The organism is Candidatus Dadabacteria bacterium, assembly GCA_009837205.1.
GTDB lineage: Bacteria > Desulfobacterota_D > UBA1144 > Nemesobacterales > Nemesobacteraceae > Nemesobacter.
The window spans coordinates 40345-96829 of sequence record VXTZ01000007.1 but is presented as its reverse complement, the minus strand read 5'-3'; the positions used below and the strand labels follow the sequence as shown (position 1 = coordinate 96829).

The 56485-nt window shown below is 48.6% G+C and carries 61 protein-coding genes (1 of these 61 cut by a window edge); 16 read left to right on the top strand and 45 right to left on the bottom strand.

Annotated features, from left to right (window positions below):
• The 27 genes in view from map to F4Z13_01140 are tightly spaced (at most 38 nt apart) and all read right to left on the bottom strand, a layout consistent with a single transcriptional unit that may run on beyond the window.
• A protein-coding gene (gene map, locus F4Z13_01270) for a type I methionyl aminopeptidase (protein MXZ47877.1) crosses the window boundary here: on the bottom strand, nucleotides 1-222 show its beginning. Its footprint begins 543 nt before the window's first position; 222 of the gene's 765 nt are visible here — the first part of the coding sequence; it begins with the start codon at nucleotides 220-222; its stop codon lies off the left edge, out of view.
• The gene (locus F4Z13_01265; GenBank protein MXZ47876.1) at nucleotides 222-788 is read right to left on the bottom strand and encodes an adenylate kinase; all 567 of its coding nucleotides are present in this window, start codon (nucleotides 786-788) and stop codon (nucleotides 222-224) included. The genes map and F4Z13_01265 overlap by 1 nt, the downstream gene beginning before the upstream one ends.
• 24 nt (nucleotides 789-812) lie before the next feature.
• A complete protein-coding gene (secY, locus tag F4Z13_01260) occupies nucleotides 813-2141 on the bottom strand; it encodes a preprotein translocase subunit SecY (GenBank protein MXZ47875.1) in 1329 nt (442 codons plus the stop codon).
• The gene (locus F4Z13_01255) at nucleotides 2138-2569 is read right to left on the bottom strand and encodes a 50S ribosomal protein L15 (GenBank protein ID MXZ47874.1); all 432 of its coding nucleotides are present in this window, start codon (nucleotides 2567-2569) and stop codon (nucleotides 2138-2140) included. The genes secY and F4Z13_01255 overlap by 4 nt, the downstream gene beginning before the upstream one ends.
• A gap of 32 nt (nucleotides 2570-2601) precedes the next feature.
• The gene (locus tag F4Z13_01250) at nucleotides 2602-3132 is read right to left on the bottom strand and encodes a 30S ribosomal protein S5 (GenBank protein ID MXZ47873.1); all 531 of its coding nucleotides are present in this window, start codon (nucleotides 3130-3132) and stop codon (nucleotides 2602-2604) included.
• A gap of 26 nt (nucleotides 3133-3158) precedes the next feature.
• Nucleotides 3159-3533 (bottom strand): 50S ribosomal protein L18, encoded by a 375-nt coding sequence (locus F4Z13_01245; protein MXZ47872.1) that lies wholly within the window; start codon nucleotides 3531-3533, stop codon nucleotides 3159-3161.
• The gene (locus tag F4Z13_01240; GenBank protein MXZ47871.1) at nucleotides 3533-4084 is read right to left on the bottom strand and encodes a 50S ribosomal protein L6; all 552 of its coding nucleotides are present in this window, start codon (nucleotides 4082-4084) and stop codon (nucleotides 3533-3535) included. The genes F4Z13_01245 and F4Z13_01240 overlap by 1 nt, the downstream gene beginning before the upstream one ends.
• Before the next feature lie 10 nt (nucleotides 4085-4094).
• On the bottom strand, nucleotides 4095-4487 hold the full coding sequence (gene rpsH, locus F4Z13_01235) for a 30S ribosomal protein S8 (GenBank protein MXZ47870.1): 393 nt from the start codon (nucleotides 4485-4487) through the stop codon (nucleotides 4095-4097).
• A gap of 19 nt (nucleotides 4488-4506) precedes the next feature.
• Entirely contained in the window at nucleotides 4507-4692 is a 186-nt protein-coding gene (locus F4Z13_01230) for a type Z 30S ribosomal protein S14 (GenBank protein MXZ47869.1), read from the bottom strand.
• 12 nt (nucleotides 4693-4704) lie between these two features.
• Entirely contained in the window at nucleotides 4705-5259 is a 555-nt protein-coding gene (rplE, locus tag F4Z13_01225; protein MXZ47868.1) for a 50S ribosomal protein L5, read from the bottom strand.
• Nucleotides 5260-5263: 4 nt separating this feature from the next.
• A complete protein-coding gene (locus F4Z13_01220) occupies nucleotides 5264-5593 on the bottom strand; it encodes a 50S ribosomal protein L24 (protein MXZ47867.1) in 330 nt (109 codons plus the stop codon).
• Between the two features lie 2 nt (nucleotides 5594-5595).
• Complete coding sequence (gene rplN / locus F4Z13_01215) at nucleotides 5596-5964, bottom strand: 50S ribosomal protein L14 (GenBank protein ID MXZ47866.1); 369 nt, start codon at nucleotides 5962-5964, stop codon at nucleotides 5596-5598.
• A gap of 38 nt (nucleotides 5965-6002) precedes the next feature.
• Nucleotides 6003-6263 (bottom strand): 30S ribosomal protein S17, encoded by a 261-nt coding sequence (gene rpsQ / locus F4Z13_01210; GenBank protein MXZ47865.1) that lies wholly within the window; start codon nucleotides 6261-6263, stop codon nucleotides 6003-6005.
• A gap of 4 nt (nucleotides 6264-6267) precedes the next feature.
• Nucleotides 6268-6474 carry a 50S ribosomal protein L29 gene (locus F4Z13_01205; GenBank protein ID MXZ47864.1) on the bottom strand — a complete coding sequence of 69 codons (207 nt, stop codon included), beginning with the start codon at nucleotides 6472-6474 and terminating at the stop codon, nucleotides 6268-6270.
• Nucleotides 6474-6896: a 50S ribosomal protein L16 gene (gene rplP, locus F4Z13_01200; GenBank protein MXZ47863.1), complete on the bottom strand. Its 423-nt coding sequence runs from the start codon at nucleotides 6894-6896 to the stop codon at nucleotides 6474-6476. The genes F4Z13_01205 and rplP overlap by 1 nt, the downstream gene beginning before the upstream one ends.
• Entirely contained in the window at nucleotides 6883-7575 is a 693-nt protein-coding gene (gene rpsC, locus F4Z13_01195) for a 30S ribosomal protein S3 (GenBank protein ID MXZ47862.1), read from the bottom strand. Before rpsC ends, rplP begins: the two co-directional genes overlap by 14 nt.
• Before the next feature lies 1 nt (nucleotide 7576).
• Complete coding sequence (locus tag F4Z13_01190) at nucleotides 7577-7915, bottom strand: 50S ribosomal protein L22 (protein MXZ47861.1); 339 nt, start codon at nucleotides 7913-7915, stop codon at nucleotides 7577-7579.
• A 19-nt stretch (nucleotides 7916-7934) separates the two neighbouring features.
• Nucleotides 7935-8213 (bottom strand): 30S ribosomal protein S19, encoded by a 279-nt coding sequence (rpsS, locus tag F4Z13_01185; protein MXZ47860.1) that lies wholly within the window; start codon nucleotides 8211-8213, stop codon nucleotides 7935-7937.
• 15 nt (nucleotides 8214-8228) lie between these two features.
• Nucleotides 8229-9071: a 50S ribosomal protein L2 gene (gene rplB, locus F4Z13_01180; protein ID MXZ47859.1), complete on the bottom strand. Its 843-nt coding sequence runs from the start codon at nucleotides 9069-9071 to the stop codon at nucleotides 8229-8231.
• A gap of 2 nt (nucleotides 9072-9073) precedes the next feature.
• Nucleotides 9074-9361, bottom strand: a complete 288-nt coding sequence (locus F4Z13_01175; protein MXZ47858.1) for a 50S ribosomal protein L23 — start codon at nucleotides 9359-9361, stop codon at nucleotides 9074-9076.
• Complete coding sequence (gene rplD, locus F4Z13_01170; protein ID MXZ47857.1) at nucleotides 9358-9978, bottom strand: 50S ribosomal protein L4; 621 nt, start codon at nucleotides 9976-9978, stop codon at nucleotides 9358-9360. Before rplD ends, F4Z13_01175 begins: the two co-directional genes overlap by 4 nt.
• A complete protein-coding gene (locus F4Z13_01165) occupies nucleotides 9965-10609 on the bottom strand; it encodes a 50S ribosomal protein L3 (protein MXZ47856.1) in 645 nt (214 codons plus the stop codon). Before F4Z13_01165 ends, rplD begins: the two co-directional genes overlap by 14 nt.
• 3 nt (nucleotides 10610-10612) lie before the next feature.
• Entirely contained in the window at nucleotides 10613-10933 is a 321-nt protein-coding gene (rpsJ, locus tag F4Z13_01160) for a 30S ribosomal protein S10 (protein ID MXZ47855.1), read from the bottom strand.
• Nucleotides 10933-12117: an elongation factor Tu gene (tuf, locus tag F4Z13_01155; GenBank protein ID MXZ47854.1), complete on the bottom strand. Its 1185-nt coding sequence runs from the start codon at nucleotides 12115-12117 to the stop codon at nucleotides 10933-10935. Before tuf ends, rpsJ begins: the two co-directional genes overlap by 1 nt.
• Before the next feature lie 38 nt (nucleotides 12118-12155).
• Nucleotides 12156-14240, bottom strand: coding sequence for an elongation factor G (gene fusA, locus F4Z13_01150; GenBank protein ID MXZ47853.1), 2085 nt, complete (start codon nucleotides 14238-14240; stop codon nucleotides 12156-12158).
• A gap of 17 nt (nucleotides 14241-14257) precedes the next feature.
• A complete protein-coding gene (gene rpsG, locus F4Z13_01145; protein ID MXZ47852.1) occupies nucleotides 14258-14728 on the bottom strand; it encodes a 30S ribosomal protein S7 in 471 nt (156 codons plus the stop codon).
• A 17-nt stretch (nucleotides 14729-14745) separates the two neighbouring features.
• Nucleotides 14746-15117 carry a 30S ribosomal protein S12 gene (locus F4Z13_01140; protein MXZ47851.1) on the bottom strand — a complete coding sequence of 124 codons (372 nt, stop codon included), beginning with the start codon at nucleotides 15115-15117 and terminating at the stop codon, nucleotides 14746-14748.
• A gap of 65 nt (nucleotides 15118-15182) precedes the next feature.
• On the opposite strand from F4Z13_01140, the gene F4Z13_01135 reads away from it, so the two are divergent.
• Nucleotides 15183-15425, top strand: coding sequence for a hypothetical protein (locus F4Z13_01135; GenBank protein ID MXZ47850.1), 243 nt, complete (start codon nucleotides 15183-15185; stop codon nucleotides 15423-15425).
• A 31-nt stretch (nucleotides 15426-15456) separates the two neighbouring features.
• Here the strand turns inward: F4Z13_01135 and purD are convergent, their stop codons facing one another.
• From purD to F4Z13_01100, 7 genes are all read right to left on the bottom strand, one after another.
• Nucleotides 15457-18306, bottom strand: coding sequence for a phosphoribosylamine--glycine ligase (gene purD / locus F4Z13_01130; GenBank protein MXZ47849.1), 2850 nt, complete (start codon nucleotides 18304-18306; stop codon nucleotides 15457-15459).
• Complete coding sequence (locus tag F4Z13_01125) at nucleotides 18303-21263, bottom strand: type I restriction endonuclease subunit R (protein MXZ47848.1); 2961 nt, start codon at nucleotides 21261-21263, stop codon at nucleotides 18303-18305. The genes purD and F4Z13_01125 overlap by 4 nt, the downstream gene beginning before the upstream one ends.
• Nucleotides 21260-22576, bottom strand: a complete 1317-nt coding sequence (locus F4Z13_01120) for a restriction endonuclease subunit S (GenBank protein MXZ47847.1) — start codon at nucleotides 22574-22576, stop codon at nucleotides 21260-21262. Before F4Z13_01120 ends, F4Z13_01125 begins: the two co-directional genes overlap by 4 nt.
• Nucleotides 22566-24278, bottom strand: a complete 1713-nt coding sequence (locus F4Z13_01115) for an SAM-dependent DNA methyltransferase (protein MXZ47846.1) — start codon at nucleotides 24276-24278, stop codon at nucleotides 22566-22568. The genes F4Z13_01120 and F4Z13_01115 overlap by 11 nt, the downstream gene beginning before the upstream one ends.
• Before the next feature lie 150 nt (nucleotides 24279-24428).
• Nucleotides 24429-26258 (bottom strand): glutamine--fructose-6-phosphate transaminase (isomerizing), encoded by a 1830-nt coding sequence (gene glmS, locus F4Z13_01110; GenBank protein MXZ47845.1) that lies wholly within the window; start codon nucleotides 26256-26258, stop codon nucleotides 24429-24431.
• 1 nt (nucleotide 26259) lies between these two features.
• On the bottom strand, nucleotides 26260-27645 hold the full coding sequence (gene glmU / locus F4Z13_01105; protein ID MXZ47844.1) for a UDP-N-acetylglucosamine diphosphorylase/glucosamine-1-phosphate N-acetyltransferase: 1386 nt from the start codon (nucleotides 27643-27645) through the stop codon (nucleotides 26260-26262).
• Nucleotides 27646-27675: 30 nt separating this feature from the next.
• On the bottom strand, nucleotides 27676-28107 hold the full coding sequence (locus F4Z13_01100) for a single-stranded DNA-binding protein (GenBank protein ID MXZ47843.1): 432 nt from the start codon (nucleotides 28105-28107) through the stop codon (nucleotides 27676-27678).
• Nucleotides 28108-28227: 120 nt separating this feature from the next.
• On the opposite strand from F4Z13_01100, the gene F4Z13_01095 reads away from it, so the two are divergent.
• Nucleotides 28228-28437: a hypothetical protein gene (locus tag F4Z13_01095; protein ID MXZ47842.1), complete on the top strand. Its 210-nt coding sequence runs from the start codon at nucleotides 28228-28230 to the stop codon at nucleotides 28435-28437.
• A 113-nt stretch (nucleotides 28438-28550) separates the two neighbouring features.
• On the opposite strand, the gene F4Z13_01090 is transcribed toward F4Z13_01095, so the two are convergent.
• Nucleotides 28551-28910, bottom strand: coding sequence for a hypothetical protein (locus F4Z13_01090; GenBank protein MXZ47841.1), 360 nt, complete (start codon nucleotides 28908-28910; stop codon nucleotides 28551-28553).
• A 113-nt stretch (nucleotides 28911-29023) separates the two neighbouring features.
• A complete protein-coding gene (locus F4Z13_01085; GenBank protein MXZ47840.1) occupies nucleotides 29024-29623 on the bottom strand; it encodes a CoA pyrophosphatase in 600 nt (199 codons plus the stop codon).
• 311 nt (nucleotides 29624-29934) lie between these two features.
• Between F4Z13_01085 and F4Z13_01080 the strand changes: the two genes are divergently transcribed.
• On the top strand, nucleotides 29935-31044 hold the full coding sequence (locus tag F4Z13_01080; GenBank protein MXZ47839.1) for an amino acid ABC transporter substrate-binding protein: 1110 nt from the start codon (nucleotides 29935-29937) through the stop codon (nucleotides 31042-31044).
• Nucleotides 31045-31186: 142 nt separating this feature from the next.
• Here F4Z13_01080 and F4Z13_01075 read toward each other — a convergent pair whose 3' ends face one another.
• The 3 genes from F4Z13_01075 to F4Z13_01065 form a co-directional block, all read right to left on the bottom strand.
• A complete protein-coding gene (locus F4Z13_01075) occupies nucleotides 31187-33133 on the bottom strand; it encodes a hydantoinase/oxoprolinase family protein (GenBank protein MXZ47838.1) in 1947 nt (648 codons plus the stop codon).
• Nucleotides 33134-33190: 57 nt separating this feature from the next.
• Nucleotides 33191-33403, bottom strand: a complete 213-nt coding sequence (locus F4Z13_01070; GenBank protein ID MXZ47837.1) for a DNA-directed RNA polymerase subunit omega — start codon at nucleotides 33401-33403, stop codon at nucleotides 33191-33193.
• Nucleotides 33404-33510: 107 nt separating this feature from the next.
• Complete coding sequence (locus F4Z13_01065) at nucleotides 33511-35241, bottom strand: alkaline phosphatase (protein MXZ47836.1); 1731 nt, start codon at nucleotides 35239-35241, stop codon at nucleotides 33511-33513.
• 217 nt (nucleotides 35242-35458) lie between these two features.
• Between F4Z13_01065 and F4Z13_01060 the strand changes: the two genes are divergently transcribed.
• Entirely contained in the window at nucleotides 35459-36112 is a 654-nt protein-coding gene (locus F4Z13_01060; GenBank protein MXZ47835.1) for a bifunctional phosphoribosyl-AMP cyclohydrolase/phosphoribosyl-ATP diphosphatase HisIE, read from the top strand.
• A gap of 32 nt (nucleotides 36113-36144) precedes the next feature.
• Here F4Z13_01060 and F4Z13_01055 read toward each other — a convergent pair whose 3' ends face one another.
• A complete protein-coding gene (locus tag F4Z13_01055) occupies nucleotides 36145-36648 on the bottom strand; it encodes a hypothetical protein (protein MXZ47834.1) in 504 nt (167 codons plus the stop codon).
• A gap of 9 nt (nucleotides 36649-36657) precedes the next feature.
• Nucleotides 36658-37161: a hypothetical protein gene (locus F4Z13_01050; GenBank protein MXZ47833.1), complete on the bottom strand. Its 504-nt coding sequence runs from the start codon at nucleotides 37159-37161 to the stop codon at nucleotides 36658-36660.
• Between the two features lie 129 nt (nucleotides 37162-37290).
• Here F4Z13_01050 and F4Z13_01045 point away from each other — a divergent pair, with 129 nt between their 5' ends.
• Both F4Z13_01045 and F4Z13_01040 read left to right on the top strand, forming a co-directional pair.
• Complete coding sequence (locus F4Z13_01045; GenBank protein ID MXZ47832.1) at nucleotides 37291-37878, top strand: exonuclease; 588 nt, start codon at nucleotides 37291-37293, stop codon at nucleotides 37876-37878.
• Nucleotides 37879-37924: 46 nt separating this feature from the next.
• Nucleotides 37925-38959: a zinc-dependent alcohol dehydrogenase family protein gene (locus F4Z13_01040; GenBank protein MXZ47831.1), complete on the top strand. Its 1035-nt coding sequence runs from the start codon at nucleotides 37925-37927 to the stop codon at nucleotides 38957-38959.
• Nucleotides 38960-38990: 31 nt separating this feature from the next.
• On the opposite strand, the gene F4Z13_01035 is transcribed toward F4Z13_01040, so the two are convergent.
• From F4Z13_01035 to F4Z13_01025, 3 genes are all read right to left on the bottom strand, one after another.
• A complete protein-coding gene (locus tag F4Z13_01035; protein ID MXZ47830.1) occupies nucleotides 38991-39464 on the bottom strand; it encodes a nucleoside 2-deoxyribosyltransferase in 474 nt (157 codons plus the stop codon).
• A 68-nt stretch (nucleotides 39465-39532) separates the two neighbouring features.
• Entirely contained in the window at nucleotides 39533-40060 is a 528-nt protein-coding gene (locus F4Z13_01030; GenBank protein MXZ47829.1) for an arsenate reductase ArsC, read from the bottom strand.
• A 75-nt stretch (nucleotides 40061-40135) separates the two neighbouring features.
• Complete coding sequence (locus tag F4Z13_01025; GenBank protein MXZ47828.1) at nucleotides 40136-41959, bottom strand: hypothetical protein; 1824 nt, start codon at nucleotides 41957-41959, stop codon at nucleotides 40136-40138.
• A gap of 61 nt (nucleotides 41960-42020) precedes the next feature.
• Between F4Z13_01025 and F4Z13_01020 the strand changes: the two genes are divergently transcribed.
• Together F4Z13_01020 and F4Z13_01015 are read left to right on the top strand one after the other, a co-directional pair.
• Nucleotides 42021-42470: a type II toxin-antitoxin system ParD family antitoxin gene (locus F4Z13_01020; protein ID MXZ47827.1), complete on the top strand. Its 450-nt coding sequence runs from the start codon at nucleotides 42021-42023 to the stop codon at nucleotides 42468-42470.
• 56 nt (nucleotides 42471-42526) lie between these two features.
• Entirely contained in the window at nucleotides 42527-43312 is a 786-nt protein-coding gene (locus F4Z13_01015) for an enoyl-CoA hydratase (GenBank protein MXZ47826.1), read from the top strand.
• Nucleotides 43313-43325: 13 nt separating this feature from the next.
• Here the strand turns inward: F4Z13_01015 and F4Z13_01010 are convergent, their stop codons facing one another.
• Nucleotides 43326-44231: a GTPase Era gene (locus F4Z13_01010; protein ID MXZ47825.1), complete on the bottom strand. Its 906-nt coding sequence runs from the start codon at nucleotides 44229-44231 to the stop codon at nucleotides 43326-43328.
• Nucleotides 44232-44349: 118 nt separating this feature from the next.
• Between F4Z13_01010 and F4Z13_01005 the strand changes: the two genes are divergently transcribed.
• From F4Z13_01005 to F4Z13_00970, 8 genes are all read left to right on the top strand, one after another.
• Nucleotides 44350-45846, top strand: a complete 1497-nt coding sequence (locus F4Z13_01005; GenBank protein MXZ47824.1) for a deoxyribodipyrimidine photo-lyase — start codon at nucleotides 44350-44352, stop codon at nucleotides 45844-45846.
• A gap of 559 nt (nucleotides 45847-46405) precedes the next feature.
• Nucleotides 46406-48907, top strand: a complete 2502-nt coding sequence (cas3, locus tag F4Z13_01000) for a CRISPR-associated helicase Cas3' (protein MXZ47823.1) — start codon at nucleotides 46406-46408, stop codon at nucleotides 48905-48907.
• The gene (gene csx17, locus F4Z13_00995) at nucleotides 48900-51239 is read left to right on the top strand and encodes a type I-U CRISPR-associated protein Csx17 (GenBank protein ID MXZ47822.1); all 2340 of its coding nucleotides are present in this window, start codon (nucleotides 48900-48902) and stop codon (nucleotides 51237-51239) included. The genes cas3 and csx17 overlap by 8 nt, the downstream gene beginning before the upstream one ends.
• A 12-nt stretch (nucleotides 51240-51251) precedes the next feature.
• Nucleotides 51252-52199, top strand: coding sequence for a type I-U CRISPR-associated protein Cas7 (gene cas7u / locus F4Z13_00990; GenBank protein ID MXZ47821.1), 948 nt, complete (start codon nucleotides 51252-51254; stop codon nucleotides 52197-52199).
• An 8-nt stretch (nucleotides 52200-52207) separates the two neighbouring features.
• Nucleotides 52208-53827: a type I-U CRISPR-associated protein Cas5/Cas6 gene (cas5u6u, locus tag F4Z13_00985; GenBank protein ID MXZ47820.1), complete on the top strand. Its 1620-nt coding sequence runs from the start codon at nucleotides 52208-52210 to the stop codon at nucleotides 53825-53827.
• Between the two features lie 305 nt (nucleotides 53828-54132).
• The gene (gene cas1, locus F4Z13_00980) at nucleotides 54133-55848 is read left to right on the top strand and encodes a CRISPR-associated endonuclease Cas1 (GenBank protein ID MXZ47819.1); all 1716 of its coding nucleotides are present in this window, start codon (nucleotides 54133-54135) and stop codon (nucleotides 55846-55848) included.
• Nucleotides 55849-55850: 2 nt separating this feature from the next.
• Nucleotides 55851-56144 carry a CRISPR-associated endonuclease Cas2 gene (gene cas2 / locus F4Z13_00975; protein ID MXZ47818.1) on the top strand — a complete coding sequence of 98 codons (294 nt, stop codon included), beginning with the start codon at nucleotides 55851-55853 and terminating at the stop codon, nucleotides 56142-56144.
• Nucleotides 56145-56146: 2 nt separating this feature from the next.
• The gene (locus F4Z13_00970; protein ID MXZ47817.1) at nucleotides 56147-56443 is read left to right on the top strand and encodes a hypothetical protein; all 297 of its coding nucleotides are present in this window, start codon (nucleotides 56147-56149) and stop codon (nucleotides 56441-56443) included.
• Nucleotides 56444-56485: the final 42 nt, after the last annotated feature.

Here is a 56485-nt window from a genome sequence, read left to right as displayed (position 1 = left end):
CTCCTCGTTAAGGGCAAAGCACACCGACGCCGGATAATTCGCGTAACCCTTAAAAGCGGGCTTAAAGCCTCCTGTTGCGCACATTCTCTCCGCAATCTCGTTAAGCTCCCAAGTGGTCACTCCCTCCTTTGCCTCTTCCTCAAGCCTCATAAGCACTTCGGAAACCACCTTGCCAGCAGCCCTCATGCGTTTGAGCTCTTCTCTGTTCTTCAAGCGAATCATTATTGGAACTGCTTCAGCACACCGTCTATTCTCCCGGCGATATCCGATACCTGCCCTACTCCCTCAACTGCGCACAGAACGCCGGTCTTTTCGTAAAAATCCTTAAGGGGAGATGTCTGATCCTTGTAAACTCTAAGCCTGTTTCTTATCACATTCTCCGTGTCGTCCCGCCTGCCTTCTATTTTCTGGCGTTTGGTTATTCGCTGCACAACCTCCTCGTCGGGAACCTCGAGGGAAATAACTGCGTCAATACCGATTCCGGCATCAGCGAGAATACCGTTAAGAGATCTTGCCTGCTCCAGGGTTCTGGGAAAACCGTCAAGCATAAAGCCTCCCTCGCCGATCGCAGAGATTTTCTGTCTTATTATTTCCGTCACGACTTCATCAGGCACGAGCTCCCCTTTGTCCATGAACGACTTAGCGTAAAGCCCGACCTCGGTCTCGTTTTTCATGGCTTCACGTAGCACATCACCGGTCGATATATGCTCAACTTCGTATTTTTCCCTGATGAAATCAGCCTGCGTTCCCTTTCCGGCCCCAGGCGGTCCAAACAGTATCAATCTCATAGTCTTTTGGTCTTCTCCCTTGCGTCAGAATCTGTATCTCTGGGGTTCCTTCATTCCCCTCTTCTTCATAAATCCTTCATAACTGTGAGTTATCAGAAAAGATTCGATCTGCTGCATGAAATCAAGCGTTACCCCTATTACGATAAGAAGTGACACGCCTCCGAAGTAAAACGGCAGATTAAAAGGTTCTCTCTCAAGAAATGCCGGCAACACGCAGACCGCCGCCACGTATATAGCCCCTATAAAAGTAATTTTTCCGAGCACATTGCCTATGTACTCCGATGTCTTTCTGCCCGGCCTTATTCCCGGTATGTTTCCGCCGTTTTTCCTCAGGTTATCCGAGAGATCGTCCGGGTCGTATATTATTGAAGTATAGAAGAAGGCGAAAAATATTATGAGTATGGCAAAGATCAAGTTGTATACGAACACGTTTTGAAACACAAGGTCAGAGAAGGTGCGAAGAGCTGGAACTTCGGCAAACGTAACAATCGTAGCAGGGAAAATAAGGATCGAGGAGGCGAAGATCGGAGGAATAACCCCCGAAGGATTGGTTTTAAGAGGCAGATGGGAACTCTGCCCTCCCATTACCTTCCTCCCTACGACCCTTCTGGGGTACTGAACCGGTATTTTCCGGTAGGAACGCTCAAAGTAAACTATAAGACCCATAAGAAACCCTAGGAAAATAAAAATAAGCAAAACCCCCAAAACGGTAATCTCGCCCGTGCCAACGAGCCTTGAGAGGTTCCAGAACGCCCCGGGAATACTGGCGATTATCGATGCGGCGATAAGAAGAGATACCCCGTTTCCGATTCCGTTCTCTGTTATCTGCTCTCCAAGCCACATAACAAAAAGTCCGCCCGCGGTGAGCGTGAGAACTGCCGTAATCTTGAACATCAGACCGGGGTCTGTGACGGCACTTCCGACAGTAGCCGCTCCTACTCCGCCGCGCTCAAGGGTAACCGCAAGCATAAAACCCTGAACGAGACATATAAGAACCGTACCGTACCTTGTATACTGATTTATTCTTCTCTTTCCGGCTTCACCTTCTTTCTGCATTGCTTCAAGTGAAGGGAAGGCCTTTACCAGAAGCGACATGATGATTGAGGCGGTAATGTAGGGCATAACCCCCAGGGCAAAAATCGACGCCTGCTCAAGTGCTCCCCCGGAAAACATGTTAAGTATGTCGAATATCGTGCCGCGGGTCTGCTCGAACATCTTGGCAATCTGATCCGGATCGATTCCCGGAATCGGAACGAAAACCCCTGCTCTGTAAACAACGAGCATTGCGGCTGTAAAAAGAAGCTTCCTGTTAAGCTCCGGAATCCTGGGAAGTGACGCGACATTACTGCTCATACTATCTCCACTTTTCCTCCCGCGTCGTTTATCTTGCGCGCGGCCGCCTCACTACAGGCGTTAACCGTTATGGAGAGCGCCGAGGCAATCTCGCCGTTGGCCAGGAGTTTTACGGGTTTTTTGCCGCTTACTATTCCCGCCTCGGCAAGCGTCTGGATCGTAACCGAATCCGCATCCGCAAAACGCTCAAGATCCTTTAAGTTAACTATGTCGTACTGTTTTTTGAATATGTTTGTAAAGCCCCTTTTCGGGCTTCTCATTTTGAGTGGAGTCTGACCGCCTTCAAACCATCTGGATACCCCTTTCCCCGAACGGGACCCTTGGCCCTTGTGCCCTCTTCCGCTGGTCTTCCCTTGGGAACCCGCACCTCTTCCTACCCTTTTTCTTTTTGTTTTGGATCCCTTAGCCGGTGAAAGTTCGTCTAACATTTCCTTTTGCGCTCCATTGTTAAGCGTGCGTTCTACTGCACCACACCATAGTAATTGGGAAGATCAAGGTCCTTTATCTCCTTGTTCCTCGTCTTCGCGACTTCTTCGGGAACCTGCAGTTCCGAGAGTCCCTTTACAACCGCCATAACAACATTAAGCGGGTTCCTTGATCCGACAACTTTCGAGAGAACATCGTGTATGCCGGCAAGTTCGACCACGGCTCGCACCGCACCACCCGCTATAACGCCCGTACCCGGGGCAGCAGGCAGGAGCATAACCTTGCTTGACACATATTCCGTGTGAATTCCGTGCGGTATGGTGGCGCCGTTGCGCGGCACCCTTATTAGAGTTTTCTTTGCTTTTTCAACCGCCTTTCTTACGGCATCAGGAACCTCATTCGATTTTCCCAGTCCAGCTCCCACAATTCCGTCGGAGTTTCCGACCACGGCAAGAACAGTAAAGTGGAACCTTTTCCCACCCTTGGTCACCTTAGCGACCCTCCTTATGTGAATCACTTTTTCTTGCAATTCAAGTTCTGCCGGATTTATTCTCTCCTCTGCCAAAACCAAAGCCTCCTTTAATTTTTCTCCTAAAACTCCACTCCCGCCTCGCGGATCCCGTCGGCAAGCGACTTTATCCTTCCGTGGTAAGCGTAACCCCCTCTGTCGAAACGCACCCTGGTTATACCCTTCTGAACAGCCATCTCCCCGAGATGCTTTCCAACCTCTTTGGCAACCTCGGTTTTCTTCATGCTCTCGGCAGACAACCTCTTTTTCGTCTCAGAGAACATCGTTGACGCCTGAAGAAGGGTGACTTCTGCGGTATCATCTATTAATTGGGCGTATATATGCCTTGCCGAGCGGAAAACGGAAACCCTAGGAATCTCCGCGGTGCCGTTTATCTTCTTCCTCACAGCAAGGTGTCTTCTTTTACGCGCCAGATTTCTGCTTTTCTTTTTTATCATTACTTAGTAGCCGCTCCAGCTTTTCCGGGTTTAAGCCTCAACTTCTCACCTTCGTAACGAACACCCTTGCCCTTATAGGAATCGGGTGGTCTTATCTTTCTTATGCGTGCCGCGGTCTCCCCCACGAGTTGCTTGTCAATTCCATGAAGCGAGAGCAGAGTGCCCCGTTCCTCCACGGTTGCCTCTATGCCTTGGGGAAGTGCAAAATCAACCGGATGGGAGTAACCGAGTGAAAGCCTGAGTCCCGTTTTCCCCAAGAGATCCGCCTTGTAACCCGTACCGGTTATGCGGAGCACCTTGGTAAATCCTTCGCTCACCCCTATTACTGAATTGTTAATAAGGCTTCGCGTAAGACCGTGAAAAGACTTTATCCTTTTCTCTTCGCTTTGCCTGGAAACAACCACGGTTCCGTCCTCAAGTACGGCTTTTATTCCCTCGGGCACGGTAACCTTAAGACTTCCCCTTGGCCCCTTGATTTCGATAGCCCCCCGTCTGGGCGTCGCCGTTACCCCGTCGGGAATAACCACTGGTTTTGTTCCTATTCTTGACATTCGTCTGTCCTCAGATCACCGTGCAGAGAATCTCCCCGCCTATACTTTTGCTCCTTGCGGCAACCCCCGTCATTATTCCTCTTGAAGTAGAAAGTATTGAAATTCCCATTCCGCCCCTGACCCTCGGAATATCATCTTTGCCAACGTAAACCCTTCTTGATGGCTTGCTTATCCTCTTTATCTCATCTACTGCCGCCTTGCCGTCAGGACCGTATTTCAGCTTGATGCTTATGGTTTTCTTTACCCCTTCTTCAGTAATTTTATAACTCTCCACGTAGCCTTCTTCAGTAAGAACCCTGGCAATCTCGCCTTTTATAACCGAACCGGGAATCTCGACCTGATCGTGACCCGCCATAAAGGCGTTCCTTATTCTGGTTAACATATCTGCAATCGGATCCGTCATTTTTTCTCCAAAGTGTTTCTTAAAAACTTGCTTTTCTCACGCCCGGAAGATGTCCCTTGCTGGCAAGATCCCTGAAACAGACCCTGCAGAGGCCGAATTTTCTCATGAAACCTCTCGGTCTCCCGCAAAGTACGCAACGGTTAACCGCACGCACGCGAAACTTCGGCTCTCTCTTCGATTTCTCAAGTAATGCTTTTCTGGCCATAATTCCTCTCTTCTAATTATTCGCAAACGGCACTCCGAGACCGGCAAGAAGTTCCATGGCCTCGGCATCGGTTTTCGAAGTGGTAATCAGACTAATATTCATTCCCTTGTTGTACTGAACCTTGCTGTAATCTATTTCAGGAAAAACCAAGTGCTCCCTTATTCCCAGAGTATAGTTGCCGGAACCGTCAAAAGCCCGTGGCGACAGTCCTTTAAAATCCCTGACTCTTGGAAGGGCGAGGTTCACCAAACGGTCGAAAAACTCATACATTCTCTCTCCCCGGAGCGTAACCATGCAGCCTATCGGCTGGCCTTCTCTGAGCTTGAAACCCGCAACTGACTTCCGCGCCTTGGTAATCACCGGCCTTTGTCCTGTTATATCCGCAAGTTCCGAGACGGCTTCATCTATTACCTTTGTCTGTCTCCCGGCTTCACTAAGTCTCCCAAGCCCCATGTTCACTACTATTTTCTCAAGCCTCGGAACCTGCATAGTGTTTCCGTAGGAAAACTTTTCAATCAGTGCAGGTACGACCTCGCTCTTATATAGGGTCTTTATTCTCGGAACCATTTTCTCAGATTTCCTTTCCAGTCCTTCTGTTGTACCTTACCTTCTTACCGTCCTCGCCGGTTCTATACCCAATCTTTACCGGCCGACTGCTCTCAGAATCGTACAGCATCAGATTCGAGATATGGATTCCGGCCTCTTTCTCGATGATTCCGCCAGCGGGGTTTTTCTGCGTCGGACGGTTGTGTCTCTTTATGATATTGAGCTTCTCGACAAAGGCCTTTTCGACGTTTCTGTCAATTCTCAGCACCTTGCCGGTCTTCCCTTTCTCCTTGCCCGCAACCACGTAAACCGTATCCCCGGCCCTTATGTGAAACTTTCTCTTTCCAGATGACATGTTCAAACGACCTCCGGAGCAAGCGAGATAATTTTCATAAAACCCTTGAGCCTCAGTTCACGTGCGATCGGTCCGAAAACCCTCGTACCTATCGGTTCGTTTTCCTTGTCTATTATAACGGCGGCATTGTTATCAAAGCGCACATACGTACCATCCGGTCTTCTCTGTTCCTTCCTCACCCTTACTATCACGGCTTTGTACACAGAACCTTTCTCCACCTTGGACTTCGGAATTGCCTGCTTGACCGAAACCACAACAACATCTCCAAGCCGCGCGTACTTTCTTCCGGAACCTCCCAGGACCTTTATGCAGAAAAGCCTTTTGGCCCCTGTGTTATCCGCCGAGTCCAGATATGTGCTTGACTGAATCATTTTTTTCTCCCGTAGTCCGAAGAATCAAAAACCACGTCCTACGCGCTTGCGGCCTGACTGACCACTTTGCCCAGCCTCCACCTCTTGGTTTTGCTGTGGGGCCTTGACTCTATTATTGTGACCTTGTCTCCTATGTTGCACTCGTTGCGCTCATCATGGACCTTAAATCGCTTGCTGGTTCTTATCTGCTTTTTATATCGACCGTGACTTTTGATCCGCTGTACTTCCACGACCGCGGTCTTGTCCATCTTGTTACCTACCACAATTCCCGTTCTGGTCTTTAACTTTCCTCTTTCCATAGAATTAACTCCCCGAAGCCGTATCCCGCTGTTTTTTTATGGTAAGTATCCTCGCAATCTCCCTTCTCAGCTGCTTTACCCTCGCATTGTTGGGGTTCTGTCCAGTGGCGACCTGTATTCTGACATTGAAAAGCTCTTCATTCGCATCACGATGGCGCTTGTTCAGTTCCTCGGGCGTGAGGTTTCTTAGTTCTTCCGCGTTCGTTGCCATCAGATAAATTCCTCCTCGCTTCTGGACACTATCCTGGTTCTAAGAGGAAGCTTATAGGAAGCAAGCCTTAAGGCTGAGCGTGCAAGTTCTTCGCTTACTCCCGATATTTCGTAAAGAAACTGTCCTCTTTTTACTGGCGCCACGTACTTGTCCACATCCCCCTTTCCCTTTCCCATTCTGGTCTCTGCAGGCTTCTTGGTAACAGGTTTATAGGGGAATATCCTTATCCAGAGATTTGCTCCCCTTTTCACGTGTCTTGTGATCGCAATACGGGCGGCTTCTATCTGCCTTGAGGTAATCGTCCCGTTTTCCAACGTCTGAAGCGCAAGGTCGCCGAAGGCGAACGTCGTTCCCCGGGTCGCCGCTCCTCGGTTTCTTCCCTTGAACTGTTTTCTGTACTTTGTCTTCTTAGGCTGAAGCATCGGTATCTACACTCTCAGGAATTTCACCTGCTCTCTCTTTAGTCTTTTTCTGTATTATCTCGCCTTTGAATATCCAGACCTTTACGCCTATCACTCCGTAGGTGGTTGACGCTTCGGCAACCCCGTAGTCAAGATCCGCACGGAGCGTACCGAGGGGCACTCTTCCCTCCCTGTACCATTCCCTTCTCGCTATTTCGGCTCCGCCGAGACGCCCGGCAACCATGACTTTTATTCCTAGAACCCCGGCTCGGATAGAGGATGAAAGCACCCTTTTCATGGCCCTTCTGTATGCAACCCTTCTTTCAAGCTGAAGGGCAAGGTTCTCAGCAACAAGCTGGGCATCGGTTTCGGGTCTCTTTACTTCCCTTATGTCAAGAAATATGCCTTTTCCGGTCATCTGCTGGAGCTTTTTCTTGAGTTGCTCTATCTCCTGACCCTTTCTTCCTATGATGATCCCGGGCCTTGCCGCATACACTAGAATCCTGACCTTGTCCGCCGCGGCCCTTTCAATCTCAATGTTCGATATGGCCGCCTGATAAAAGGTCTTCTTCACATAGTTACGGATGTCTATATCCTCTTTGAGCAGAGTCCTGTACATCTGTTTCTCGGCAAACCACTTGGAATCCCATGACTTGGTTATTCCAATACGAAGTCCTATAGGATTAATTTTCTGTCCCAATTCAGAATCCCCTCTGTTCAAGTACTATCGTTATATGACTCATCCTGGTTTTACGGGCAAAAGCCCTTCCCATCGCCCTGGCCCTAAAACGCTTAAGTGTCGGACCCTGGGTTGCGTAGACTTCCTTTATGTAAAGGGAGTCGATGTCGCTGTATCCTTTCTCAGAGGCGTTGGCCACAGCCGATTTAAGCAGCTTAGAGAGTAGCGGCGAGACCCTCCTGCGAGCGGAAAGCAGAATCGAGGAAGCTTCCTCCACGCTTTTTCCCCTTATGAGGTCAAGAACCACCCTAGCCTTCTTCGGCGACACTCTGGCATATTTATGTACTGCTTTAGAAACCATCTGCTATCTCTCGTCGTTACTATCTTTTTCTAGCTTTTCTATCACCCGCATGACCATGGTAAGTCCTCGTGGGAGAAAACTCGCCCAGTTTATGTCCTACCATCTGTTCAGACACGAACACGGGAATAAACCTCGTTCCGTTGTGAACCGCGAAAGTCATTCCTATCATCTCGGGTATTATCATCGAAGCTCTTGACCAGGTCCTGATGATTCTCTGACTCCCGGAACTCTGTGCCTGCTCAACTTTCTTCATAAGCTTTTCGTGCACATACAGTCCCTTTTTGCTTGATCTTGCCATCTGAAGCTCCCGCGATTAATCCATTCCGTAGCCAACCCTTCTCGGCTTAACTATATATTTGTCCATTCTCTTGTTGTTTCTCGTCTTCTTTCCTATCGTAATCCATCCCCAAGGAGAAACAGGATGAGGGTTTCCCTTGGTCGCCTTGCCTTCTCCTCCGCCATGGGGATGATCAACTGGATTCATCGCCACCCCGCGAACCGTGGGTCTTATGCCCTTGTGACGGGACCTCCCCGCCTTCCCCCAGACTATAAGCTCGTTCTCGGCGTTTCCGATCCTTCCCACGGTAGCCATGCACCGAAGATGAATCAGCCTTATTTCCCCAGAAGCGAGTTTTATCTGGGCATAGTTACCGTCTTTTGCGACAATCTGCGCTGCCGAACCTGCGGAACGAACCAGCTTTCCTCCGCCTCCGGGCCTCATTTCTATGTTGTGAATAACCGTACCCACGGGAATATTCTCTATGGGAAGAGCATTTCCGTTTGAAACTTCCACCCCGGGTCCGGAATTTAGTTCATCACCCACTTTAAGGCCGGCAGGGGCTATGATATATCTTTTTTCACCGTCAGCATAGGACAGAAGAGCAATTCTAGCCGAGCGATACGGATCATACTCCAGCGAGACAACTCTGGCGGGTATGCCGTGTTTGTCTCTTTTGAAGTCTATTATTCTGTAGCGTTTCTTGTGACCGCCGCCTTTCCTGAAGCTGGTAATCCTTCCATTCGAGTTGCGTCCTGAGTTCTTTTTAAGAGAAACCGTAAGGGATTTGTGGGGCTTTTTTGAGGTTACCTCCTCAAAATCAAACCCGGACATGAACCTTCTTCCCGGAGATGTGGGATTGTATTTTTTTACTCCCATGATCAAACTCCCTCAAACAGGTTGATTTCTCCCTCTCTGAGCTTAACGTAAGCCTTTTTAACCGCTGACCTCTTTCCTACGACCCTGCCGAATCTTTTCACCCTTTTTCCAGGAAGCACAAGGGTTCTCACCTTGTCCACCTTGACGCCGAAAATCTTCTCGACGGAATCCTGTATCTCCTTTTTGTTGCATCTTCTGTCTACGGAAAAAACATACCAGCCGTCTTCCCTGGCTTCTGTGCTTTTCTCGGTAATCACAGGAAGTTTTATGACCGAACGGGGATCTTTCATGATAGTCTCTCCTGGATTTTTTCAACCGAATCCCGCACCATGACTATGTTCTTGTGCCTGAGAAGGTCGTATACATTAAGCCCGTCATCCCTGAGCACCTTTACGTCAGGTATGTTCCTTGCCGACTTGTGGAGATTCTCGTTATCCGAACTGACAATCACAAGAGCTTGGGAAAATTCAAAATCCTTCATGAATTTCGCCACCTGCCTAGTCTTTATCTCCGGAAGCTCAAAACTGTCGAGCACAACTATGGCACCTTCGCCGAAACGGCTTGAGAGAGCGGAAACAAGTGCCCCTTTTCTCACCTTTTTCGGAATCGAGTAAGACCAGTCTTTCGGTTTCGGTCCAAAAACTACTCCACCCTTGCGCCAGATCGGGGAACGCCTGGATCCCGCCCTTGCGCGTCCTGTGTGTTTCTGCTTCCATGGCTTTGCTCCGCCGCCTCGGACTTCAGCTCTTGTCTTGGTGGACGAGGTTCCGGCCCTTTTTTTGGCAAGCTGCCAATTGACTACTTCATGGAGCAAGTGCTTTTTCACTGGAGCTTCAAATATTTCGGAGCGAAGTTCTATTGTCCCCACCTTTTTCCTGGCGATGTCATATACGTCAACTTGGAGCATCTTTCGCCCCCTTTGACGTGTGCCGGAGAAAAAGCGTTCCTCCCACCGGGCCCGGAACCGACCCCTTTACGAAAAGAAGATTTCTCTCAACATCTATGTCAACCACCCTGACGCCCTGAACTGTTACATTCTTTCCACCCATTCGCCCCGGCATTTTCAACCCTTTCCACACCTTGGCCGGAGATGATGCCTGTCCTATGGAGCCGGGTCTCCTGTGGGCCATGCCGCCGTGGGACATTGGCTGCCTTGAGAAATTGTAACGTTTTATGGTCCCGGCGAATCCCTTTCCCTTGCTTTTAGCCGTGACGTCTAGAACATCTCCAACCTTGAAAATGTCAACTTTTACCAAGTCCCCCACCTCGTAATCATCAACCGTGGCGGAAAACTCTTTAAGCTTCGCAGTAGGGTTCACTCCGGCTTTTGTGAAATGTCCCTTCATGGGACGCGTGAGCCGCTGGGGTTTTACTTCCCCAAAACCGAGCTGAACAGCGTCGTAGCCGTCTGAGTCCTTGGTTTTTTTCGAAACCACGAAGCACGGACCCGCTTCAACTACCGTAGTAATGACCTTGACCATGTCATCGTTGAAAAACTCGGTCATTCCCTTTTTTGTTCCTATAATTCCCTGAATCATTTTTTACGAACCCGTTAGTTTTATCTCCACTTCCACACCCGAAGCAAGGTTTAGTTTCATAAGTTCATCTATTGTCTGCTGTGTAGGCTCAAGTATGTCTACAAGTCTTTTGTGCGTTCTTATTTCGAAATGCTCTCTTGAATTCTTGTTCACGTGAGGACCGCGCAGCACGCAGTACCTGTTTATACTGGTAGGAAGCGGAACCGGGCCGGCTATTCTCGCACCCGTTCTCTTGGCGGTATCGACAATTTCTTCCGTTGAATTATCAAGAAGCCTGTAGTCAAAAGACTTAAGCTTTATTCTTATCTTCGAAGCCTTACTCATCACTCAATGATTTCCGTTACTACGCCTGCCCCTACTGTTCTTCCACCCTCTCTTATCGCAAAACGTAACTGCTCCTCCATCGCCACCGGTGCTATCAACTCCACTTCCATGCCCACATTGTCCCCTGGCATCACCATCTCCACCCCCTCAGGCAATATCACCGCCCCTGTCACGTCCGTTGTCCTTAAATAAAACTGAGGCCTGTACCCAGGGAAAAACGGCGTGTGCCTTCCCCCCTCCTCCTTCTTCAATACGTACACCTCAGCCTTGAACTTCCTGTGTGGCTTTATGCTCCCAGGAGCACTCAACACCTGCCCCCTCTCCACTTCATCCTTCCCCGTACCCCTCAGCAACACTCCCACGTTGTCCCCAGCCTGCGCATCGTCAAGTATCTTGCGGAACATCTCCAAACTCGTAGCCACAGTCTTCGTCGTATCTTTAAACCCCACTATCTCTATCTCGTTCCCAGCTACTATCCTACCCCTCTCCACTCTCCCAGTTACCACCGTGCCCCTCCCCGATATCGTGAACACATCCTCTATCGCCATCAAAAACGGCTTGTCCATGTCCCTCTCGGGCTCCGGAACATAACTGTCTATCTGATTCATTAACTCCACTACCTGCTCTGCCGCCCCCTCATCTCCCTCTATCGCCTTAAGCGCGCTTACCTTAACCACTGGTATGTCATCCCCTGGAAACCCGTACTCGCTTAGAAGCTCCCTTATCTCAAGCTCCACAAGCTCAAGCAACTCCTCGTCATCAAGCATGTCTACCTTGTTAAGCGCCACCACTATGTACGGCACCCCTACCTGCCTTGCTAACAGTATGTGCTCCCTTGTCTGAGGCATAGGCCCGTCAGGCGCGCTCACCACCAACACAGCACCGTCCATCTGCGCAGCCCCCGTTATCATGTTCTTCACGTAGTCAGCGTGACCGGGACAGTCCACGTGCGCGTAGTGCCTGATGTCCGTTTCATACTCAACGTGCGCTATGTTTATCGTTATCCCCCTCTCCCTCTCCTCTGGCGCCTTGTCTATGTTGTCAAACTCCACGTACTCCGCCTGCCCTCGCTTTGACAGTATGCTCGTTATCGCCGCCGTTAAAGTAGTCTTGCCATGATCCACATGGCCTATCGTACCTATGTTTAAATGCGGCTTCCCCCTCTCAAACTTCGCCTTAGACATCTCTCGTTGACCTCCTTGTTAAAAAGAACATAAAAATATCAGCTGACATTGGCTGCCTGTTTTAACTCTTCGGCTATGTTGGCGGGCAGGGCGAAATAATGGGAAAATTCCATAGTGAACAATCCCCTGCCTTCGGTCATTGACCTCAAGTGGGTCGCGTAACCGAACATTTCGCCAAGCGGAACTTCCGCCTTTACCGCCTGCATAGCACCTCTCATTTCCGTACTGCTTACTCTTCCGCGCCTTGAACTCAGATCACCTATGACAGTTCCCATGTGAGCTTCGGGAACAACCACCTCAAGCTTCATTACGGGCTCAAGCACAACCGGAGAAGATTTATGAATCGCCTCCTTAAATGCCATGGAACCGGCGATCTTAAAAGCGATCTCCGAGGAATCGACATCGTGAAAAGAACCGTCGTAAAGAGTGACCGCCACGTCGACAACCGGATACCCGGAGACAACTCCAGTATCCATGGCCTCGACTATTCCTTTCTCCACCGCGGGAATAAACTCCTTGGGAATCACCCCTCCCTTTATCTGATCGTGGAACTGAAATCCTTCACCCCTCTCAAGAGGCTCCACCCTTATCTTCACGTGGCCGTACTGACCACGCCCACCGGTCTGTCTTATGTACTTCCCTTCGGTTTGAGAAGTGTCGGTTATCGTCTCTCTGTAAGCAACCTGAGGCCTCCCTACGTTCGCATCTACCTTGAATTCCCTTTTAAGCCTGTCGACGATTATCTCAAGGTGAAGCTCCCCCATGCCGGAAATTACCGTCTGACGGGTCTCCTCATCGGTTTTCACCTTGAAGGAAGGATCCTCCATTGCAAGCTTGCTAAGCGAGAGACCGAGTCTCTCCTGGTCGGCGTTTGACTTAGGTTCTATTGCAATCGAAATTACCGGGTCCGAGATATGAAGACTCTCAAGTATGACGGGATTTGAATCCGAGCACAGGGTATCGCCCGTAAGAGTGTTCTTAAGCCCAACCGCAGCCGCTATACCGCCGGCCTCAACCTCTTTTATATCCTCGCGTTTTTCCGCGTGCATGCGAAGAAGTCTTCCGATTTTCTCATTCTTAAGATTGGACGAATTGTAGACGATGGTGCCTGATTTCAGTTTGCCTGAATAAACCCGGAGGTAGGTAAGCTGGCCGACGAACGGGTCCGACATGATCTTAAACGCAAGCGCGGAGAAGGGCTCTTCTTTGTCGGGGTTTCTTTCGACTTCCTCATCGGTTTTGGGATGAATGCCTTTTACCGGTGGCAGATCCACGGGAGCAGGCATGTATTCCACAACGGCGTCAAGCAGGAGTTGCACTCCCTTGTTCTTAAAAGCCGATCCCAGCATAACCGGGACTATGGTCGCGTCGATTGTCTGTCGTCTTATGGATTTCCGGATCATCTCTTCGGGGACATCCTCCCCGTCGAGATAAAGCTCCATTATCTCCTCGTCGTTATCCGAGAGGGCTTCTATAAGTTTCTCCCTGTACTCGGCCGCCTGCTCCTTGGTGTCCTCGGGAATATCTATGAATTCAAACTTGGCCCCAAGGCTTTCCCCGTCCCAGACCGCCATTTTCATCCTTATCAGGTCAACTATTCCGGTGAAGTCGTCGCCGTCAAACCAGGGAATCTGAAGACACACGGGATTGGCGTTAAGCCTTTCAACTATCTGGTCCACGACCTTGTAGAAATCCGCCCCGACCCTGTCCATCTTGTTCACAAAACACATTCTTGGAACTGAATACCGGTCGGCCTGTCCCCAAACCGTCTCGGTCTGAGGTTCGACTCCTCCGACGCAGTCAAACACAACCACTGCCCCGTCAAGCACTTTGAGCGATCTTTCAACCTCTATGGTGAAATCAACGTGGCCGGGAGTATCTATGATGTTTATCCTGCAGTCCTTCCAGAAACACGTAGTGGTAGCGGAAGTAATGGTGATGCCCCTTTCGCGCTCCTGCTCCATCCAGTCCATGGTCGCCGCGCCTTCGTGCACCTCGCCGATTTTGTAGGTTATGCCAGTATAGAAAAGTATTCTTTCAGTAGTGGTGGTCTTGCCAGCGTCTATGTGAGCAACAATTCCGATGTTTCTCACCCTGTCTATGGGGAATATCTGTTCTGACACCTTAATCCTCCGGGGAATTACCACCTGTAGTGGGCAAAGGCCCTGTTGGCCTCGGCCATTCTGTGAATATCCTCTTTCTTCTTCACGGCATTGCCCCTGTTGTTATGGGCGTCAATTATTTCCGAAGAAAGCTTGTCTACCATCGATTTTTCTGATCTTGAGCGGGAGGAATTTATGAGCCATCTGATCCCAAGGGACTGCCTTCTGAAGGAACTCACTTCCATGGGAACCTGATAGTTAGCTCCGCCGACGCGTCTTGACCTTACCTCGACCGAGGGCTTCACCCTGTCAAGAGCATCGTGAAACACTTCAAGCGGGTCCTTTCCGGTTTTTTCGCTTATCTTGTCAAGAGAATCGTAGAAGATTTTTTCCGCCTTGCTCTTCTTGCCGTCGTACATCAGGCTGTTTATAAACTTGGCGACTATCGGATCTCCAGTTCTGGAATCCGGAGCCAGTTTTTTTCTTGCTACCCTACCTTTTCTCGGCATCTGCTGCTTCCCGCCTGTTACTTAGGCTTTTTGGCTCCGTATTTGGATCTCCCGTTTCTTCTGTTTTCAACTCCAGTTGAGTCAAGAGTTCCCCTGACTATGTGGTATCTAACTCCGGGAAGATCTTTCACCCTGCCCCCCCTGACTAGCACAACGGAGTGCTCCTGCAGCGTGTGTCCTTCTCCGGGTATGTATCCTGTGACCTCTATGCCGTTTGTAAGCCTTATCCTAGCGACCTTCCTAAGCGCGGAGTTAGGCTTTTTTGGAGTGGTGGTGTAAACCCTCACGCAAACCCCCCTTCGCTGGGGACATCTCTGAAGAGCTCTGGCCTTGCTTTTCTTCTTAACCGTCTCTCTTCCCTTGTTAAGCAACTGGCTTATCGTAGGCATAAAATCATCCTCTCCCAAATTTGGGTAATCCGATTATTATAAGCTTTATAACGGACGGATGTCAAATGAAAAAACGGAAAAAACCGCTAAATCCCAAATCGAGGGAAGGACTATATTACAGAAAGAAAACAGGTTTTCAACAAAAAATTTTCGGGGCTATATACGATGCTAGTCAAGCTATAATGCTTTGCGGAAAAATGGTTGCTTTTTCGGTTTTCTCGAAAGATTTTTTAGGCTTGGGGTCGTTGGTGAAGAAAGACTTAACTATTTTGGCCCATCGTTTAGAAATCGGTTTTGTGAACCAATGAATTCAGTTTCAGACCGTACTCACCGAAATTATTATGAATACTTCTCAGGATCTAACTTTTTTGCTTTATCGAAATCTTTTCCAGCTTCTTTCTCATAGCCCAAGTGAGTTCTGACCTTGCCTCGACTGTAATATGCTTCCGCAGATAAGGGTTCTAATTCTATAGATTTGTCAAAATCTTTTATAGCTTCCTCATAGTTGCCCAAGCGGACTTTAACATTGCCTCGGTTGAAATATCCTCCAGCGCGTAGGGGACTTAGCTCTACAGCCTTGTCAAAATCTTTTATAGCTTCCTCATAATTGCCCAAAACGACTTTCATGGAGCCTCGATTGATGTATGTTTCCATATGTTTAGGATCTAATTCTATAGATTTGTCAAAATCTCTTATGGCTTCTTCCGGATTACCCATGGAAAGTCTGGCAAGCCCTCGATTATAATATGCTCTGGCGGATTTGGGATTCAGTTCTATAGCTTTGTCGAAATCTTTTATACCTTCTTCTGGGCACCCCGAAGCAACTTTTGCAGAACCTCGATTAGTATATGTCTCGTTATCAGGCTTTAATTCTATAGCTTGGTTGTAATCTTTAATAGCTTCTTCCAGCCTGCCCAAGAGGGTTTTCGTGTAACCGCGGTTTGTATACGCTTCGACATGTTCGGAGCTTAGTTTTAATGCTTGATCAAGATCTTCAACAGCTTCCTCAAATTTACCCAATTGAGTCTTCATATTACCTCTGTTAACATATGCCTTAACAAATTCAGGCCTCAATTCTATAGCTTGGTCATAATCCCTAATAGCTTCTTCTACTTCTTTCAGATCAGCCTTTGCAACTGCGCGGTTGAAATACGCTTCGGCGAATTGAGGTTTTAATCTTACGGCTTCGTTGTAATGTGTTACGGCTTTACCAAATAAATCTTCATCATGGCGCATTACTCCTAGATAAAATTCTGCTTCCGCATCCGGGTAATTCTCCTGATTCTCAATAAAGCCCTGTATGTCATTGTAGATACTTTCGCTTTCTATACCAAAGTATTGACGTAAATAATCTAGGAATTCTTTTTTTAAATCTTTTTCAACTTTAAAGATTTCATATTTGCCTGTTTCCATAAACCCCTTAGTGACGTGAAGAAATATGCTATTTTGGAAAACAACTCGCGGGTTTTTACTTGTGGGACGAACTATCGTGTATTCATTCTCCTTTTCATAATCAATATCGGTTTGTTCTGGTATTCCGGATGTACTGAGTAAGACTATCCTGCCGTCTTTATCAAAACTTCCATTACAGGCAAAAAACAAAGCAACATAGATATTCTTAGTAAAGTCGATCAAGGTGGTTTTCCCACCATGATGTTGTAATTGTGTCAGAACCTCAATATTTGGAGCGTCAAGACGAATGTGCCTTTTTGCTCTGTCAACAATCTCTTTTTCTAATTTTGAGACAGGAAAATTATTATCAAGGGGCTGCCCTCTAGTTTTATACAATTCGCTATAATATCTGTATAAGTTTGAAGATACTTTGTCATAACACTCTTTTTCGCCGCGAAAAATATATTTTCCTTTGCTACATTTATCTAAAATCTTCTGTATTTTGTGATTAAGTTTCTGGTTTGCAATGCGCAAAAGCGCTTTCTTTCCTATATCCGTTCTGTAAACCAGATTTTCATCGGAAACGAAATTGACGGTCTCATAAGCACTCTGTATGGATTCCTCTATAGTACTACCGAAAGAAGTGACTCCGAGAACCCTTCCGCCGCTTGTAACGAGTTTATCTCCAGAAAAAGCAGTTCCGGCATGAAAAATTACTGTCTCGCTAGTGTCTTTAAAATCCTTTAGTTTTTTAAGTTCAACCCCCTTATCATAACTTCCGGGATAGCCCCTTGAAGCCATGACTACGCACACACAGAAGCCGTCTTTCCATTCTATGGGATCCGCTTTCATCTCGCCACGGGCTATTGAATAAAGAATAGGAACGATGTCCGATCCCATTCTCATAAGAAGAGGCTGGGCTTCGGGGTCACCGAAGCGGCAGTTGAATTCAAGCACCTTGAGGTCATCGTCCTTTATCATCAGTCCAGCGTAGAGAATTCCCCTGTAAGTTCTCCCCTCGGATTTCATCGCTTGGACGGTTGGAACCATGACTTCGTCAATTATTCTCTGCCTAAGCTGGTCGGTAACCACGGGGGCAGGAGTGTAAGCCCCCATGCCTCCTGTATTCGGCCCCTTGTCTCCGTCAAAAATTGGCTTATGGTCTTGAGAAGGCTCCAGAGGAAGTACGGTTTCCCCGTCGGTAAAGGCGAAAAAAGAAGCCTCCTCGCCCGCAAGAAATTCCTCTATCACGACCTTAGTCCCTGCCTCGCCGAACGCTGCACGCTCCATCATTGAACGAAGCGCATCCTCGCCCTCCACTTGAGAAGCGCATATGATAACGCCTTTGCCGGCCGCGAGACCGTCTGCCTTCACCACAAAAGGAGGCTCGCTTTCCCTTACCTTGGCAATCGCCTGTCCGATATCGGTGAACACGGAATATTCTCCGGTTGGAATTCCGTATTTCTTCATCAGGTTTTTTGAGAAACTCTTGCTTCCTTCAAGCTCCGCCGCGGCTTTAGAGGGACCAAAGACCAAAAGACCCTCTTTTTCAAAAAAATCTGTTATTCCTTCGCAAAGAGGCTGTTCGGGACCGACAACCGTAAGATCCACCGACTCTTTCTTGACGAACTGCGCAAGCGAATCAAAATCTCCGACGCCGATAGCCACACACTCGGCATGGCGGCTTATCCCGGCGTTTCCGGGAGCACAGTAGGTTTTCTCCACAAGAGGGCTTTGGCTTATTTTCCAGCAGAGAGCGTGTTCCCTTCCCCCGCCTCCTACGACAAGTACTTTCATTCGGAATCTCCCAGTACCATCAATGGTCTGTCTTGCTGATAGCCGGAGTAAAGCATCTGGCATATCATGTTCTTGATTGACTGGTTTTCTCCTACTTTCTTGTAGAAATCAAACCTCTCATTTACGTAGTCAATCAGCATGCTGTCAAACTGTTTTGCAAAGAAATTTCTCTTGTTCTCTTCAGTATTATCCTCATTCATGTACTTTGCCACCTCGGCATCGTCGTTTAAACGTTTCCGCAATCGGAACAGATCAAGCCTGTCTTCCTCCGTAAGGTTCACTCCATAAAGCCTGTTCACCTGGGTTATGATTTCTGAAAGCAGATCAAATTCCGGCTCAGAGACAGCACCTCCTTCAAACTCGGGAGGGGTGAGAGAAGTATCGGTTTTCTCAAGTTTCCCGACACTCTCATGGATCTTCTGTATGCGAAGCGAATCGAGATCTACGGTATCGCTGATGTCGAATCTCTCAGATTCACGCTTCGGAAGTTTCTTGTTCAGATATTTGAAAAATACAAACGATTTTTCAAGCTCAATATCGGTGAAGTTTATTATCTGGGACAGGTATCCGTACATCCGGATAAACGATTGGATTTTCGAGTGGAAATCTTCTCTTAGTTCCCTGTCTTCAATTTTCTTGAACTGATCAACTACCCCGTCAAGAACCGGATGCAGATCCCCTTCATCGCGGTTTCGGTCATAAAAGACTTGGCAGAAGCGATTTACGTCTTCATGCGTATATAAATGGAAATTGTAGATTTCTCTTTGTATATCGTAGAGACGATTAGGATCGGTTTCGCCTTCAAGGATCGTTGACTGATAGAATGTCTGAAAGGACTCTCGGATATCATCGGGAGTATTCACGAAGTCCAGCACGAAAGTTTCCGTCTTGCCCGAAGTGGTCCTGTTAAGCCTTGAGAGAGTCTGTACGCACTGAACTCCTCCGAGAATCTTATCGACATACATTGACTGAACAAGCGGTTCGTCAAACCCGGTCTGGAATTTGTTCGCCACGATCAAAAGGCGGAATTTAGGATTCTTCAACCCAAGAGGGATGTCGCCTTGATGTTCTACTGTATGGTTAAGCGAATGCTCGGTGTATTTTTCACCGTCCAGAGTCACTTCGCCCGAGAATCCAACCAGAGACCTGTAGCTGATTCCTCGCTGCTTAAGTTGGGCATTTACTTCCTTGAAGTAAAGTACGCATTGCTTCCGTGACCTGGTGACAATCATGCCTCTTGATTGACCCCTGATCTCCTTCGACCCCTTGTTGATCCAGTGATCCAGCATGATATTGACCTTGTAGCGGATCGTCTGTTCATGGGAATCCACGTATCTGACGAGTTCTTTTTTGCCCTCGGATACGGGAATCTCCATCTCGTTGTCTCTTACCTGCTTTATCTTGAAATATCGCTTGTAAGTCGTGTAATTCTGAAGAACGTCAAGGGTGAAGCCTTCATGGATTGACTGGTACATTGAGTAAATATGGAACGGTATGAATTTTCCATCTTCGGTCTTGGTTCCGAAAAGTTCCAAAGTCTTGTCTTTGGGAGTTCCGGTGAACCCGAAGAAAGATATGTGGTTCTGTCTTCCACGGTTTTTAATCTCCTGTCTTAACATCTCCTCGTAGTCAAACTCGTCGTCATCATCTCCTGTTTTAGAGAGAGATTTTTTAAGTTCTTTTGAGAGTTCGCCGCTCTGGCTCGAATGAACCTCGTCAATTATGACGGCGAAAGTCCTGTGGCCCAATGAGGAGATTGTTTCCGAGATGAAAGGAAACTTCTGGATCGTGGAAATTACTATGTCTTTACCCTGTTCGAGAAAAGCCTTCAGTTGCCCGGAATCTTTATCGACGCCACTTACGACTCCGGCGGTTTTCTCAAGCGACCGGACGGTGTTTCTTAACTGATCATCGAGAACCGTCCTATCGGTCACGACGACTATGGTGTCGAACATCCGCTTTTTATCATCTTTTGAACGGTAAAGGGAAGTTAATGTGTGCGCCAGCCAGCCGATCGAGTATGACTTGCCCGAACCGGTGGTGTGCTGAACAAGGTAGTTCTTACCCGTTCCGTCCTCTTTTATCTGATTTCTGAATTTCCTTATAAGGTCGAGTTGATGGTAGCGGGGAAAGATGAGAACTTCAGATGTTTTTGCATCAATTTTTTGTTTGTTTTCGTTGAAGAAATATCTTTTCTCTTGGGATACATGGACGAAGTTCTCAAGAATGTCCAGAACCGAGTCCGGTGCCAGCATGTCTTCCCAGAGATATTTGGTTCTGTATCCACTCTCTACCGGTGGATTTTCCAGGTCCCGGTTGTAGGGGAGGAAGGAAGTTTTTTCACCTTCCAGCTTGGTAGTCATCGAGACTGCGTTGTTATCTACGCAGAAATGAACGGCGCATCGTTTGAACCGGAGCAGATGTTCTCTTGGGTCCCTGTCGTTTCTATACTGATTCTGGGAGTGAACGATGTTCTGTCCTGTCAACTGGTTCTTCAGTTCCATCGTAATCAGCGGAAGACCGTTTAAGAAGAGAACCATATCAATTGAGTTCTCGTTCTGATTTGAATAATGAAGTTGTCTTACAACAGCAAATCTATTCTGTTGATAGAGTTTTTGATGATCGGGATTAAGGTCACTTTTGGGTTGGAAAAAGCATAGAGTGAGATAGACACCTCGATCGACAACGGGGTTCCGAAGAACATCAATAATTCCTCTTCTTGAGGTTTCGGATGAAATGCGTGAGAGGATTTTGTTCTCCGTGTCGATTCCATAGATTTCCTCTAGCTTGCTCCAGTTGTCCGGCTGTGTGGTCTTGATGAATTCAAGCAGATCATCGCGGATGAGACACAGAGAGCGGTTATATTCTGAGAAATGGCAAGATTTATAACCAATTGAATTGAGATGTTTTTCAATATGGTCTTCAAACTTTTCTTCTATGGGTTTCAAGTCACTCATATCATTTTTTCTGTAATTCTTATCTTGCCAGTGACAACATTTGAGATTAGGGACTGTCGGTACTCTTTGAGGAGTTCAATGCGGTTAGTCTCTTTGGAAATAGTTGATAACACCAAGGTAGAAAACCTGTTGATTTTGTCAGCGATGGTTTGTTGATCCACAGGTGGAGGTAAAAGAACAGGCATATTTTCTATTATAGGTTTCCCGAGGCCAAACCGAGTAACACCATTAGAACTTATTGAGAAATATTTTTGGATCATTGTTGACTCAATAAAACGGTATAGAAATTCTGGATTCATTTCTTTTTTCAAGACGCGGATATGGCACAGATGGTATCCGCAGACAGTATCTTTTAACTCTTCTTCAATTAATGTAGGGATGCCAATGTCGTCGGGGGATTCAGAGTCTTTGGTCAGTAGTATATCTCCCTTAAACAGTGAAAACTTTTTCAGTTCTTGAGGTGTACAAGTTCCTTTTGATAACTCGGTTGTTTTATTAATCTTTTCGTTTTTATAAACCTGCGTATAGTGACAAACATCAACTGGGATCTCATCTTCGACAATATGTCTATCTACACTACTCAACTCTACAGAACTAAAGTACTTTAGTCTTTTTACCTTCCAGTGACGTGGTATTTCCCCCATCCACTCAATCCCGCTGTCTTTCATCTCAACATCGGGATTTAATCCCTTTGTGACACATTGATTGATTAACGAAGTTCTTTGTTCTTTGAGAAGTTTGATTTTTCGTTCAATTTTCTCAATAAGAGAGTCGATCTGTGAGGTTTTCTTGTTAAGGTATTTGGAGATCAGAGTTTGCTCATGGGGAGGCGGAACCAATAAAGGAAACCGTTTAAAATCGTCAAACCTCAAACTCTGACGTAATCCTCCTCCTAGACCGTAGAACACCTTTTTTAAGTCACACATATTTAGATATTGGTAAGTAAAGTCCGGGGAAATTTCTTTGCTGGGAATTAAACCAAGATATGCTGAAGTAATAACTCCAGTGTTACGTACAAGACCCACTCTTAAACTCTTCTTGTCATTTTGTAAATCTGTTGATCGAATAATTATGTATCCATTTTCTACAACCTGATACCCTTCAAAATTTTCGGGTAAGAGACCTCTATTCTTGGACAAATCTCTTAACTTTATTTGTCCATAAGAAAGAGTAAGGACATTCTCGTTTTTAAAGATGTTTTTGGTCTTATTTTCTTGTAGTAGAGCAAATAACGGTTTTATGTTCCAATTACTTGGAATATCGCCAATCCATTCGATACCTGTATCCGTGTGATCCGAATATCTATTCACCAATTATCTCCACAGATAACTGTTTGATTTCATTGTCAAGAGATTTCAGGTCTTGAGTGATTTGTTCAAGTGGTCTCAGGAACTTGAATTCATAGAAGTATTTGGTGAAGTTGATTTCATAGCCAATTTTATCTTTAGATCGGTCCATCCATGAATCTGGAAGATGTGGCTGGACTTCTCTTTTATAATACTTATCCACATTTTGATTCAAAGGTACTCGTTCGCTATCCCGTTTTTTGGTATCAGGTTTCGGGTTGCCTTTTTTGTCGGTTCTGATATTGCCGTTTTCTATTAATGGCTGTTCAACAACGACTTTTGTATATCCGAAATGTTCATTCGGGAAGATCTTACAAAAATTGCTTTCCTTGTTTGATTGGTAAACATCGAACAAGGTTTGAATTTGATCATCCGACATATACTTGCCTTTGTCTCCAAGGTTTTTCTTCATCCCGGTAGAGAATGATGTTCCATCAATCAGTTGAACCTTACCTTTCCGAGCCCTCGATTTTTTATTGGTAACAATCCAGATGTAAGTAGTGATTCCAGTGTTAAAAAACATTCGGTCAGGAAGAGAGACAATGCATTCAAGCCAGTCATTCTCAATGATCCACTTACGTATTTCGGATTCGCCGTTCCCGGCGTCACCCGTAAACAGCGGTGATCCGTTAAAAACAATTCCTATGCGAGATCCTTCTGGATTCATCTTGTGGATCAAGTGCTGCAGGAACAGCAGGGATCCATCCGAGACCCTTGGAGTTCCGACAAAAAACCGGCCGTTAGGATCTTTTTTTTCTTCCTCAACAAAAATTTTTTCACTTTTCCAACTCACGCCAAATGGTGGATTGGTGATCATGTAGTCGAATTTACGGCCTTGGAGACGGTCATCAGAAATTGAGGAACACGGCCCATGAATGTTGTCCGGGTTCTCATTCATCATTAGGAAGTCTGACTTGCAAATCGAATAGGTAACATCGTTGAGTTCCTGTCCGTAGAGATCAATCTTAAGGTCTGAGTTGATATTCTCGTGAGCCCATTGCTTGCCGATAGTCAGCATACCCCCAGTACCACAACAAGGATCAAAAACTGATCGAATCTTTCCTTCACCTTGAAGATCTTCTCTGTCTCCGCCAAACACGAATGACACCAACAGTTTTACCACGTCCCGAGGGGTGAAATGATCTCCACTTTCCTCGTTGGACATCTCAGAAAACATGCGCAGCAGTTCTTCGTAGACCAAGCCCATCTGGTGGTTGTCAATGACTGACGGATGAAGATCAAATTCAGTGAACTTGTCTATCAGGAGATAAAGACGTTTGTGCTTATGAAGTTTCTCAACTAAAGGGTCGATCGAAAAGTTTTCGATGATGTCGAAAACATTTGGTGAATATCCCTGAATGTAGTTGTTGAAATTCATTAGCACATTGTTCGGATCGCTCTTGATTCGCGTCAGGTCGTATTTGGAATAGTTAAAGAAGGGTAATCCGACTTGTTTAAGGATAACGGGGGACGGGTCGGACAATTTATTCTTATAAGAATCGTAAAGATTGTAAACCTTGTCCTTTTGGGATTCGAGAACACAGTCAAGACGTCTCATAACCACAAACGGAAGGATGACTCGTCCGTATTCACTGGGTTTGAAAAGACCACGCAGCACATCGTCAGCAGAAGACCAAATCAGAGATGAAAGACTGTTAATATTGTTCAAATTTACAAACTCCTCCACACATTAAAAACTGCCCTTCCAGCTATCAAGTATACAATGGTTGTCACAACTCTAAGAAATAAAATAACCCCTTTTTTGTTGAGCTTGATACACGAGAATCAAAGACAAAAGCCGGTTGTTTACGAGTCAGAACTATTCAACCGTGACAACCTTGGCCAGATTCCTTGGCTGATCAACATCTGTCCCCAGAATATTGGCTATGTGGTAAGCCATGAACTGAACGGGGATAACCGATACCATCGGGCTTACAAGATAAGAACTTTTCGGAATCACTATCTTCCTGTCCCTTTCGTCGGGAAGTCGAAGCTCTCTATCCGACGTTATGAAAATTATTCGCCCTCCCCTGGCCTTTACCTCCTGAAAATTTCCAAGGAGCTTTTTGTAATATACATCTTCCTCCGGAGCTATAAACACAACGGGCATGTTCCTGTCTATAAGAGCTATGGGACCGTGCTTCATCTCCCCGGCGGCATATCCTTCGGCGTGGATGTATGAAATCTCTTTGAGCTTAAGTGCTCCCTCAAGAGCCACGGGGTAATTAATTCCCCGGCCCAGATATATAAAATTCCTGTAACCGTAAAAATCTCTTGAAAGCTCCCTGAGACGTTCATCGAGCCCAAGAACTTCCTGCTGAAGTTTTGAAACCGATATGGCATCGGCTATCAGCTGCCTAGCCCTTTTTGAATCAACCGTCTTCCTTGAAATCGCGAGATATACGGAAAGAAGATAGAACGCCATTACCTGCGTCGTGAAAGACTTTGTGGAGGCAACCCCGATCTCAGGTCCCGCCTTTGTAGCTATGACGCAGTCAGACTCTCTTGAGATTTTGCTCAGCGCAACGTTCGTTATTCCGATTGAGTTCATACCGAGTTCCTTGGCCTTTAGAAGCGCTTCCGAGGTGTCCGCAGTCTCGCCCGACTGAGAAACCGCGATAAAAAGGCTGTCGGGGCCAACGACCGGATTTCGGTGTCGAAACTCCGATGCAAGCTCCACCTGAGTGTTCACTCCCGCGACTTCCTCTATCATGTACTTCCCTATAAGAGCAGCGTGGTAGGAAGTGCCACAGGCCGCGATAATAATTCTTTGCGTGTTTCGCAAAAGCGAGGGATCCAAGTCCTCAAAAACCACTTTCCTCATGTCCGTCGTGAATTTCCCCCGAAGCGTATCGAAGATGGCCGCGGGCTGTTCGAAAATTTCTTTCAGCATGTAATGGCGATATCCTGACTTCTCGGTTACCGAAGGGTCCCAGTCCACAACCGTCGGGTCTCTGCTAACGTCATTGCCGACGGCGTCGGTTACGGAAATGCCGTTTTCTTCTAGAACCACGAAATCGTTATCCTCAAGGAAAATAAATTCCCTCGTGTAGGGCAGAATCGCAGGGATGTCTGAAGCCAGAAAACATTCGTTTCCGCTGCGCGCTATTATAAGAGGAGAGAAACGCCTGGTGGCGATTATTTTCCCGGGTTCTGTATCCGACATGACCGCCACGGCGTAAGAGCCCTCTATTTTCTCAAAGGCTTTTCTCGTTGACTCAAGAAGGGAGTTTCCTTTTTCCGTAAAATCGCGGATCAGATGGGAGATGACTTCGGTATCGGTATCGGAGCAAAATTCATAACCTGCGGCAACAAGTTCCTCCTTAAGCTCGGGGTAGTTCTCCACTATTCCGTTATGCACTACGCTTATCGGACCGGATACCTGAGGGTGGGCGTTTCGCTCCGAGGGATCGCCGTGGGTGGCCCATCTGGTGTGAGCGATGCCGAGTGAAGAGGTCACTTCGCAGTCTTTTAGCTTGGTGAAAAGATTTTCAAGTTTTCCCTTGCTTCTTATGACGCGGGAACGGCCGTTTTCGACAAAGCATATCCCGGAAGAATCGTAACCCCTGTACTCTAATCTCCCCAAGCTTTCGCAGAGAACGCTTTTGGTTCTATCCGAACTTCCCACATATCCCACTATTCCGCACATTTCAGGATCTCCTCTTCTTTACCCCTTTTCTCTCCGCCCAGCCGGTTATTTCCTTCTGCCCGGCACGTTCTATGGCCAGAGCACCCGGGGAAACATCTTTCGTTATCGTGGAACCCGCGGCCGTAGTAGCATCTTTTCCAACCCTGATCGGCGCAACAAGCATGGTGTCGCTTCCTATGAAAGCGCGATCCTCGACCACGGTTCTGTGCTTGTTTACCCCGTCGTAGTTGCAGGTGATGGTTCCGGCACCGATATTAACTCCGTCGCCGATATCGGCATCTCCCACGTAGGAAAGATGCGGGACCTTGGAGCCAACCCCTATTTCTGACTTCTTTATCTCAACGAAATTGCCGATCTTGGCCCCGTCTTTTATCCTAGCTTCGGGCCGCAGGTGACAGAAAGGACCCATCACTACGCCGTTTTCGACTTCACACCCCGTAAGATACGAAGAAAACCTTATCTCGACATTGTTTCCTATACGTGAACCTTCAATGTATACAGACGGTCCTATGCGACAACCATCGCCTATACTGGTTTCGCCGTAAATATAGGTATTGGGACACACGGTTGTATCCCTCCCTATGCTGACAGAGTCTGATATGTAGGTGGTTTCGGGATCCTCTATGGTAACCCCGTTTCCCATGTGGCGGCGGTTTATTGCCTGTCTCATGGTTTTTTCCGCCTCGCCGAGTTGCTCTCTGCTGTTCACTCCGGACACCTCCTTTGGATCCGCCAAGCTAAAAGCCAAAAGTCTGCGTTTGCGGGAAATGCAGAGATCCACAATTCCTGGCAGGTAATATTCCCCCTGGCTGTTTTCACTGCTAAGTCCGCCTAGGCTCTCCCAGAGAAAGGAGGAATTCACGCAGTAAACGCCTGCATTTATCTCGTTTTCCTTCTTCTCGTCAGCCGTGGCGTCTTTGTCCTCAACCACGCGAAGCACTTCCCCTTCGGCATTCCTCAATACTCTCCCGTATCCGTCGGGTTCCTCCACCAGAGTGGACATTAATGAGAGGTCCGCTCCGTTTTTCACGTGAGAATCCGTAAACTCGCGCAGAGAAAAAGAACTTATTGCGGGAACATCTCCGCTTAGTATGAGAATGTCCCCGGAAAAATCCCGAAATGAATCCTCGCAGCACAAAACCGCGTGCCCGGTTCCAAGCTGCGGTTCCTGGATGACCGTCTCCACCGGGTAATCCGAGACCTCCTCCTTCACAAGCTCCGAATCATATCCCAGGACAAGCACTATCTTCTCAGGCTCCATCTTCTGCGCCGTCTCAAGGACATAGCGCAACATGGGCTTTTTCAAGATTGGGTGCAGCACCTTGGGGAGTTGCGAATTCATGCGGACTCCCTTGCCCGCCGCCAAGATTATAACGGCCAGAGACATAGACTTAACGTGTCAGTAAAAACTCAAAAATCAGAACGGGACGTCGTCGTCCGTCATACCAGTGCCCTCTTCGTAGGCAAAATCATCCTCGGGCGGAGGCGCCTCGGAGCGGCTCTGCCTTCCGCCTTCCCCTCTGGGGGAGAGAAACTGAACCGTCCTCCCGACAATTTCGGTCGTGTATCTTTTGTTGCCTTCCCTGTCATCCCACGATCGGGTCCTGATTGAACCTTCCACGTAAACCGAGCTTCCCTTGGAAAGGTACTCGCCGCATACCTCCGCCGTCCTGCCGAACGTCACTACCCTGTGCCATTCGGTCTGTTCCTGGGAATTTCCGTCCCTGTCCTTGCGTTTTTCCGTTGTGGCAACCGAAAAAGTAGTAATCGCCATTCCGTCAGGCGTATATCTTACTTCGGGGTCCCTTCCCAGATTGCCGAGTATTATAGCCTTGTTAACCGCTGCCATGAGTCTTGGTCACCGCCGTTTTTGGATTCCGTGGAATTCTACATGAATATCCGTCGGATTTAAATACAACTTCGGGAAAAGGGTCACACCCAGATTATAAGATCAGGAAAAAGATTCCACATGAGCAACAGGCTAAAAAATCGGTTCGGTACCCCGGTTGAGAATATCAAGATACTCTTCGTAAACAAAGATTTTACGGCGGTCCTTGCCCGCAATCTCTTTTACAATCCCCAGGAATTCAAGACTCAGCAGGCAGCGAAGCACAGCAGGCAGCGAAGCACAGTGGGCAGCGAAACACAGTGGGCAGCGAAACTCCGCAAAACTCTTTGATCCCGGTCGTATTACTGACGGGGAAGCGCTTGAGGCGATCATGTATCTTTAAGACCCCGGGAGTCGACCTGCCGGACACCTCAATGCGAGTCTTATCCCTTTCGAACAGATCCTTAAACAGCCTTTGCCGTTTCCATTGCCTGACCAGCTGTCTCAACCACACCTTCCAGAAAAAACTCAATCCATTCCTCCCAATCTCCGGTTTCTCTCACGAATTGCAGGTGATCGTAGTAAGCCCGACGGTTGACTTTGAAATAGAGACTCAGATAAAGAAGAGGTGACGTGTCAGGCAAAACCGCACTCATTCCGTCAAGCCGTCCCAGCGCCGCATTTACCTGATCAAGCAAAGGGTAGAGTTCTCTCATGTCAAGAGGCGGTTCAGGTGGCAGAGGCTTGGGAATATAGGAATCATAATACTCTTCCTCTACAACTGAACTTCTGAGATATGCGCCAATGCGCTTTTTCTTCTCCATGAAAAACTCTCAACTAACGTAATTCATGGTTTATGTTAGTTAGATTCAAACAACTGACACAAATGAAAGTTTGAAGTAGGAATCAGGATGCATGAAAAACTCCCGATATTATCTCACATCGTGAGACACGCCGAAGTTTTCTTGAAGAATTCATTAAGTATTCTCCCCGTAAGTCCCCATATTATGTGATTGCGGTAAGCAAACACGTAATCATCTATTGTCTTCCCATCACGTCTTCTTTCCCTTACATCTCTGTTTTCTGGGTTAACCAAGTGGGAAACCGGGACGCAGAAAAATTCTGATACCTCATAATTGGGAACAAACCCCACTTCGTCATTTATCATCGCTACAAAAGGCTTTACCGCATACTGTCTGACAGAAGGAGTGTAGGGACGCACGAAATCCATTTCCCCGAGAATCTCTACTTCCTTCCCGGCGTCAAAACCAAGCTCCTCTCCAGCCTCCCTGCAAGCCGTATCAACAAGAGTCGCGTCACTTTGCTTTTTCTTTCCCCCCGGAAAGGCCACGTGACCTGAAAAAGCGTCATCCCTGTATTCGGTTCTTCTTATAAACCATATTCCATAATCTCCGCCCCGCTCGCAGAGCATAACCAGCACGGCAGATGCCAAGAATTCCCCACCTGGATCAAGGAGGGTCCCCGGAGGATCCAAGACCTTTCTTATTTCTTCTCGAATGTCCATCACGTCCATCAAGAAAAGAGAACTATCAACCGCTAAGCTTCACCCTTTCCCCACCTTAGGGTACGCTATCCCTCGCCTGAATGAAAACGACATCTCCATAAAAAGGGCCCCAGGTTTGGATGAAAAAAAACAGGGAATTATCAATTCAGCGAAAACAGGCCTTCCCGATCGAATCTCTGTTCACCCGGACAATCTGAAGTTTGGACCTCCGATTCGCGCGACATAGCCATTGACAGATTGAATATTCCATTTTTTTCGCTAAGCTACCTTCAGGCGTTTTATCTTTCCGGAGGCCGAAATCCCGAAGTGCGAGAGACGTAAGAATGATCTGTTCAATACTGGAGACCACTCGCAATCATCTGCCGCTTGTCGTCTTTTGCGGCCTGGTCCTGCTTGTAGCGGGCTGTGGCGGTAACGACAGTGACCCCAAGCCGGTTGACGCCGCTTGCGCGGATGTGGGCAGCGTGATCAATGATCTGGCGTCCGACCCGAGAAATGTCGTTTATGGCTTTTATACCGATTTTGAGCCGATGAGCTATGCGGATACCCAGGACCGCAGCGACCCGGCGTTTCATCGTCCGCTTGGCTACGAGCCTTCCTTAATTGAAGCGGTCAACGAATTAAGCGGGGAATGGCTTCAGTTCAGGCCCATCGGTATCGGTGAAGAGTTCTCCGGCATCTGGCTGCTAAGCGCCGCCGACCCCCACAACCCTTTCGACATGGTTGGAGGCGGGATTACAGTCTTGCCGGACCGACGCTATGCTCAGGGCGACCGCGAGAGGGAAAAACCCCTGATTACTTTCGGCGATGGCCACGTGAAGATATTTCAATCATTGCTGGTGCGCAACGAATCCAGCATTAACAGCCACGACGACCTCGTCAGCTCCCACACCGTCGGCCTGCTGAAGGGCACGACCGGAGAGAGCCGCCTGCTGCAGCTTGCCGAAATCGCCGATGCCCGAGGCTACCTGCGGCCAGGTACGATCATCACGCTTGAGGACGACTCAACACTGACGACGGAGGAACAGAGCCACAGGATTACAGCTTCCGAGTCAACGACAACGCCGGGCATTGAAACCCGCAAGCGCTTGGTAGGGCCCGGCGACGACATCCCCGAGATTCAATACTTCTCCTCCGAGAACGAGCAGATTGAGGCGGTAACCGACGGCGCGGTGGACGCCGTCGCCCGGGGCGAGGTCGGCAACCAGCACGCGGCCGACAATTCCAACGGAGAATTGCGGGTTACGGCCGTTGACCGGGACAATTCCGAGGACATTGCTTTCAGCTATCCCCATACGCCGGAAGGCGACAGTTTGCGCGGGATAATGGACAAGCTGATAAACTGCCTTACGGACGGCGGCAGCATAGGCTTTGCGCAGTGGCATGAGAATCCGCGGATTTTTCTTGAGAGGGCGGAGCGTAACGCTCCGTGAATCGATATCTTCTCACGCCGGTTATCCGGAGAGTCCAGGAGATACAGAAAAAACCGAGCATTCGATAATAAAGGGACTCCACCGTTTCCTTGAAGACAGCATTTTGCGTCTCGACCGCTTAAGTTGGCAATTCCCGAAGAAACTACGGATCGAGGGTCACTATAACGCTTCCGTAATCGTCCACTTCACAGGCGGTATCGGGAGGGATAAAAGCAGTGGCGGTTCTCTCGTAAAGAACGCAGGGACCTGCAAGTTGAAAACCCGGCCGTAGTCTTTCCCTTTCGCAGCATCCGGCCTTAATGCTCTTGCCCTCAAAAATCACATCCTTTGTAAAGAACCGGGGCTCCGCCTCCACAGCAGAAACGGGAAGAATATCTATTTTTCGCTCCGGCATATAGGCCCTGAGTCTCAGGGTCACGATCTCGACGACGGAAGATTCCTTCCTGTATCCGTAAACTCTTTCATGCTCGCGGTGAAAATCCGAAGCTATGGAGTCACTATAGGAAACAGTCAGTTCATGGGACTGCCTTCGGTACCTCGCATCGACACGCTTTTCGAACCTTAGGTCCTCTCTTTCGAGGTCCTCGCGCGCGAGCTTCTCGAGATCCGCGAACTTTCTGTCAGTCTCCCTAAGATGATCCCCGTCCGCCGAGGAAAAAAACGTGATTCCGTAATCCTTGAAAGAGTCGGCAAGAAGCATCCCGTAGGCGGAGAGTGCACCGGGATTTCGGGGAAACACGACCTCTCGTATACCAAGGGAGCGGGCAAGCTCGCAGGCATGAAGACCTCCCGCGCCGCCGAATGAAACAAGCGAAAATTCTCTCGGATCGTAGCCTCTACCGACCGATATCACGCGGAGGGCCTTTTCCATGTTTGAATTTGAAATCCTGATTACGGATTCGGCGACTTCCTCCGCGGCATGATCCGGGGCGAGAGAGCGAATCGCTTCAAATGACCTTTCGGGGTATATATTCATCTCGCCACCCAGAAACCAGCCGGGGTCCATTCTCCCGAGAACTATATTGGCGTCTGTTACGGTCGGCAGAACGCCTTTCCCGTAACACGCGGGGCCGGGATCAGCGCCGGCGCTTCGCGGGCCGACCTTAAGAATGCCCCCGTCGGCAATGTAAGCGACTGAACCGCCTCCGGCCCCTATGGTCGAGATGTTTATCATCGGCACCTTAAGCGCAACGCCTCCCAGGGTGTTCTCGGTCGTAAAGCTTATTTTGCCGTCGCAAAGGGATATGTCTGTCGAAGTTCCACCCATGTCGTAGGTAATAATTTTCTCTCTCCCGGAGAGCGCACATATCTCAAACGCCCCGACCACCCCCCCGGCGGGACCGGAAAGAACTATTTTTGCAGGTTCTTCGGCCGCTTGCTCAGCAGATATAACCCCACCGTTTGACTGCATGATGGAAAGAGATTTTTCCCCGAGGGTACGGGAGAGCGAACGCATGTACTTGTTCACTTTTGGAATCAGATAGGAATTAAGAACCGTCGTCGAAGTTCTCTCATACTCCCTGAATTCCGCGACAAGCTCAGAGGAGAGGGTAATCGGGATACCGAGTTCGGAAAGCACGGCCGCAACCCTGCGTTCATTCTCGGGGTTTGCGTACGAATGGAGAAAACAAACCGCTATCGCCTCAATACCGAGAGAAGATATCTCCTCCTTTATTTTCTCCACTTCTGCTTCATCCGGACAGACAAGCACACAACCGCGATAATCCGTTCTCTCGGAAACCCCGAACCTGAGTTCCGGTAACACAAGAGGGACGGCCGGACTCCATAGCAGATCATACAGTTTCTCCCTGTTCTGCCGCCTGATCTCGATTACGTCTTCGAAACCCCTTGTGGTAATAAGACAGGTCTTTGCCCCTTCCCGTTCCAAAAGAGCATTCGTGGCCACGGTGGTTCCGTGAATGATTTCCGATATATGGGAGAACTCAACGGGATGGGTTTTAAGCCCGTTCAGTACTGCTATCGAAGGATCGCGGGGAGTGGAAGGAACCTTGTTTACCGATATTTCCTTTCCATCGAAGAAAACAAAATCGGTGAAAGTTCCTCCCGCGTCTATGCCTACCGAGAGCATAAAAAGATGGTTACCTCGCCGTGCGCGGGTTAAAACCGCACGGGGCTACGTGCGCAATCAGTAATTATCTCTATCCTTGGGATATATGACGTTTACCTTTCCTTCGGCTATCTCTCTTAACGCCGAAACAACGTGTTTGTTGTCATCGTTCTCAGACGCCACCACGGTAGCTCCCTTGGATATCTGGCCTGCTCTTTTCATCGCTGCGATGGAGAGAGCAAACCTGTTTTCAACTTTCTCTAAGCAGTCTTCAATTGTAATTCTGGCCATGGATTGTTACCTTCCTTAATCAGTACCTAACCTGAATATTATACGACTCTTCACGGTAATGTCAATTAATCCCGCCTTGATACTTTCCCTGACCAAAATGCTCTAGCCTAATTACCAACAGGAACAAGTTCACGATTTCCCGCGCCGGGAAGCACACCAAGGGCCTTTCCACTTGAAGTTAGTTCCCTGAATTCCGGATGCTTGACTGTATCCACATATATCCACCGCGACTTGGCCCTTTTCGGAGTAAAACTGACAATCATATAACCGCGATCCTTTGTGTTTGAGTAGACAAGACCGTCGACCAGCACTTCCAGATCCCAGGCAAATTCCTCGGCCTGCTCCGGTTCAAGTTTCAGATAAGTCTCAAGACCCCCCGAGGACACAGACGCGGTGGCGAACTCGACACCTACCTGATTACCTGCCGCATCCTTGAGATTGCTTGCCCACCCGTTATGCGTATCCCCGGCAAGCACTATCAAGTTCCTATCCCTTCCGTAAGCCGCGCCTAACACCGCTTCGCGTTCTGCAGGGTAACCGTCCCAGGCATCAAGATTATAGGGAAGCACAGTGTTTACACGGTCCCGCTCATCCTGAGTCACGGAAGGATCTTCTCGCAACACCCGCTCCTTAATCCCGGTCAGTTCATCAATAAGATCCGCGACCTGCGGTGTGCGATCGCCCAGATGGGGAATTATTTCAGCCGGAACGTTCATTCTGCCCATAAGCACCTGCTGACCCAGAACCTGCCAAGCGGCGGTTGAGTCAGCAAGCTTCCCCTGAAGCCAGGCAAGCTGATCCCGACCGAGCAGGGTTCGTTCGGGAGAACCAATGTCCTCACGAAAACTCCGGGCGTTGAAACCGGTATCCGGGTCAAGATAATCCTTGTAACTAAGCTGTTTTTCCCGTCCGGCAAGGCGGGTATCGAGCATGAAAAGTTCAACCAGATTTCCGAAAGAAAAACTGCGGTAGACCCGCCCGGAATCATTCTCTTTTACGGGGCGAACCGGCATCCACTCGTAATACGCCCGAAGCGCAGCCTCTTTGCGCGCATCAAAACTCCCTTCGTCTTCGTTGTGGTTTTGCGCACCCCCCACATAAGCGTCGTTTGCTACCTCGTGATCATCCCAGACGGCGATGAACGGATGTGTGGCATGAAGAGCCTGAAGCTGCGGATCAGTTCTGTATAGGGCGTAGCGCCTTCGGTAATCGTCAAGCGTCAGGATTTCCTTATCGCTGTATTCCGGAAAGTCCCTTCCGGCTCCTTGGGAATTATCTTTCCCGGAATCCGGCGCCTTGCCGTACTCGTAGATATAATCGCCGAGGTGTACCACGGCATCGATGTCAGCCGTTTCCGCCGCGTGGCCGTAAACGTTAAAGTAACCGCCATGAGAAGTAGGATAGTTCGCACATGAAAACACCGCCAGCCTGACCGAATCCACATCGCCCCGGGGTAAGGTCTTGGTACGGCCGACAACGGATGCGGTCTCACCTGAGCGAAAACGGTAGTAATAAGCCGTTCCTGCCGAAAGGCTCTTGATGTCAACCTTGATAGTGTAGTCGCTCTCGGCCGTAGTGCTCTTAACAGAACTGTAAACAACGCTTTCGAACTTCTCATCCGAAGCGACTTCGATCCTTACCCTGACTTTTCTCTGGGATTCCTTGGGAGTGACTCTCGTCCAGAGAATAACCCTGTCATCCAGAGGATCACCGCTTGCGACACCATGTTCGAAACTCACGCGCCCTGAACCGCCGTAGAGCACAAAACCAATAGCGACAAGCAGAAGGGCGAAAATCAGAACCGCCGAAGCATAAACTAGATGTTTTCTCGAAAACACAGATCAATTCCTCCCCGTGCACAGCAGTTTTACAGTTATACACCTGAAATCAACAGCAATTCAGAAAAAAGCTTCGGGGGGAGAAAACAGCCGATCCGAAGCCTCAATATGCCGGTTTCCCCGCCCCGTCAGTTCTTTGACAACGGAAGCTTTGCAATTATTATCTTGACGTACTTCAAACGGAATGAAAACCCGGTGGATTAGGAAAGGGGATTATATGAAACTAGAAGAACTCAAGTTCAACGACGAAGGCCTTTTGCCCGTAATAGTGCAGGACAGTTCAAGCGGGCGGGTGCTCATGCTCGCATATGCGAACAAAGAGGCTCTCGAGATGACCGTCAAGACCGGAAGGACCCACTTCTGGAGCAGATCGAGAAAAAAGATCTGGAACAAAGGGGAAGAATCAGGCCATTTTCAGGACGTAAAGGAAATCTTCGTTGACTGCGACTGCGATACGGTGCTAATAACCGTGGAGCAGACCGGAGCAGCCTGCCACACCGGAAAGCCGACATGCTTTTACAGATCCGGGGACATGGAAGAAAAAATTGCCCCCGTGTTCGAGAAAGCTTCACTCAGAAAGGTATTTTCCGTAATAGAAGACAGGAAGCAGAACCCCAAGGAAGGCTCTTATGTGAGCGGCCTTATGAAGGGCGGAGTTGACAGGATACTTAAAAAAATCGGAGAGGAAGCCGGCGAAGTAGTAATAGCCGCCAAAAATGAGGATAAAGACGAACTCGTCTACGAACTTACCGATCTGTGGTTCCATTCCATGGTGCTTCTCTGCGAAGCGGGTCTTTCGCCTCAGGACATATCGGATGAACTTGAGAGAAGGTTCGGCAGGCGCAAAGAAGAGTACGCGCAGAAGAAGTAGCACACAGAAGCGCTGGAAGGCTGGACAGGACCCTACTGCCTTTTTCCCTTGGGAGGTCTGTGCTTTTTAGGCCTGTCCTTTTCCTCTATGTAATCTCCTATGTAAGTTCTGTTTCTAACCGAAGGCGGCAGGTTCGAGAGATCGGGCTTCGGCATATTGGTTGAGAGGTCCTTGGTAAAAGCAAAAGTCGAGATAACTTTCTCCACTTTCTTTTTCTCCCCGCAGTAGCACTTTACGTTTTTCTCGTCCCCCTCTTCGTATATAAGCTCGGAAAATCTGTAGTTTCGCATGTTGAAAAGCGCAAGCAGGGCTCCGTCCTTAAGGTAAAAGTCGTTGAATATGGAATCTTTTCCCCTTCTTCCGTGCTTCGCGACTATTTCTTCGCGCTCAAGGTCGATAACTTCTATGGCGTTTATGTTGTCATATTTCTCGACAAGGTTTTTTACGGTCTCCTTGTCCCGTTTTCTCTCAAGAGCCTTCAATGATTTCTCAACGTTGCGTCTGCACTTGATGCATTCAAACTCATAGAGGGGCATTTGCGTCTCCTATCTGTTGAAATACTGGTTCAGGTGATCCTGCCCTACCCAGTCGCTCGCTATTTCTTCATCCTTTTGCTGTTTGTATTCAAGATGCCATCTAAGCTCATCCCCGGGACCTGGAGCTCTTTTATTCTTATCGTCGAATATGGCCTTGAAAGTGGAAAAAACCCTTCTCACTGTCTCGGAATCGTCGCAGAGAGGGCATTTGACTTCATCCTGATCATCATCTCCGTACACAAGGTGATCGAAGCGGAAGTCCTTGAGCTCAAGGTAAAGGACCTTTCCGTTATCTAGCTTATAACGAAACCTTCTCGCGCCGCGTACGCCCCTTTCCCCCAGTTCGAAAAACAGTTTTCCATTCTTATCGCTTGTGACTTCAACATAACAGAAGTTGCGATTCTGCTTGAAAATCTTCTTTGCGTTTGTCTTGGTAAGCTTGGCGACCAGACTGTCTATGTCCGTATTGTAACTCTCCATGCAACTGTCGCACTCATATTCATATAACGGCACCTTACGCCTCCGGAAAAACTTTTAATTTGGAGAATTATAAACAATATAATCTGAGTTTAAAGCCCGAAAACGCCGAAGCGGACGAAACACTGCTGAAAGAAAGCCTATTATGGCTCATAATGTAGGAGAATGAAAAAAGCCGGAAAGCCGAAAACGCCCTGCGGGCAAAACGGAAAAAACTATCTCCACGCGAGTAAAAATCTGGATTTTGTCGCCATCGATGTCGAGACCGCGAATTCAAACGTTTCAAGCATCTGCCAAGTGGGAATCGCGGTGGTAAGATCAGCGGAGATCAAAGAGGTATGGACGCAGCTTGTTGATCCGCATGACTTTTTTGATCCGTACAATATCGCCATACACGGCATAGACCAGAAGATGGTAAGTGGCTGCCCGCGGTTTGAAGAATTATGCGACAAGATCGCGCGACACTTGGGAGAAATCGTCGTAAGCCATACATTCTTTGACCGTCGAGCAATCTCAAAAGCATTTAAAGAATGTGGAAAATCTCTTCGTTACGGAACCTGGATTGACAGTGCGCAGGTAGCGCGACGCGCCTGGCCGGATAAATACGCCCTTAGGGGTTACAATCTCGAGAATATTGCCCGGGACCTCAGGATTGATTTTCGCCACCACGACGCCGGAGAAGACGCAAGAGTCGCAGCGGAAATCGTTCTGAGGGCGTACGCGGACACCACACTCGGAACAAGCAAGCAGTGAGGAACCGGCCCGCACGCCATATATGCGTGTTATACTTGGTAGCGTGATGAAGGCAATGGTTCTAAGAGGTACGTACGACCTGCTCAATAACGATACTCCTCTTGAACTGCTCGAGATTCCCACACCAGAACCCGCTGAAGAAGAAGTGCTAATACGCATTTTAGCCTGCGGGGTCTGTCACACCGACATGGACGAGGCAGAAGGAAGGGTGATCCCCCCGTCTCTTCCGATTGTTCCAGGACATCAAGTCGTGGGGGTGGTCGAAGAACACGGCTCGGGCGTAAGAAGTTTCGACGCAGGCGATATGGTCGGAGTTGCGTGGATAGGAGGAGTCTGCGGAAAATGCTCCTATTGTAGTAGCGGACGGGAAAACCTCTGCCATGATTTCATCGCCACCGGCAGGGACAGAAACGGAGGTTTTGCCGAATTTATGGTCGCGGACGCAGACTTCGTTCACCGCATACCGGAGGGAATGGACCCAGTGAAGACGGCCCCTCTCCTGTGTGCCGGAGCGATAGGTTACCGTTGCGCCAGACTTTCCGGAATAACAGACGGCGACGCCGTAGGGCTTATGGGATTCGGAGCTTCAGCGCATCTGGTCATACAGCTACTTCGTCACTCATATCCACTATGCGAGGTGTTCGTATTCGCAAGAGGAGAAAGGGAAAGGCTGTTCGCCATGGAGCTTGGAGCATCCTGGTCAGGCGGAATTGAAGAGCACTCCCCCAAGCAGCTTTCAGGCATCATTGACACCACTCCGGCATGGACGCCCGTTTTGCGCTCGCTTGAGAATCTTGTCCCCGGGGGAAAACTGATTGTAAACTCCATAAGCAAGGAGAACTCCGACATCAATTCTCTGCTGAGTCTCGATTACCAGTCGCATCTCTGGCTTGAGAAAGAGATAAAAAGCGTAGCGAATGTCACAAGGGAAGATGTTGCCGGCTTTCTTTCGGCCGCGTCCACTCTGGGAATAGAGGCTGAAGTCACCGAGTACGAACTTGAAGAGGCAAACGCGGCACTTCTGGAAATGAAAAAGGGAGGAGGAAAGGGGGCTAGGGTCCTAAGAATAGCAGACTGGTAAATTTTTTGGTGACTCGTCTCTAAAAAAGTAATCAGTCCGCATCTTTAAGCCATCTCGCCAGCGCTTTGTCCGGGTCGGTTATCTCTTCTACAGAACCATACAAGTAAGCCTCCCAGCCCTTTTCAGGCATGCCGGCAAACAGCATCAGGTTGAGCGGATAGACCTCGCTGTCGGTGCAGCTGCGGAAGTCATCTCGGAACAGAAACACGGGTTTTTCCCAAGCAATAGCCATTCCCAGTTCCACCATAACTCCTTCGTCCGGCGGACATCCATTGACAACCGCGAACAACCCGTCGGCCTCACGCACGTCCCTGAGGTCCGACTGTCCAACCTGATAGGCCCAGCCGGCAACCGCCTTATCAACCTGATTGTTCCGGGAAAACGGCTCCCATACCTCGGCTCCCATTGATTCCAGAACCTCGACAAGAACCGCCAGAGGCCCTTCGCGCTGCTGCGCGGAAAAGCCGTAGGGGTTAGCCAGATACAGGGTTTTTTGTTTCTTCATAGTGCTTCTGCGTGAGAATCAGAACGATTCAGGTCTCATGCGGTGGTCGGACAGAAACGCTTCAAACGTCAGTAACTATTCTCCTCTCCATCCGTTCCAGACCCACGGCGCCCTATCTTTTCAAGTCTCTCACGAAGTTCCACGCTGTCAAGCGAGTCAAACGGAAGGGCCAGAAACGCAGCGATAGGCTCTTTGAGCAAGTCGTAGGCTTTTTCAAAAGCTTTTAACTGCTCAGTTTCAGTTCCCTCAACGCCCGCGGGGTCCGCAAGACCCCAGTGAGCCGTCACCGGCATGCTCGGCCACACGGGACAAGGTTCATTCGCCGCGTTGTCACACACTGTCAAGATAAAATCCATCGAAGGAACATCCTCCACCTTGAATTCATCCCAAGACTTGGAGCGCAGGTTCTCAATGGCGTGTCCCTTGCCGCACAACAGATTAAGGGCTTGAGGGTGAACTTCTCCCCGGGGATGACTGCCCGCACTGTAGCCGACAAATTTTCCGTCGCTATCGTAATTCAAAGGAGATTCAGCAATGATCGAACGGATCGAATTGCCCGTGCAGAGAAATAGCACCCTGTAGATTCGCTTCTGCAATTTTTCTGTCCCGGCAAAAATATTCTTCCCGGACAAGTATACCGCAGACGGAAGTTTTGCCGAGGCAGTCGACCTCTATCCCGTTTCGAGCTTGGCATGGCCGCGATATTCCACAAGACACGACCTTCCGAAAATCTCAATAATGCGCACAAGCATTTCCCGCCCGTCCGAGTCAGTCAGGATCAGTCCTTCTCCAAGAGTGAAATGAACCGGCTGCTGCTTTCCCTTTTCGATCGCGATGTTGGAGGCGTAAAGATAGGTGCGGTCATGAGTATCTCTAATGGGATTCAGTCTCCCCTTCAATCCCGGTATCTTTCCCGTAGACTCAGCGAAAATTACCGAACCCCCCTCGGGTAAAGTTTCCAGTTCGACTGCGAGAGACGCTTGCGCGGGAACCCAGTCCCGCTCAACATGAGCGGCAAAGCCTTCAGCCGCGACAAACACGGTCATCGGCAGATGAATTGAATGCAGGCTGACCGTCGCCTCTCCGTTCTCATCGGTCGCGGCAAGCTTCCAAGTCTTGTTTGGAAACAGTACCAGCACGCTCGTTCCGGGCAGGGGTCTGCCCGAATGACGTACCGTAATGACCGGGCTAGCAGCTTCAGCCTCCAAGGAAGCTGCCGGAATGGTAAGACAGAGATCCGACCCGTCAATAAGTCTGTATTCAGGATGCTTGCCGCAGAGTTCCCGAGTTTCCCGCCGGATGATGGGCACTCCATCTCCCCGCCTTTCCATAAAAAACTGTCTTTCTCCGGATCCTCTGGCACCGCCGACCGGCATCCGTCCAAGCACCGAGGCCAGTATCTCGTTTCGCGTGGACTGGCGAATGTCCATACTGTCAACGGTAAGATTGTTCGGAAGAGCACCCGGAGACAGTATCTCAAGCCTGTCCTCAAACATGGAGAGGCGAATCCTGCTTCCCTTTACAGAATAATCCCTGTGAACAACAGCGTTTACAACAGCCTCAAAGACAGCTCTCTCGCTGTACTGAGGCATATCAACCCGGGCGGGCTCCTTGCGCGCCGCGGTCTTCATGTTCCGCAAGACAAAAGCTACCGCATCGGCAATCTGCCGATTAACCGGACCGCCGATTACCCGCGCGTCAGCCTGTTTTGACGCCCTGTCCTTGCCAAGATAAAAGGTGGCCATTACTGAGGCGTTAGGAAGAAGAAGCTCTGGAGATTCGCTGCACAAAAGCACGCCGGCCACTGTTGCCCTCCTAGTGCCGGTTTCGTCTTCAGCCAGCAAACCCATTTTCACAAGCGCAAGTTCGGGGTCAACGGCACTCTCGGCACTCAGCAGGGGATTCCACAATTCTCTGCTGAGCGTTTCAAATCCGGTTTCCGGCACCGTCTGTTTATCAAACCACAGAAAACGAGACTGCCCTCTGTTTTGCGCCAGACGCAACCTCTCATCGCTCGTCATTTTCCGCTTTGAGCTCCCCACCCGGCAAAAGCTGCCTCCGGGACTGTCATGCTGCGAGGAACCTTCAGGTATTTCAACCAGCAGAATCGCCCCTTTTCCCCTTATTTTTTTGCGAAATGTATTGATCCGGACTGAGGGCTTTATCGAATTAGAGGATACTTCCACCAGAAGCCTTTCAAGCTCGTCCATCTGGCCGATTGACATGCCCTGCACTTCTCCCCCGTCGGTGACCCCGCAAAGCAGTACCCCGCCGCTTGTATTTGCAAACGCAGCCATCTCGTCGGCCCAATTGTCGGGGCTTGGACTCTTGGGACGATCTCCCTCAAATACAACCTGCTTGAATTCCCAGTGGCTGTCCTCACCCAACGACAACTGCTCTATGATATGCTCGCTACTGTAGGTCATGCTGGATAAATTATACTTCAAAGACTGAAAAAACAACCCCTCGCAACAGCGAGCAACGAAGCGGAGCATGATAACAGAGATTGATAAACCCTGTTATCAAAGTATCCTTATGCACTGCAGAGGCAAGCTGATGAATGTTTCGCTCACACCCAGACTGGAAGAGTTTATCCGGAAAAAGGTTTCGTCTGGACTTTACAACAACGCAAGCGAAGTGGTTCGCGAAGCGTTGCGGCTTCTAGTGGAAAGAGATATAGCATCAACCGACGGGCTTCCAGCAAAACCCATGACAAAAGGAGAAATTCATAAACGGGTTCTGTCGCTTGAAAAACCGTTGCGCGGACAAGGAGTAAAATCCATTTTCCTGTTCGGTTCCGCCGTTCGGGGTGAAAACACCTCGTCAAGCGACATAGACTTTTTTATAGACATTGACCCGGGAATCAGCTTCAGTCTGCTTGACCTAGCCGGGGTAAAACAGTTTCTTGAAGACAACTTAGGATGTGAGGTTGACGTGACGACTCGGGAAGGTCTTCACCCGCGCGTCAAAGAAAGCGTAATCAACGAATCTGAACGGGTGTTCTGAGTTCCGTCTCCCGGTTTCCGCTTAGACCTCAAGCTTCGATAACATATAATTTCTTCATGGCCGAGAACAAAGAAATTCTTATAGAGACCAAGGGTTCAATCTGCACTCTTACTCTCAATCGCCCTGAGAAAAGAAACTCCCTTACGCCAGAAACTCTAGGACTTTTAACCGAGGAATTCCTAAGACTGGGAAAAACCACTGATATCAGATGTGTTGTTATAAGAGGAAGCGGTGATAGGGCTTTCTGCTCAGGATATGATATAGCCGCAATATCCGAGGAAGAAGTTGCCATAGAAAGCGGCCATCCCCTGACCGAAGCCATGCGGGCGGTCAAGTCCTACCCTCTCCCCGTAATAGCAATGATAAACGGTCATGCCTTCGGAGCGGGACTAGAACTCGCGGCGACTTGCGACCTGAGAGTATGCGCCGACGACGCGAAACTCGCAATCCCGCCCGTAAAGCTGGGAGTGACTTATCATTACAGCGGAATAAAGCAATTTCTGAACTTGGTGGGTCCCGGGTTTACAAGGGAACTATTTCTCACCGGAAACCCCGTTAATGCCGAAAGAGCCCTGGAAAAAGGACTTGTCGACCATGTTGTAAAAAGAGAAAGGCTTGAAGAGTTCACCTATGGACTTGCCGAGGGAATAAGCGAAAACGCCCCGCTTTCGATGATATCGATGAAAAAGATGATAAATATCTGGGAAGAAGGAAGGCCAGTATCGGAAGAAAACGAAGAGCTCATAAGGTCTCTTTTCGCCAAGGTGAGGAAAAGCAGCGACTCCAAGGAAGGAAAAAGGGCTTTTCTCGGAAAGAGAAAGCCCATTTTCAAGGGAGAATAAAGACTTCTGCGGTTCAGTCCCCGTAACCGAATTCCTTTATAAGGAAATCGCTCTGGGTCCAGTTCTCCTTAACCTTGACCCAAATCTCAAGAAACAGCTTAACTCCCAGTATCCTTTCAATATCAACCCTGGCCTCGGAACCGATCCGCTTTAGCATCCCCCCGCCCTTTCCTATGAGAATCCCCTTGTGGCTTTTTCTCTCAACATAGATTTCAGCACTTATCCTGATCAGGTTCCGTTCCGTATCCTCGCTGAATCCCGAGACCACCACCGCAACTTTATAGGGAATTTCCTTTCGCGTGAGATTGAAGACTTTCTCCCTTATGAGTTCGCTTACGTAAAAAATCTCAGGCTGATCCGTGAAAATATCATCAGGGAAATATTTCGGCCCTTCGGGCAGGTGTTTTTTGAGAAGCTGCGTGAGCTCCTCCACCCCGTCGCCCGTAATAGCCGAGATGGGAACTATTTCGAGGAACTTCTCAGAAAATCTCTCGGCAGCTGAAAGCATCGACAGGAGCTTTGATTTCTTTATCTTGTCGATCTTGTTTACGACAAACAAGGAAGGTTTCCTGAGCATCTTAAGTATGGACTGATCAGCCGCCCTGAAAGGCTTTTCCACGTCCGTAACGAACGCCACCAGATCAGCGTCGGAAAGAGCACCGCTTACCGCACGGGCCATGGATTTCCCGAGCCTGCTTTTCTCCCTGTATACCCCAGGAGTGTCGAGAAAAACCAGCTGCGAATCATCAAAAGTCCTTACTCCCAGAATTCTGTTCCTGGTAGTGCTCGGCTTATCCGAAACGGCCGAAACTTTTTCTCCGACGATGGAATTCACAAGAGTGGATTTTCCGACATTAGGTCGTCCTATCACGGAAATGAACCCGGACCTGAAACCCTCTTTTGAAGCTGTTTGGACCATGGAAATGAATCTCTAGTTAGATTCTAACAAAAAGTTGCCGAATTTCTTTCAGAGAAATATGTTCCTACCAGTATAATTTACCGTCATCTTCGAGGCAAAAACCGGTTTCCCAGTAAAAATGAGTCAAGCAAAAGAGACGGCAAATCCAATCATTCACTGGTTCAGAAAGGACCTCAGGCTTCTGGATAATCCGGCACTAGCGGAGGCAGGCAAATCCGCTCGGCCCGTAGTGCCGGTCTATATACTTGAAGACGCAGATTCAGATCCCTGGCCACCCGGCGGCGCAAGCAGGTGGTGGTTACATAACAGCCTTTTGGCGCTAAACAGATCCTTGGAAGCCCGCGGAAACAGGCTGATTCTGCGTCGCGGCCAGCCGAAGGAAATACTGCAAAATCTTGTGACTGAAACAGGAGCCACGACAGTTCATGTCACCCGACTCACGGAACCGCACGCGATCGAAGTTGAGTCCGAAGTGAGAACCGTTCTGAACAACCTCGGAGCTAAGCTAAAGGTGTTTGACGGCAACCTGCTTTTTCCCCCCGAATCTGTTAGGACAAAAAACGGCGAACCCTACAAGGTGTTCACACTTTTTTATAAAACCTGCTTGAAAAAGCTTCCACCGCCTGTACCCCTGTCTGCGCCAAAACAGCTTCCACGCATGAAACAACCTATCAGGAGTGATTCGCTTAAGGAGTGGAAACTGCTGCCGCAAGGGCCCGACTGGAGTACCGACTGGCTTGATATGTGGACGCCGGGGGAGCAGGGAGCCTTCTTGCGCCTGGATTCGTTTCTGGAACAGTCAGCAACGGGATACGGAAGCAAGCGCGACCGGCTCGACATCGCGGGAACTTCCAAGCTTTCTCCTCATTTTCATTTAGGTGAAATATCACCAAGGACATGCTGGCATCGCTCGCTTGCAAGCGTAAAACCTGAATCGCAAGATGATCTGAAATCCTTTTTTCGCCAGATCGTATGGAGGGAATTCTCACACCACCTGCTTTACCACTGGCCGACATTTCCTGAAAAACCTTTCCGACCGGAATTTGAACGCTTCCCGTGGGCAAGGAATGAAGAAGCGCTTCGCCTGTGGCAGCAGGGTCTCACTGGCTACCCAATAGTTGACGCGGGGATGCGGGAACTGTGGGCAACGGGATGGATGCACAACCGGGTACGCATGATCGCCGCTTCTTTTCTCGTGAAGCACCTGCTTATCCCGTGGCAGGACGGTGCCGCCTGGTTCTGGGATACCCTGGTGGACGCGGACCTTGCTAACAACTCAGTAAGCTGGCAGTGGGTCGCGGGTTGCGGGGTTGACGCAGCTCCGTTTTTTCGTATTTTCAATCCGATTCTCCAAGGCCAGAAATTCGACCCCGACGGCGGTTACGTGCGACGCTGGGTTCCTGAACTCGCAAGCTTGCCGAATAAGTATATTCACCAGCCTTGGACCGCACCCGAACATGTACTTGAAGACTCGGGGATTTTTCTAGAAAATAGCTATCCCCTTCCTATCGTGAATCACGTGGCAGCACGGAATCGTGCCTTGAATATCTTCAACCAATTCAGACAGTTTCCCTTTCACAACTCAATTTTATTTGCCGCAAAGGTTCGAATTTGATTGTTGCAGCATATCAAGACCTCTATCGACCTCAAATGGAATTTCGGATTGCTCTATTGACTTTTACCATTAAAGCCAATAAAATTGAGTTTCATGTTATTTGTTGAAGAGGGTTTTGCTTAAGGAGGTTGTAATTGATACTACTCGCCTTTACGCATTTGATGAGGATCATAGTCGATATGATCCTGTTAGTATTTGAGACAAAGACATTCAAGAGTTGTTCCAAAGAATTAGCAATTTTTTTGACATCGTGGTTTCCTGATTATGAATTATGCTTATGGATATCTTTCTGTATATAAAATTAGAATCGCCCCTAAGCAGTAAAACTTAGGCCTCTTTGAAGCCATGTTAATTGATGAAGTTGTTGTCTAGCAAGCTTTTCCCCCGAGGCAGCAATGCCTCGGCCTCTTTAAAACTGTATATTTGAGCGATACTCGCCTCGTATAGACATGAAAATCGAGTTTTCAAAAAACAGGTTGGTTTGCGCTCCCAGTGTCATATCAATAAAAATCGCTTTGAATCTTCTGTTCTTAATGGTTATATAAACTCAAATTGTCAGATGCCACATAATTTCCAATCATTATTCTCTGTTGCCCTAGGCAACGATATTCACCCCTATTCTTATCAGCAAGAATTGGCTGAAAAAGACTGGCCGGATGTTCTAATCGCTCCGACCGGACTTGGTAAAACAGCTGCAGTAGTACTATCTTGGGCATGGAAACATTGTTCTACCGACCAAAAAAAACCTCCTCGCAGACTGGCATACTGCTTGCCAATGCGCACTTTGGTTGACCAAACAGCACTCAATATAAGAAAATGGCTTAAACGACTACAGAAAGCCAACTTGGATTGGGAATCATGCCTACCAGATCCAAGCAGAGATGTTCATATACTTATGGGTGGGGTTGATGAAACCCCATGGTTCACAGAACCCGAGAGAACCGCGATACTGATAGGAAGCCAAGATATGCTGCTCAGTCGCGCCTTGATGCGCGGTTACGCCATGAATCGATTTCGATGGCCTGTGGACTTCGCACTGCTTCACAACGACACGCAGTGGGTATTTGACGAAGTGCAGCTCATGGGATCCGGTCTTACAACCTCGGCACAATTGGAAGGCTTTCGTCGCAAGTTTCCGACTGAAATCCCCTCACGGAGCCTCTGGACCTCGGCAACACTTCACCCAAAATGGTTGGAAACCGTGGATTTCCACGAATCTCCTAAGACATGGAATGTTCCGAGTAAATTTCTGAACGACGAGAATTCTCCACAAGTCCGAAAGCTGGTCGATGCTCTGAAGCCTATAGAAAAATCCGCCTTGATTCTCCGCAGTACCGATAAAGAGCATATACGTGACTACGCCGAGGCATTAGCTTCAGAGGCAGTTTCCATGCACAGAAAAAACCAAGTGACCCTTCTGGTTGTAAACACGGTTTCCCGAGCTCAAGCGGTGTATAAGGCAATCCAGAGAAAAGGATTCGCACCTGATCGTCTAGCTCTCATTCACTCGAGGTTCAGGCCCGCAGACCGAAAAACTCAAATAGAAAAACTCCCCAAACCAAGCGAAAAAAAAGATCTTATGGTAGTAGCTACGCAGGCAATAGAGGCAGGGATGGATTTCTCAGCCACTGTCATGCTGACCGAACTTGCGCCAATGTCTTCAATAGTTCAGCGACTAGGCAGGGTAAATCGCTACGGTGAACTTAATAATTGCGGTGGGGGAAAAATCCGCTGGATTGACATTCTCGGCGATGGCCCCAAAAACGAGAAATATGCGAAAGCACTGTCGGCACCTTATACTCCCGAAGAACTTGATACCTGTCGCAAACGGATCTCAATGCTGAGCGACGCAAGACCATCTAACCTCCCTCCACCTGAATCGGATGACTATGTCAGCCAATCTGTGATCCGAACCAAAGACTTCAGGGATTTATACGACACCGACCCTGACCTCACTGGTTTTGATGTTGATATCTCACATTACATCCGCGACTCAGAAGATACCGATGTGCGGGTTTTCTGGAGAGATCTCTCAAATAGTCAGCTAGAACAAACTATGCCGACGTACGAAGAGATCTGCGCAATACCCATTGGCCGTTGCGCCAGTTGGCTAAAATCTAAAGAGATCAAGGCCTATTGTGTTGATCCCCAAGCACGCCATGATAAAAATCGTCCGACAATATGGGTTGCTTTCAATGATTCACCTTGGCCGGGCTTGGTTCTGCTTCTGGATAAGGAAACGGGCGGTTATACCATGGAGACTGGTTTCGATTCAGAAAACAGGGTCGCAGTAGAACCAATTTTTTCACAAGAAGCGCGGATTAGCGCCATCGCCGAAGTGAATGACGCCGATACAGACAGCGAATCAAAGCGTTTCGTAAAGCTTGATGACCATCTCAAACACGTTACAGCTGAAGCAGAAAGTCTGTGCGATACACTAAACATAGAACCTCGCGAAAAAAAACTTATCTCCACTGCTGCCCTCTGGCACGATGTCGGCAAAGCACACCCAGCATTTCAGGAACGCATGTCAACCGACGACAAGGAATCGAATCCACGACCTGAGTATCTGCTCGCAAAAGCTCCACGCTATGACCGAAGAAAAGGCCGCCCATACTTCCGTCATGAACTTGCCTCTGTCTTGGCTTATTTGTCTCGGGAAAACTGGTCAAGAGATGTCGACCTAGTCGCCTATTTGATTGCAACACATCATGGCAAACTGCGCATGAACCTTAGAGCGCTACCGGCGGAAAAACCAGCAAAGCCGGAGAGGGCAAAAGAAACCCAGCCACCAAACCCACCTCGATTTGCCAGAGGCATTTGGGAAGGAGATTATATTCCTTCAATTGAAATTAACGGGAAAACCCTCTGGGATGGAGGACAATTGACCTTGTCGTTGATGGAACTCGGAGAACATCCAGTTACAGGTTCAAGCTGGATGGAACGTGCACAATGCCTTCTATCTGAACACGGACCTTTTCGCCTTGCTTGGTTGGAAGCTATACTGAGAATCGCAGACTGGCGAGCATCGGCAAAAGAGAAGGAGAATATAAATAACTAATAACACCATCCAACTTGGAGGCTGTACTCCAACTCCTCTTTCAAGCTATTTGAAAGCATTAGGCATATTTCGCTTGGTAGCAGATCCGTTGAATCACGTTAAGGAATCCGCCGCGGACTCAAGGGTGCGATGCTGGTGGGCAGCCAACCTCTTCTGCTTGCAAAGCAAGCTGAATCATGAGAATCTGTTGGGGTTTTTTCTTGAAGATTACATGCCCAGCCCAATTATAGCTCCATGGAATGGCGGTAGCGGTTTTTATCCAAAGGACAACAAAAGCGCTTTTGACTTGCTATCAGATCAAGATGGCATCGCAGAGCGGTTTTCACCCATTCAAAAAGCAATTCAAATCGCCGAAAAAGAAATTGAAAAGCTGGAATTAACCGAACGTCCCACAGATACAATCAAAGCCAAACTTGTCTGCATACTCCGCAGCAAATACCCCGAGTCCGCGCTCAATTGGATTGATGCCGTGCTGGCTTTCTCCAAAGGCCGTCTGAGCTTCCCCCCCCTTCTGGGAACAGGAGGAAACGATGGAAGACTGGACTTCACAAACAACTTCATGCAACGCCTCGTGTCCGCCAGAAAGGGACTGTTTGACGTTAGAACCGGCAAACCCTTCCCGAATACGAAGAGGCTACTGAAGACTTCTCTTTTCGGAAACACCTCGCAAGGTTTTTACTCCGTTCCAATAGGTCAATTCCATCCTGGGTCCGCGGGAGGACCAAATGCAACCAGCTCCGGTTATGAAGGCGATGCCTCTGTAAATCCGTGGGATTTTATATTTGCTCTTGAAGGTTCTATCATGTTTGCGGGCGCCGCAACTCGACGTCACCAAAGCGTAACGGACTCCGGTGCAAGCTTCCCTTTCATGGTCAAAACTGTAGGAGCAGGACACGGAGGAATTTCAAGCGTTGACGAAGAACTATCAAGAGCGGAATTCTGGGCACCTCTATGGAACCAACAAGCCAGCTATGGGGAACTCGTAGCGCTACTGAAAGAAGGGCGTGCCGTTTTAAACGGCAAAACGGCATACCATGGTCTGGATTTCGCACGTGCGGCGGCCAGTCTTGGAACCAGTCGGGGGGTGGAATGTTTTGAGCGCTACGGATTCCTGATGCGCTCTGGAAAGGCTTACCTCGCCGTTCCCCTAGGCAAACGGAAAGTCTCTTCTGAAGTCACCGATACCTCCAAACTGATAAACGATTTTGATTGCGGAGGTTGGTTTGAGAAGGTTCGCCGATTTGCACGAAGAAGCAATTCTTCGTCACATGGGCGTCAAATCATTAAACAACTCGAAGATTCCCTTTTTGACATGACAAAAACCGATGTTAACCCCCGCTCCGTACAAAACACTCTGGTTATTCTCGGCGATTTTGTCTCATGGCTTGCAAGAAGCGGGGGTTCGTTTGATGAAAAACCTCCGCCTCCACCTCTACTGTCCAGCGAATGGGTACTCAAAGCAAATGATGGAACCTACGAGTACAGAGTCGCTAGAGCTCTGGCAAGTCTTGGCTGGCAGGTTGAGGCAGGTTCGGAAACAGATTCAGACATTGAAAAAGCATCTTCAGATTCAGATCAACAATTACCTGAAAACACGGCGGAATATGAATCGAAAAACCGGCTTGATCCGAGAATTGCAATGGCTACTCATTTCGCACCAGTTGATCCAAGTTCAGTATCAAGAAAATTTCGTTCCTGGAACACACAATCTAACGAAAAACTGACCGTTTTTACTTCAGCTAATTTAATATCCGGTTTGATTGCGGTGTTGGAGCGACGTCTGGTTGAACAGTCAGTCAGAGGGTTTAGAGAGAAACCCCTGTGCGCAGTCACACATGTAAACAGTTCTGACATTTCGGCATTTCTATCTCCCAGTTTTGATCATATGCTCTGCGGCCGGCTACTCTCCGGCCTAGTCTGGGCACGTCCCACCGGTTATCTCGAACCCGACTCGAAAAAAGCAGAACGACTCTTTCCTCCTTTTCCTTATGCAGTTTTGAAGCCCCTATTCACCCCGAACAACATTCTTAAAGAAGCTGGCGTCTTGCCACCAGCACCAGAGACCAACCTGCCAATCCCAACAAGCCTTCTAGCGCAATTGCGGAATAATAACGTGGATAACGCGGTACGCATTGCTCTTGCCCGAATGCGGGCATCTGGGATCGGTTCATATTTCTCTGCAGAACAAGTTTCTCGCAGAATCAGTCGCTTCGGCTCCAGAACTAATGGACGACTGCTTGCCGCATCCTTTCTGATTCCATTACACAAATGGGATTTGAAACACGTGGCGGAGCGGGCATATATAATAGAAGAAGAAACAAAAAACACGTAAAAGGAGTAAAAAATGTCAATTGATATATCCACCCTCTCTGAGTCATCTCGACTGCTAATTGAGGCGGTATTGAAACCTTTGCAGGGGACTCGTTTTCAGCCTACGGGGTTTCCGAACCTAGGGCATGCGGTTTTTGATGAGCCCGAGGGAACCGAACAGATGATTTTAGTCGAAAGTTCTCAAAGTATGGCTAATCGCCTTGAATCCGTATGCTGGGATGAAGTTGCGGATGACTGGGTTGAACCTCTAGAGGGGCTCCCCCTGATCAAGGTTATTGATGAGAACGGAAAACCGCTTACAAACTCGGTCCTGGAGGCCCATCGAATCAACTCGCCTTATATACTTGAGACTGAAGACCCAACTTTTGCCATTCTGAAAAAACAATTTGCCGACATGGAAGAAGGCAGGGTTGATATTCGCAAGCTTGCACAAATGCTTCTTAAATACGATACGAACTCATTGCTTCACGGAGTCTTTTTCTCCAAGCTTGGGAAAGGCAGGCTGCGGTTGCCACGCATTCTATCTTCTTTTATAGAAGCCCGGGGAGCAAGAGTCGCATCCAGTGGAGGAGTAAAAAATGATTCGGTAAATCCAAGCGGAGATGCAAAAAGAGGTTTTGGGCATGTCCCTTTCGCTCGAGACGAATGGACTTGCAGTAAAATGGTCGCCTACTTCAACTTGGATCTAAGGCAAATAAAATCCTTCGGCTTAGGAAAGAACGCCGAAGCGTTGCTCATCGCGTTTGCACTATTTAAGATCAGAAAGTTTCTTAGTGAAGGACTTCGGCTCAGGACGGCCTGCGATCTTGATGTTGTGGAAATACAAGTGACTCGACCGGAAAAATTCGAACTTCCATCGCTGGATACGCTTTGCAAAGAATTACCGAAACTAATTAAAGCAGTAGAAAAAGAGCAAATGCTAAATTCCCCTCCCACACTAACGGTTACCTACGGGAAGTAGATATATAGATGTTCGGATTAATTTTCGAGTTTCCTGCAAACAGATATCATGCGACACAGTGGGGGCATCATGTCAACGAAGTTAGAGTCCCGTGGCCTCCTGAACCATGGCGAATCCTCCGTGCGTTGATCGCCAGCTACAAACGCAAGGGAAACCATGCATTGTGGCAGGAAAGCGACCTCAACGCATTAATCTCTGCCCTTGTGGAGAATCTGCCTTCCTACCGGCTGCCGAAAGCCGTCGTTCATACGCACACCCGCCATTACATGCCTTTGCAGGGAAACAAGAAAAGCCTGGTTTTTGACGCTTTTCTGCAATTACCAAAAGGTGAGAAACTTGTCGCAGTCTGGCCCGACCTGAAACTAAATTCAAAGCTTTTTGCATTCGCCTCGCACCTCGCCGAGGGAATTGGGTATCTGGGCCGCGCCGAGAGCTGGGCCAACTGCACCGCTACGGACAAATGGAATCCAGAAGAAAATGACTTGATGTGTCACCCAGCAGTAAAAACAACAGGAGAAGCTAAAGGAAACCCTATAAAAGTGATTGCTCCCCTCAGTGCGAGTGACTATTCCGCAGAACGCGCACGCTTAATGGCAGAATTCGAAAAACGTTTGCTTGAGGAAGCCAAAGCTTCTGAAAAAAACCCTCCGACAGCCAGAATGCTTGAAAAAAAGCGGTCTCAAGAATTCGGACCTACACTGCCGGAACTTCTTGTTGACGCTCTTGCTCTGGACACGGCCAATTACCTGAAATACGGCTGGAACCGTCCTCCTGCGTCTCGGGAAGTCATATATCTCGCTCCCGAGGTGTCATCGTTGCCAACTGTCGCTCGGCAACATTACGCCAGCAGTCGCCAAGGTGTCAAAACCCATGACAGATGCACGGTTGCGCGTTACCTGTTAGCTGGCAGGCCGCTGCCGCGAGTTGAGGATACGGTTAAAATCGGCGAACTCATCCGCCTTGCGACACTAGCTAAGTTCGGATGGGAAACGGTGGCAACCGGTCGCAGAAAACCGAAGGCACCCTCGGTAATTTCGGGACGCGACCACAAGGGAAAACCCCTGCGCAACTCTTCACACTCGCATGCGTTCTGGCTCCCCGAGGATACGGATGGCGACGGCTGGATTGATCATATCACGGTCTATGCACCAGAAGGACTGAGTACCGACGTCAGGGTTAAGCTTGACCGATTGACGCGTCTTTGGATCAACGGGTTTGAATGGCGCTTAGCTCTCGAGGGATTTGGAAATCCCGAGGACTTCTCCGATTCCTCAAAAATTCTCGGTACGGGAAGGGTTTGGGTAAGCATAACCCCGTTTCTTGCTACGGGACACCTGAAGTCCCAAGGCTATCCAAGTGAAGTAAAAAGGCTATTGAAACGCCGGGAAATCCTTCCTGAGCACCTAGTGGACGATGTTCAAATCGAAGTCCTTCCCAGCATAAGAATCGGCGGCGCTGACCGTCGCACAGCATATTTTCACCGCTTCCGCTCCCAAGGACAAGAAAAACAGACCGATTCCCAAGGAGCATTGTTGCGTTTGAATTTCCCAGAACCGATCAACGGCCCGCTGTGTCTCGGATATGCATGCCATTTTGGTCTTGGACTGTTCGTCCTGCAATCCACCTGATAACCTTCATATTGCTAGAGTCAAGAACGACCCCTATCTGTAATATCCGAACTTCTAAGTGAAAGAAAATTTCTACAGAGCTGCTATCAGCAACTCACAACAGTTTCACAAATATCCCTATTCATCTCTTGCCCAGAGAGGTATCAAGGAAGCTTGTCGAAGTCGTCGTATCGCCCAAAACCAATACTACAGCAATTTCTTACCGTCCCAGTCTCTTTAGATAACAGAAATGGAACCCCTACAATATATCTGGTATGTTGGAAGTTGATTTAGACCAGCACCTTTTTAATGGTCGCAGGAATAAAATGACTTCCAAGCACCAAATTCCTCTGCCGTTGCCTCCGTCACCGATCAGGGATAATACACCATTAGTTCCGGCCCGAATGGTTAACGAATGGGTGTATTGCCCTAGACTTGCTTATCTGGAGTGGGTGGAGGGCGAATGGGCCGACAGCGGAGATACAGCCCAAGGAAAACGTGCCCATGCCCGAGTGGACAAAAGTGGGAAACAGTTGCCCTCCCCAGAGGATCTTGGTGATGAAATGCTTAAGACCCGATCCATCACTCTTTCCTCGGAACGTCTGGGCGTTATAGCAAAAATGGACGTTGTGGAAATCAGCGAAGGAACGGCAATGCCCGTGGACTTCAAAAAGGGGAAGCGCCCTCATGTCGCCTCCGGGGCGTACGAACCCGAGCGAGTACAGGTCTGCACGCAGGCAATGATTCTGGAAGATAACGGCTACGAGGTCCCTCAGGGCGCTCTATGGTATGTAGGCTCCCGAGAGAAAGTTCCGGTCATTCTGGATGATGAACTCCGAGCCAAGACCATCAGCGCAATTTCCGCCCTGCGAGACGCAGCCGCCTCCGGTCACAGACCACCACCCCTGGAAAACAGCCCCAAGTGCCCTCGCTGCTCGCTAGCCGGAATATGTCTTCCGGACGAAACCAATCTGTTCTCGAAGAAATACACTCCCCGCCCCCTGAACCCGTCAGACGACCCCGCACTTCCTCTCTATGTGCAGACACCCGGCGCAAGACTGCGGAAAAGCGGCGAGCGACTGATTGTGGAAACCGAGGAAGATTCAATGGAAGTGCCGATGATAGATGTTTCGCAAGTTGTTCTGCTGGGGCCTGTGTCGGTTACAACTCCCGCACTGCACGAACTTATGAAAAGCGAAATCCCCGTGTCCTGGCTTTCCACAGGAGGCTGGTTTCTCGGTCACACAACTGGAACCGGAAACGGAAACGTAGCCGTACGCGAAGCCCAGTATCGTTGCGCTTTTGATGAAAACAGATGTCTGGCTCTTTCACGCAATCTGGTTACGGCAAAGATACAGAACTCTCGTACCATGCTCCGCCGTAACTGGCGCACAGAACGAGAAGACACAACCAGCAAAGACCAAGCTCTGGAAAGGTTGAAACGTATCGCCAAGCAGGCTCATAATATAGATAATGTTCAGCAGTTATTAGGGGCAGAGGGCGAAGCGGCAGCGATATATTTCGCTTCGTTCGAGAACATGCTGGCTAAACATCCAAGAAGTAATTTGCCAAACTTTTCCTTCTCCACACGCAATCGCCGTCCACCAACCGACCCCGTAAACGCCATGTTGTCTTTAGCCTACGCATTGCTTACAAGGACTTTCACTACAATAACTTCAGCAGTCGGATTAGACCCTTATATGGGTTTCTACCACCGTCCCAGACACGGTCGCCCGGCATTAGCTCTTGACTTGATGGAACCGTTTCGCCCCATCGTAGCTGATTCCTGCGTAATACAGGCCATAAACAACGGAGAAGTTAAACCGAAAGATTTCATTTTCAACGGACCGGCCTGCTCGCTGAAAGCTGGCGGACGCAAGGCGCTTATTTCGGCTTTCGAACGTCGTATGGATCAGGAAACCACCCATCCGCTTTTCGGTTATCAGGTTTCCATGCGACGGCTAATAAATGTTCAGGCGCGATTAATGGCTAGGCATTTACAAGGTGAAATTCCCGTTTACCCTAATTACCTACCCCGCTAACAATGGCAAAGGAAAAGCTTTACATAGTCACTTACGACATCTCAGAACCTAAGCGCTGGAGAAAAGTGTTCAAGCTGATGAAAGGATACGGCCATTGGTTACAGCTATCTGTATTTCAGTGCAGGCTAACTTCTAAACGCCATGCGCAAATGTGCGCACGCTTGGAAGAATTAATACATTCAACTGAAGACCATGTGCTGATCCTTGATCTAGGTGACGCTGATCAAGTCAATCCTAATGTCGAAAGTTTGGGAAAAAACTATAAAATGCCGACAAGAGAGGCTATAATCATATAGATATGATTCATGGTAAGGGAAGAGTGCCGGACCTGTCACGAGAACTTCAATGGAAAAATAATAATGGGGAGCACTCGCATCTCAGTTTTTCCTTATATTCGAGGGAGATATACAACACCACAGCAAATCTTTTTCGGGAAGTTTTAGCTCTTATAATCAAACGGATAGCAGCACTCGCAGCAAATAAGAATAATTTAATCTCCGTAGCAAGTTATGAAGGGGGCTGTTTTCCGAGGCAACTTTGCCTCGGCCTCATTGAAGCAGCAGCAGATGTACATAGAAAACAACCCTCAAGATAGTTTTCCCGTGCAACATTGCCACCGACAAATAGAAGCAACAGA

What these genes read in the sequence shown, in the direction of transcription:
- F4Z13_01265 (MXZ47876.1), bottom strand. Translation starts at nt 788, where the DNA reads ATGAGATTGATACTGTTTGGACCGCCTGGGGCCGGAAAGGGAACGCAG.
- secY (MXZ47875.1), bottom strand. Translation starts at nt 2,141, where the DNA reads ATGAGCAGTAATGTCGCGTCACTTCCCAGGATTCCGGAGCTTAACAGG.
- F4Z13_01255 (MXZ47874.1), bottom strand. Translation starts at nt 2,569, where the DNA reads ATGTTAGACGAACTTTCACCGGCTAAGGGATCCAAAACAAAAAGAAAA.
- F4Z13_01245 (MXZ47872.1), bottom strand. Translation starts at nt 3,533, where the DNA reads ATGATAAAAAAGAAAAGCAGAAATCTGGCGCGTAAAAGAAGACACCTT.
- F4Z13_01240 (MXZ47871.1), bottom strand. Translation starts at nt 4,084, where the DNA reads ATGTCAAGAATAGGAACAAAACCAGTGGTTATTCCCGACGGGGTAACG.
- rpsH (MXZ47870.1), bottom strand. Translation starts at nt 4,487, where the DNA reads ATGACGGATCCGATTGCAGATATGTTAACCAGAATAAGGAACGCCTTT.
- F4Z13_01230 (MXZ47869.1), bottom strand. Translation starts at nt 4,692, where the DNA reads ATGGCCAGAAAAGCATTACTTGAGAAATCGAAGAGAGAGCCGAAGTTT.
- rplE (MXZ47868.1), bottom strand. Translation starts at nt 5,259, where the DNA reads ATGGTTCCGAGAATAAAGACCCTATATAAGAGCGAGGTCGTACCTGCA.
- F4Z13_01220 (MXZ47867.1), bottom strand. Translation starts at nt 5,593, where the DNA reads ATGTCATCTGGAAAGAGAAAGTTTCACATAAGGGCCGGGGATACGGTT.
- rplN (MXZ47866.1), bottom strand. Translation starts at nt 5,964, where the DNA reads ATGATTCAGTCAAGCACATATCTGGACTCGGCGGATAACACAGGGGCC.
- rpsQ (MXZ47865.1), bottom strand. Translation starts at nt 6,263, where the DNA reads ATGGAAAGAGGAAAGTTAAAGACCAGAACGGGAATTGTGGTAGGTAAC.
- F4Z13_01205 (MXZ47864.1), bottom strand. Translation starts at nt 6,474, where the DNA reads ATGGCAACGAACGCGGAAGAACTAAGAAACCTCACGCCCGAGGAACTG.
- rplP (MXZ47863.1), bottom strand. Translation starts at nt 6,896, where the DNA reads ATGCTTCAGCCTAAGAAGACAAAGTACAGAAAACAGTTCAAGGGAAGA.
- F4Z13_01190 (MXZ47861.1), bottom strand. Translation starts at nt 7,915, where the DNA reads ATGGTTTCTAAAGCAGTACATAAATATGCCAGAGTGTCGCCGAAGAAG.
- rpsS (MXZ47860.1), bottom strand. Translation starts at nt 8,213, where the DNA reads ATGGCAAGATCAAGCAAAAAGGGACTGTATGTGCACGAAAAGCTTATG.
- rplB (MXZ47859.1), bottom strand. Translation starts at nt 9,071, where the DNA reads ATGGGAGTAAAAAAATACAATCCCACATCTCCGGGAAGAAGGTTCATG.
- F4Z13_01175 (MXZ47858.1), bottom strand. Translation starts at nt 9,361, where the DNA reads ATGAAAGATCCCCGTTCGGTCATAAAACTTCCTGTGATTACCGAGAAA.
- rplD (MXZ47857.1), bottom strand. Translation starts at nt 9,978, where the DNA reads ATGCTCCAAGTTGACGTATATGACATCGCCAGGAAAAAGGTGGGGACA.
- F4Z13_01165 (MXZ47856.1), bottom strand. Translation starts at nt 10,609, where the DNA reads ATGATTCAGGGAATTATAGGAACAAAAAAGGGAATGACCGAGTTTTTC.
- rpsJ (MXZ47855.1), bottom strand. Translation starts at nt 10,933, where the DNA reads ATGAGTAAGGCTTCGAAGATAAGAATAAAGCTTAAGTCTTTTGACTAC.
- tuf (MXZ47854.1), bottom strand. Translation starts at nt 12,117, where the DNA reads ATGTCTAAGGCGAAGTTTGAGAGGGGGAAGCCGCATTTAAACATAGGT.
- rpsG (MXZ47852.1), bottom strand. Translation starts at nt 14,728, where the DNA reads ATGCCGAGAAAAGGTAGGGTAGCAAGAAAAAAACTGGCTCCGGATTCC.
- F4Z13_01140 (MXZ47851.1), bottom strand. Translation starts at nt 15,117, where the DNA reads ATGCCTACGATAAGCCAGTTGCTTAACAAGGGAAGAGAGACGGTTAAG.
- F4Z13_01135 (MXZ47850.1), top strand. Translation starts at nt 15,183, where the DNA reads ATGAAAAAACGGAAAAAACCGCTAAATCCCAAATCGAGGGAAGGACTA.
- purD (MXZ47849.1), bottom strand. Translation starts at nt 18,306, where the DNA reads ATGAAAGTACTTGTCGTAGGAGGCGGGGGAAGGGAACACGCTCTCTGC.
- F4Z13_01125 (MXZ47848.1), bottom strand. Translation starts at nt 21,263, where the DNA reads ATGAGTGACTTGAAACCCATAGAAGAAAAGTTTGAAGACCATATTGAA.
- glmS (MXZ47845.1), bottom strand. Translation starts at nt 26,258, where the DNA reads ATGTGCGGAATAGTGGGATATGTGGGAAGTTCGGATAGAACCAAAAGC.
- glmU (MXZ47844.1), bottom strand. Translation starts at nt 27,645, where the DNA reads ATGTCTCTGGCCGTTATAATCTTGGCGGCGGGCAAGGGAGTCCGCATG.
- F4Z13_01100 (MXZ47843.1), bottom strand. Translation starts at nt 28,107, where the DNA reads ATGGCAGCGGTTAACAAGGCTATAATACTCGGCAATCTGGGAAGGGAC.
- F4Z13_01095 (MXZ47842.1), top strand. Translation starts at nt 28,228, where the DNA reads ATGAGCAACAGGCTAAAAAATCGGTTCGGTACCCCGGTTGAGAATATC.
- F4Z13_01090 (MXZ47841.1), bottom strand. Translation starts at nt 28,910, where the DNA reads ATGGAGAAGAAAAAGCGCATTGGCGCATATCTCAGAAGTTCAGTTGTA.
- F4Z13_01080 (MXZ47839.1), top strand. Translation starts at nt 29,935, where the DNA reads ATGATCTGTTCAATACTGGAGACCACTCGCAATCATCTGCCGCTTGTC.
- F4Z13_01075 (MXZ47838.1), bottom strand. Translation starts at nt 33,133, where the DNA reads ATGCTCTCGGTAGGCATAGACGCGGGAGGAACTTTCACCGATTTTGTT.
- F4Z13_01070 (MXZ47837.1), bottom strand. Translation starts at nt 33,403, where the DNA reads ATGGCCAGAATTACAATTGAAGACTGCTTAGAGAAAGTTGAAAACAGG.
- F4Z13_01060 (MXZ47835.1), top strand. Translation starts at nt 35,459, where the DNA reads ATGAAACTAGAAGAACTCAAGTTCAACGACGAAGGCCTTTTGCCCGTA.
- F4Z13_01055 (MXZ47834.1), bottom strand. Translation starts at nt 36,648, where the DNA reads ATGCCCCTCTATGAGTTTGAATGCATCAAGTGCAGACGCAACGTTGAG.
- F4Z13_01045 (MXZ47832.1), top strand. Translation starts at nt 37,291, where the DNA reads ATGAAAAAAGCCGGAAAGCCGAAAACGCCCTGCGGGCAAAACGGAAAA.
- F4Z13_01040 (MXZ47831.1), top strand. Translation starts at nt 37,925, where the DNA reads ATGAAGGCAATGGTTCTAAGAGGTACGTACGACCTGCTCAATAACGAT.
- F4Z13_01035 (MXZ47830.1), bottom strand. Translation starts at nt 39,464, where the DNA reads ATGAAGAAACAAAAAACCCTGTATCTGGCTAACCCCTACGGCTTTTCC.
- F4Z13_01025 (MXZ47828.1), bottom strand. Translation starts at nt 41,959, where the DNA reads ATGCTCCGCTTCGTTGCTCGCTGTTGCGAGGGGTTGTTTTTTCAGTCT.
- F4Z13_01020 (MXZ47827.1), top strand. Translation starts at nt 42,021, where the DNA reads ATGAATGTTTCGCTCACACCCAGACTGGAAGAGTTTATCCGGAAAAAG.
- F4Z13_01015 (MXZ47826.1), top strand. Translation starts at nt 42,527, where the DNA reads ATGGCCGAGAACAAAGAAATTCTTATAGAGACCAAGGGTTCAATCTGC.
- F4Z13_01010 (MXZ47825.1), bottom strand. Translation starts at nt 44,231, where the DNA reads ATGGTCCAAACAGCTTCAAAAGAGGGTTTCAGGTCCGGGTTCATTTCC.
- F4Z13_01005 (MXZ47824.1), top strand. Translation starts at nt 44,350, where the DNA reads ATGAGTCAAGCAAAAGAGACGGCAAATCCAATCATTCACTGGTTCAGA.
- cas3 (MXZ47823.1), top strand. Translation starts at nt 46,406, where the DNA reads ATGCCACATAATTTCCAATCATTATTCTCTGTTGCCCTAGGCAACGAT.
- cas7u (MXZ47821.1), top strand. Translation starts at nt 51,252, where the DNA reads ATGTCAATTGATATATCCACCCTCTCTGAGTCATCTCGACTGCTAATT.
- cas5u6u (MXZ47820.1), top strand. Translation starts at nt 52,208, where the DNA reads ATGTTCGGATTAATTTTCGAGTTTCCTGCAAACAGATATCATGCGACA.
- cas1 (MXZ47819.1), top strand. Translation starts at nt 54,133, where the DNA reads ATGACTTCCAAGCACCAAATTCCTCTGCCGTTGCCTCCGTCACCGATC.
- cas2 (MXZ47818.1), top strand. Translation starts at nt 55,851, where the DNA reads ATGGCAAAGGAAAAGCTTTACATAGTCACTTACGACATCTCAGAACCT.
- F4Z13_00970 (MXZ47817.1), top strand. Translation starts at nt 56,147, where the DNA reads ATGATTCATGGTAAGGGAAGAGTGCCGGACCTGTCACGAGAACTTCAA.